Origin of the sequence: Prevotella pallens ATCC 700821, from assembly GCF_000220255.1 — a bacterium.
Classification (GTDB): Bacteria; Bacteroidota; Bacteroidia; order Bacteroidales; family Bacteroidaceae; genus Prevotella; species Prevotella pallens.
The window spans coordinates 181,150-238,820 of sequence record NZ_GL982514.1 but is presented as its reverse complement, the minus strand read 5'-3'; the positions used below and the strand labels follow the sequence as shown (position 1 = coordinate 238,820).

Annotated in this window: 46 protein-coding genes, 2 tRNA genes and 1 pseudogene (1 of these 49 running past the window's edge); 28 read left to right on the top strand and 21 right to left on the bottom strand. The window is 40.5% G+C overall.

Going from position 1 to position 57,671, the window contains the following annotated elements:
• From HMPREF9144_RS10165 to HMPREF9144_RS10085, 16 genes are all read right to left on the bottom strand, one after another.
• On the bottom strand, nucleotides 1–490 hold the 5' portion of the coding sequence (locus HMPREF9144_RS10165; protein WP_006045952.1) for a hypothetical protein. Its footprint begins 20 nt before the window's first position; only the first 490 of its 510 coding nucleotides appear in the window; its start codon is at nucleotides 488–490; its stop codon lies beyond the left edge, outside the window.
• 27 nt (nucleotides 491–517) lie between these two features.
• The gene (locus HMPREF9144_RS10160; protein WP_006045951.1) at nucleotides 518–2,473 is read right to left on the bottom strand and encodes an NAD(+) synthase; all 1,956 of its coding nucleotides are present in this window, start codon (nucleotides 2,471–2,473) and stop codon (nucleotides 518–520) included.
• A 16-nt stretch (nucleotides 2,474–2,489) separates the two neighbouring features.
• Entirely contained in the window at nucleotides 2,490–3,680 is a 1,191-nt protein-coding gene (locus HMPREF9144_RS10155) for a DUF2027 domain-containing protein (protein WP_006045950.1), read from the bottom strand.
• Between the two features lie 252 nt (nucleotides 3,681–3,932).
• On the bottom strand, nucleotides 3,933–5,207 hold the full coding sequence (locus HMPREF9144_RS10150) for an S-adenosylmethionine:tRNA ribosyltransferase-isomerase (protein ID WP_006045948.1): 1,275 nt from the start codon (nucleotides 5,205–5,207) through the stop codon (nucleotides 3,933–3,935).
• A gap of 11 nt (nucleotides 5,208–5,218) precedes the next feature.
• Nucleotides 5,219–5,920 carry a phosphatase PAP2 family protein gene (locus tag HMPREF9144_RS10145; protein ID WP_006045947.1) on the bottom strand — a complete coding sequence of 234 codons (702 nt, stop codon included), beginning with the start codon at nucleotides 5,918–5,920 and terminating at the stop codon, nucleotides 5,219–5,221.
• A gap of 14 nt (nucleotides 5,921–5,934) precedes the next feature.
• Entirely contained in the window at nucleotides 5,935–8,511 is a 2,577-nt protein-coding gene (locus tag HMPREF9144_RS10140) for a BatD family protein (RefSeq protein ID WP_006045946.1), read from the bottom strand.
• Nucleotides 8,512–8,517: 6 nt separating this feature from the next.
• The gene (locus HMPREF9144_RS10135) at nucleotides 8,518–9,195 is read right to left on the bottom strand and encodes a tetratricopeptide repeat protein (RefSeq protein WP_006045945.1); all 678 of its coding nucleotides are present in this window, start codon (nucleotides 9,193–9,195) and stop codon (nucleotides 8,518–8,520) included.
• Nucleotides 9,196–10,218 carry a VWA domain-containing protein gene (locus HMPREF9144_RS10130; RefSeq protein ID WP_006045944.1) on the bottom strand — a complete coding sequence of 341 codons (1,023 nt, stop codon included), beginning with the start codon at nucleotides 10,216–10,218 and terminating at the stop codon, nucleotides 9,196–9,198.
• Nucleotides 10,219–10,413: 195 nt separating this feature from the next.
• A complete protein-coding gene (locus HMPREF9144_RS10125) occupies nucleotides 10,414–11,382 on the bottom strand; it encodes a vWA domain-containing protein (RefSeq protein ID WP_040595869.1) in 969 nt (322 codons plus the stop codon).
• A gap of 17 nt (nucleotides 11,383–11,399) precedes the next feature.
• On the bottom strand, nucleotides 11,400–12,467 hold the full coding sequence (locus tag HMPREF9144_RS10120; protein WP_006045942.1) for a BatD family protein: 1,068 nt from the start codon (nucleotides 12,465–12,467) through the stop codon (nucleotides 11,400–11,402).
• Nucleotides 12,467–13,336, bottom strand: coding sequence for a DUF58 domain-containing protein (locus HMPREF9144_RS10115; RefSeq protein WP_006045941.1), 870 nt, complete (start codon nucleotides 13,334–13,336; stop codon nucleotides 12,467–12,469). Before HMPREF9144_RS10115 ends, HMPREF9144_RS10120 begins: the two co-directional genes overlap by 1 nt.
• A gap of 20 nt (nucleotides 13,337–13,356) precedes the next feature.
• On the bottom strand, nucleotides 13,357–14,352 hold the full coding sequence (locus HMPREF9144_RS10110) for an AAA family ATPase (protein ID WP_006045940.1): 996 nt from the start codon (nucleotides 14,350–14,352) through the stop codon (nucleotides 13,357–13,359).
• Between the two features lie 479 nt (nucleotides 14,353–14,831).
• Nucleotides 14,832–15,467 (bottom strand): hypothetical protein, encoded by a 636-nt coding sequence (locus HMPREF9144_RS10100; protein ID WP_112316984.1) that lies wholly within the window; start codon nucleotides 15,465–15,467, stop codon nucleotides 14,832–14,834.
• Between the two features lie 8 nt (nucleotides 15,468–15,475).
• A complete protein-coding gene (locus tag HMPREF9144_RS10095) occupies nucleotides 15,476–16,186 on the bottom strand; it encodes a hypothetical protein (RefSeq protein WP_040595758.1) in 711 nt (236 codons plus the stop codon).
• A 101-nt stretch (nucleotides 16,187–16,287) separates the two neighbouring features.
• A complete protein-coding gene (locus tag HMPREF9144_RS10090) occupies nucleotides 16,288–16,971 on the bottom strand; it encodes a hypothetical protein (RefSeq protein WP_006045936.1) in 684 nt (227 codons plus the stop codon).
• 76 nt (nucleotides 16,972–17,047) lie between these two features.
• On the bottom strand, nucleotides 17,048–18,832 hold the full coding sequence (locus HMPREF9144_RS10085; RefSeq protein ID WP_006045935.1) for a DNA polymerase III subunit gamma/tau: 1,785 nt from the start codon (nucleotides 18,830–18,832) through the stop codon (nucleotides 17,048–17,050).
• A gap of 220 nt (nucleotides 18,833–19,052) precedes the next feature.
• Between HMPREF9144_RS10085 and HMPREF9144_RS10080 the strand changes: the two genes are divergently transcribed.
• The 9 genes from HMPREF9144_RS10080 (at nucleotide 19,053) to HMPREF9144_RS13365 (ending at nucleotide 28,275) form a co-directional block, all read left to right on the top strand.
• Nucleotides 19,053–19,397, top strand: a complete 345-nt coding sequence (locus HMPREF9144_RS10080) for an FtsB family cell division protein (RefSeq protein ID WP_006045933.1) — start codon at nucleotides 19,053–19,055, stop codon at nucleotides 19,395–19,397.
• Nucleotides 19,381–19,812, top strand: a complete 432-nt coding sequence (locus tag HMPREF9144_RS10075; protein ID WP_006045932.1) for a hypothetical protein — start codon at nucleotides 19,381–19,383, stop codon at nucleotides 19,810–19,812. Before HMPREF9144_RS10080 ends, HMPREF9144_RS10075 begins: the two co-directional genes overlap by 17 nt.
• Before the next feature lie 189 nt (nucleotides 19,813–20,001).
• Complete coding sequence (locus tag HMPREF9144_RS10070; protein ID WP_040595867.1) at nucleotides 20,002–20,841, top strand: DUF4369 domain-containing protein; 840 nt, start codon at nucleotides 20,002–20,004, stop codon at nucleotides 20,839–20,841.
• Nucleotides 20,842–20,875: 34 nt separating this feature from the next.
• Nucleotides 20,876–22,231, top strand: a complete 1,356-nt coding sequence (locus tag HMPREF9144_RS10065) for a dihydroorotase (RefSeq protein ID WP_006045930.1) — start codon at nucleotides 20,876–20,878, stop codon at nucleotides 22,229–22,231.
• Nucleotides 22,232–22,233: 2 nt separating this feature from the next.
• Nucleotides 22,234–23,406, top strand: a complete 1,173-nt coding sequence (locus HMPREF9144_RS10060; RefSeq protein WP_006045929.1) for a metallophosphoesterase — start codon at nucleotides 22,234–22,236, stop codon at nucleotides 23,404–23,406.
• 22 nt (nucleotides 23,407–23,428) lie between these two features.
• On the top strand, nucleotides 23,429–24,250 hold the full coding sequence (locus HMPREF9144_RS10055; RefSeq protein ID WP_006045928.1) for a lysophospholipid acyltransferase family protein: 822 nt from the start codon (nucleotides 23,429–23,431) through the stop codon (nucleotides 24,248–24,250).
• Nucleotides 24,251–24,824: 574 nt separating this feature from the next.
• Nucleotides 24,825–25,514, top strand: a complete 690-nt coding sequence (gene mtgA, locus HMPREF9144_RS10050; RefSeq protein ID WP_040595866.1) for a monofunctional biosynthetic peptidoglycan transglycosylase — start codon at nucleotides 24,825–24,827, stop codon at nucleotides 25,512–25,514.
• Nucleotides 25,515–25,537: 23 nt separating this feature from the next.
• Nucleotides 25,538–28,018, top strand: a complete 2,481-nt coding sequence (locus tag HMPREF9144_RS10045) for an ATP-dependent helicase (RefSeq protein WP_006045926.1) — start codon at nucleotides 25,538–25,540, stop codon at nucleotides 28,016–28,018.
• A gap of 53 nt (nucleotides 28,019–28,071) precedes the next feature.
• Complete coding sequence (locus HMPREF9144_RS13365; RefSeq protein ID WP_146739268.1) at nucleotides 28,072–28,275, top strand: hypothetical protein; 204 nt, start codon at nucleotides 28,072–28,074, stop codon at nucleotides 28,273–28,275.
• A 229-nt stretch (nucleotides 28,276–28,504) separates the two neighbouring features.
• On the opposite strand, the gene HMPREF9144_RS10035 is transcribed toward HMPREF9144_RS13365, so the two are convergent.
• The 3 genes from HMPREF9144_RS10035 to HMPREF9144_RS10025 form a co-directional block, all read right to left on the bottom strand.
• Nucleotides 28,505–31,366 carry a PD-(D/E)XK nuclease family protein gene (locus tag HMPREF9144_RS10035; protein ID WP_006045923.1) on the bottom strand — a complete coding sequence of 954 codons (2,862 nt, stop codon included), beginning with the start codon at nucleotides 31,364–31,366 and terminating at the stop codon, nucleotides 28,505–28,507.
• Nucleotides 31,367–31,382: 16 nt separating this feature from the next.
• The gene (locus HMPREF9144_RS10030) at nucleotides 31,383–34,727 is read right to left on the bottom strand and encodes a UvrD-helicase domain-containing protein (RefSeq protein ID WP_006045922.1); all 3,345 of its coding nucleotides are present in this window, start codon (nucleotides 34,725–34,727) and stop codon (nucleotides 31,383–31,385) included.
• Nucleotides 34,728–35,190: 463 nt separating this feature from the next.
• Complete coding sequence (locus tag HMPREF9144_RS10025) at nucleotides 35,191–37,296, bottom strand: prolyl oligopeptidase family serine peptidase (RefSeq protein WP_006045921.1); 2,106 nt, start codon at nucleotides 37,294–37,296, stop codon at nucleotides 35,191–35,193.
• Between the two features lie 154 nt (nucleotides 37,297–37,450).
• Between HMPREF9144_RS10025 and HMPREF9144_RS10020 the strand changes: the two genes are divergently transcribed.
• Complete coding sequence (locus tag HMPREF9144_RS10020; RefSeq protein ID WP_006045920.1) at nucleotides 37,451–38,140, top strand: four helix bundle suffix domain-containing protein; 690 nt, start codon at nucleotides 37,451–37,453, stop codon at nucleotides 38,138–38,140.
• Nucleotides 38,141–38,302: 162 nt separating this feature from the next.
• On the opposite strand, the gene HMPREF9144_RS10015 is transcribed toward HMPREF9144_RS10020, so the two are convergent.
• Entirely contained in the window at nucleotides 38,303–39,262 is a 960-nt protein-coding gene (locus HMPREF9144_RS10015) for a bifunctional methionine sulfoxide reductase B/A protein (protein ID WP_174262621.1), read from the bottom strand.
• A gap of 512 nt (nucleotides 39,263–39,774) precedes the next feature.
• Between HMPREF9144_RS10015 and HMPREF9144_RS10010 the strand changes: the two genes are divergently transcribed.
• The 8 genes from HMPREF9144_RS10010 (at nucleotide 39,775) to HMPREF9144_RS09975 (ending at nucleotide 48,736) form a co-directional block, all read left to right on the top strand.
• Nucleotides 39,775–39,960 carry a hypothetical protein gene (locus HMPREF9144_RS10010; protein ID WP_146739267.1) on the top strand — a complete coding sequence of 62 codons (186 nt, stop codon included), beginning with the start codon at nucleotides 39,775–39,777 and terminating at the stop codon, nucleotides 39,958–39,960.
• Between the two features lie 1,240 nt (nucleotides 39,961–41,200).
• A complete protein-coding gene (locus HMPREF9144_RS10005; RefSeq protein ID WP_006045915.1) occupies nucleotides 41,201–41,842 on the top strand; it encodes a hypothetical protein in 642 nt (213 codons plus the stop codon).
• Nucleotides 41,839–42,540, top strand: a complete 702-nt coding sequence (locus tag HMPREF9144_RS10000) for a hypothetical protein (protein WP_006045914.1) — start codon at nucleotides 41,839–41,841, stop codon at nucleotides 42,538–42,540. The genes HMPREF9144_RS10005 and HMPREF9144_RS10000 overlap by 4 nt, the downstream gene beginning before the upstream one ends.
• Nucleotides 42,541–42,658: 118 nt before the next feature.
• Nucleotides 42,659–43,930 (top strand): TolC family protein, encoded by a 1,272-nt coding sequence (locus HMPREF9144_RS09995; protein ID WP_006045913.1) that lies wholly within the window; start codon nucleotides 42,659–42,661, stop codon nucleotides 43,928–43,930.
• Between the two features lie 17 nt (nucleotides 43,931–43,947).
• On the top strand, nucleotides 43,948–44,964 hold the full coding sequence (locus tag HMPREF9144_RS09990) for an HlyD family secretion protein (RefSeq protein ID WP_006045912.1): 1,017 nt from the start codon (nucleotides 43,948–43,950) through the stop codon (nucleotides 44,962–44,964).
• A gap of 58 nt (nucleotides 44,965–45,022) precedes the next feature.
• Nucleotides 45,023–46,489: an ATP-binding cassette domain-containing protein gene (locus HMPREF9144_RS09985; protein WP_006045911.1), complete on the top strand. Its 1,467-nt coding sequence runs from the start codon at nucleotides 45,023–45,025 to the stop codon at nucleotides 46,487–46,489.
• A gap of 97 nt (nucleotides 46,490–46,586) precedes the next feature.
• On the top strand, nucleotides 46,587–47,645 hold the full coding sequence (locus HMPREF9144_RS09980) for an ABC transporter permease (RefSeq protein WP_006045910.1): 1,059 nt from the start codon (nucleotides 46,587–46,589) through the stop codon (nucleotides 47,643–47,645).
• A gap of 5 nt (nucleotides 47,646–47,650) precedes the next feature.
• Nucleotides 47,651–48,736 carry an ABC transporter permease gene (locus HMPREF9144_RS09975; RefSeq protein WP_040595864.1) on the top strand — a complete coding sequence of 362 codons (1,086 nt, stop codon included), beginning with the start codon at nucleotides 47,651–47,653 and terminating at the stop codon, nucleotides 48,734–48,736.
• A 54-nt stretch (nucleotides 48,737–48,790) separates the two neighbouring features.
• On the opposite strand, the gene HMPREF9144_RS09970 is transcribed toward HMPREF9144_RS09975, so the two are convergent.
• On the bottom strand, nucleotides 48,791–50,344 hold the full coding sequence (locus HMPREF9144_RS09970) for a SusR-related protein (RefSeq protein ID WP_249031151.1): 1,554 nt from the start codon (nucleotides 50,342–50,344) through the stop codon (nucleotides 48,791–48,793).
• Between the two features lie 925 nt (nucleotides 50,345–51,269).
• Between HMPREF9144_RS09970 and HMPREF9144_RS09965 the strand changes: the two genes are divergently transcribed.
• The 10 genes and pseudogenes from HMPREF9144_RS09965 to HMPREF9144_RS13020 all read left to right on the top strand — a co-directional run bounded on the left by HMPREF9144_RS09965 (nucleotide 51,270) and on the right by HMPREF9144_RS13020 (nucleotide 57,502).
• A complete protein-coding gene (locus HMPREF9144_RS09965; RefSeq protein ID WP_006045906.1) occupies nucleotides 51,270–52,394 on the top strand; it encodes a PCMD domain-containing protein in 1,125 nt (374 codons plus the stop codon).
• A 23-nt stretch (nucleotides 52,395–52,417) separates the two neighbouring features.
• Nucleotides 52,418–53,185, top strand: coding sequence for a porin family protein (locus HMPREF9144_RS09960; protein ID WP_006045905.1), 768 nt, complete (start codon nucleotides 52,418–52,420; stop codon nucleotides 53,183–53,185).
• A gap of 340 nt (nucleotides 53,186–53,525) precedes the next feature.
• Complete coding sequence (locus HMPREF9144_RS09955) at nucleotides 53,526–54,086, top strand: DKNYY domain-containing protein (protein WP_006045903.1); 561 nt, start codon at nucleotides 53,526–53,528, stop codon at nucleotides 54,084–54,086.
• Between the two features lie 222 nt (nucleotides 54,087–54,308).
• Nucleotides 54,309–54,395 (top strand) — tRNA-Ser (locus HMPREF9144_RS09950).
• Between the two features lie 31 nt (nucleotides 54,396–54,426).
• Nucleotides 54,427–54,498: transfer RNA gene (locus tag HMPREF9144_RS09945), tRNA-Glu, on the top strand.
• A gap of 200 nt (nucleotides 54,499–54,698) precedes the next feature.
• Nucleotides 54,699–55,139, top strand: coding sequence for a hypothetical protein (locus tag HMPREF9144_RS09940; protein ID WP_006045902.1), 441 nt, complete (start codon nucleotides 54,699–54,701; stop codon nucleotides 55,137–55,139).
• 320 nt (nucleotides 55,140–55,459) lie between these two features.
• A pseudogene (locus HMPREF9144_RS09935) lies at nucleotides 55,460–56,308 on the top strand (transposase).
• 3 nt (nucleotides 56,309–56,311) lie between these two features.
• The gene (locus HMPREF9144_RS09930; protein WP_006045898.1) at nucleotides 56,312–56,527 is read left to right on the top strand and encodes a transposase; all 216 of its coding nucleotides are present in this window, start codon (nucleotides 56,312–56,314) and stop codon (nucleotides 56,525–56,527) included.
• A gap of 5 nt (nucleotides 56,528–56,532) precedes the next feature.
• Nucleotides 56,533–57,033: a helix-turn-helix domain-containing protein gene (locus tag HMPREF9144_RS13025; protein ID WP_006045897.1), complete on the top strand. Its 501-nt coding sequence runs from the start codon at nucleotides 56,533–56,535 to the stop codon at nucleotides 57,031–57,033.
• Nucleotides 56,927–57,502, top strand: a complete 576-nt coding sequence (locus HMPREF9144_RS13020; RefSeq protein WP_006045896.1) for a DDE-type integrase/transposase/recombinase — start codon at nucleotides 56,927–56,929, stop codon at nucleotides 57,500–57,502. Before HMPREF9144_RS13025 ends, HMPREF9144_RS13020 begins: the two co-directional genes overlap by 107 nt.
• Nucleotides 57,503–57,671 lie beyond the last annotated feature (169 nt).

Here is a 57,671-nt window from a genome sequence, read left to right as displayed (position 1 = left end):
AAACATCGGGCCAAATGGTTACATCTACATGCACTGCAACACCCACTTTACGGAACTGTAGCACGTTAGATGCTGTTTGACTGTTGCCAACAACAAAGCCAATATTGCGCAATTGTTGTGCAAAACGGCGATAATAAGCCTTATCCCAAAACACAACTTCGGTACTTCCACCCTGCGTATCTATAACAGCAAGCGACGATTCGTCGGTTTTTAGGAAGAGTTTATACAATGGTTCCGAACTCTGATACTGCTCGTTTGGTTGCAAATGCCACCCCCAAATATGTCGTAAATCGTTGTTATCTAAATACTTTGTTGCCATTATTCGGCGCAAACCATATCGCTTAAAGGGTTCAACAGTTGGCATTTTGCGTAGCTTTTGCTGCTGGTATTGCAACAATTCTACCACTGTTAGTTGTAGATAATTGCCATATTGAGCTCTTCCCAATATGGCAATAAAGAATAATATAAGTATTAAAGAAATTCTTTTCATTCGTTTTTATTACTCGAAACCTACGTTTCAGAGCTGTTCTATCTCTGCTAACCAGTCGGTAGAATTGGCATCTGACGGCATACGCCAATCACCTCGAGGCGACAAACTCACCGTTCCCACCTTCGGACCATCGGGCAAACAAGAGCGTTTGAACTGATTTTGGAAGAAGCGAAGTACGAAATTGTAAAGCCATTTCTTTATTTCTGCATCGCTATATTTACCTTCAAAGGCGTGTTTTGCAAGGAAAAATATCTTAGAAGGCTGGAAGCCGTGTCGTAAAAAGTAGTATAAGAAGAAGTCGTTTAGCTCGTATGGTCCAACAAAATCTTCTGTTTTCTGTTGAATTTTGCCCTCTTTATCGGCAGGAGTAAGCTCTGGTGAGATAGGTGTTTCTACAATATCGCGCAATGCTTCTGCCACTTTTTCGTTGTCTGTAATGCTTGCCACGTATGCAACAAGGTGTTTTACAAGTGTTTTTGGTACACTTGCGTTCACTCCATACATACTCATGTGGTCGCCATTATAGGTGCACCAGCCCAGCGCAAGCTCACTTAAGTCGCCCGTTCCCAGTACCATTCCATTGTATTCGTTAGCCAAATCCATTAGAATTTGGGTGCGTTCGCGAGCTTGAGCATTCTCAAACGTAGAGTCGTGAGTAGTTGTATCGTGGTCAATATCCTTAAGATGCTGAACCACCGATGGCACTATGCTTATTTCTTTTGTATCTACTCCCAACTCGTCCATTAGGGCAACAGCATTGGTATATGTACGTTCGGAGGTGCCAAAACCTGGCATTGTTACGGCAAGAATACCCTTTCGGTCTAGTTTTAGCTTGTCGAACGCACGCACACATACAAGCAATGCAAGTGTAGAATCGAGACCTCCGCTCACTCCTATTACCACTTTCTTGCAATGGGTGTGTACTAATCGTTTTGCCAAACCCATTACCTGAATGTTGAAAACCTCTTCGCAAGCAGCTTCCATATCTTCACTTTGTATGAAAGGTTGTGGGTTTATTTTGCGTGTAAGGGTAAATTCGCGTTCAGCATTCTGCCTTGGTAAGCAGTTAATGTATGTTTTTTCGGGCAGCACACCCCCTATTGGGTCCACATACATATCCTTTTGTGCATTCACAAAAGTGGTGTTCGAGCGTCTTTCTGTACGTAGTTTCTCTACGTCTACCTCGCCTATTACGAGTTGAGGGTCTAGCGAAAAGCGTTCGGCTTTGGCAATAAGCCCACCGTTTTCGTATATAAATGCGTTGCCACCGAATACTACATCTTGCGAACTTTCACCGAAACCGCAACTGCTATATACGTATGCCGATATGGTACGAGCACTTTGTTGCGCCAGCAAAGACTCTAAATAGTGGTGCTTACCTATCTGTTCGGTGCTTGCCGATAGGTTAAACATTATTTCAACACCTGCCAACGTTAGTGCGTTGCTAGGTGGAATGGGTGCCCAAATGTCCTCGCATATCTCTATTCCGAACTTTACTCCGCCGTCTGTTCTGAATATTTGGCGAGCCGGTGTTACTAATAAGGTTTGTCCAGCATAGTGTATTTGTGTTGGACAAAGGTCGCGAGCCGATGCAAACCACCGCTTTTCGTAGAACTCAGCATAGTTCGGAAGGTATGTTTTTGGCACTATTCCTATTATCTTTCCATGCTGAACCACAGCGGCACAGTTTAGCAATAGTGGTCCAACACATACTGGAATGCCTACTATTGCTATGATATCTAGCTGACGTGTGAAGTCGAGTAGCATCATCATAGCGTGCTCTGAGTTGTCGAGTAATAGCTGTTGTCGGAACAAATCTTGGCATGTATAGCCTGTGATACAGAACTCTGGGAATACTATTATCTCTACTCCCTGCCCTTCTGCAGCTATTATTTGCTTTTCAATAGCATCGAGATTGAACTTAGTGTCGGCTATTCGCACTTCTGGAATTGCCGTTGCCACTTTGATAAATCCGTATTTCATTCGTTTTAAAAGTATGTTAGGTTATTATTGTTACTTGTGTTGCGCCATAGCCGTACTCACGGAACGACGCGTCTTGAAAATGGTATTTCTTGTACTTATAGTTTAGTTCGCGGATAATAGAACGGCGCAAAACGCCTTCGCCTTTACCGTGAATGAATACTATTTTCTGTTGATTTTTATTCTTATACCGTTCTAAAGTGTTGCGGAAAATGCCCATCTGATATTCTAATATATCGCCTGGCGTTAGCCCTGCCGTGGTTTCCAACACCTCTTCAGCGTGCAAATCTACAACAATTTTATCGTTTTTAAGAATTTGTTTGGCATATTTTGCTTTACTCTGACTATTTTCGTATCTGCGTTCTAATGGTTTTCGAGCTGGCTGTGGGGTGGGTTCCACTGCTTGTGTGTTGCTGCTTTGCAACTTTTTAGGCAGTTCTATCTTTGTGTCTATAATGGTTTCGGGAGCCTTTTCCTTTTCGGTTACGGTGTAAAGTAGTGCTGGTGTATCGAAAAAATCGTTCTCTCGGAAGGTGTTTAGCTTGTAAAACTTGGTTCCATCTATACGTATATGTGCATTGAGTGCGGGTTTACGTTCGAATGTTTTGTTGGGTTTGTAGGCAAATATTTGTATGCTTGCTTCGGCTATAGTGTTTAAATCGGAATATGAGAACTGCTCTACAAACAGCTTTGTGTTGGGTTCTAACTCGCCTACTGCTTTGCATTGCCATTGGTTTTTGGTGCCTACCATATATAAATAATGTATATAGTAGTTGCTATCGTTCACTATATACGTTTCGAAATCGGTGTTATTCATTTCGCGTGGCTTGGTTGGCACAAAAGCTAAATAGGCTGTTAGGGTGTTGCCTCCATCGCGTTCGCGTGGCTGCGGCACAAATTTGTCGGCTGGATCGTAGTCTTCTTCTTCGTCGTCTATACCTTTTTTGTTGGTATCAATGGGGGTATTGTCGCTTAATTGGGCTTTTATGGATTTTGCGTTTCCCTCTTCTTTTTCGTCTTTTGCTTGTTCTAGCTTGGTTATTTTGGCTTTTGCCATATCGTCGTTGCCCACAACAACAACATCGTTAATGGGGGTTGGTATTTCAAAACCGTCTTCGTCTTCCACTAATACTATATTGTTGCCTTGAAAGCCAGAGATTTTTCCACCTCCTACTTCGCTTAAAAAGCGTACTTTATCGCCTATTTTCATATTCTATGTTTTTATGTTTCTATTACTGTTATATCTGTTTACAAAAGGCTATTGCTTATATTTGGCTTTGCAAAAAGGGGGTTTTTACGTTGCAAAAACTATGTTTTTGCGAACCAAAAAGGGGGTTTTTGCAAGCCAAAAAGGGGGTTTTTGCAGAGTGCTTTGTAACCTTCTTATTAACAGACAATTACATACTTGTTTTTGGCACTATGTTTTTAACAACGCTGCCTCTATGTTTTGCCATTGTTTAGGCTATGGTATGAGGAGGCTGCTATCGCCATAACTCAGGAAGCGGAAGTTGTTTTCGAGTGCATAGTTGTACACTTTGCGCCAGTTGCCTCCTAAGAATGCGCTTACCAAAAGCAAGAGTGTGGATTGTGGTTGATGGAAGTTGGTTACAAGCATTTGCACTATTTTGTAGGTAAATCCGGGTGCTATAATTATCTGAGTGCTTGTATGCAGTGCCGTTAAGCCGTTGTTGTCTAAGTACGACAGCAGGTTTTGCAGTGCACGTTCCACGCTAACGGGTGTTCCATTTACCAATATAAGTCCGTTAGAGTTGTGTTCTTGTTCGTATGGTTCCCACTGTTCAACGTGCAATTCGTCTTCGGTGGCGTTTGAATTGCGTTCCAATTTCACCCCCATATAGTAAAGACTTTCTAATGTTCGCACGCTTGTTGTTCCCACAGCAATGGCTTTACAGTTGTGCGAAAGCAAGTTTTCTATGGTGTGTCGGTGCACTACCACATATTCGGAGTGCATATTGTGTCCTTCTATCTCGCTGCTTTTCACAGGCTTAAACGTTCCTGCGCCTACGTGTAATGTAAGTTCGTCGCGTGTTATACCAGCTTTATCTATGTTGTGCAGCACATTTTGGGTGAAGTGTAAGCCCGCTGTTGGTGCGGCTACAGACCCTTTTACCTTTGAATAAACGGTTTGATAGGTTTGCTTATCGCTCTCTTCCGTCTCTCTATTTAGGTAAGGTGGTATTGGCAATTCGCCCACAGCTTCTAATATTTCGGCAAATGTTACGTGGCAATTGTCCCATACAAAGTCTACCCAATGGTTGGTTCCACCAGCAACAGCTGCATTTGTTTTAGTGCGATTTACGGTAGCCGTTAGCACTAAATCGTGTCCGTTTATTTGGAATGCCCGCTTTAGTGTGCCCTCTTTCCACTTTTTTAGGTTTCCAATCATACAGAGCCACGAACATTGTTGGTTGGTTTGGAACATTTGTTCGTAGTCTGTTGGCTGTGCAGGTTCCATTAAAAAAATTTCTATTAATGCTCCTGTTTCTTTTCTAAAGTGCATACGTGCCTGAATAACTCTGGTGTTGTTGAACACCATAAGTGCGTTTTGGGGCAAATATTTAGGTAGGTTGCAGAACACGTCTTCGCCCACTTCTCCGTGCTTATATAGCAAAAGTTTGCTGTGATCGCGCTTAGAAAGTGGAAATTTAGCAATACGTTCGTCGGGCAAAGGGTAGTCGTAGTCCGATATTTTTATATGTTTTGTATCTTCTAACATTTGTTTTTATTTTATAATCCTATCTCTATTACGCCTCTAATTATGCAATAAATGCAAGTAAACACTATTGTACAGAGCACCACATCTATGTCTTTTACCTCGTAACCAGTTCGTGTAAACTGTTTGGTTCTATAGGTTGAGAGGGGTGCTACATGGCGTTCTATTCGTTTATATATAAGGTAACACAAGCTTGCATTGAGTGTTCCTGCCACCATACCCACGAAAATGTCGGACGGATAGTGCACACCGAGATACAAACGAGTCCATACAACGATGAAAGCCCATACCAAAAGGAAGATGGAAAGTAGGCGGCTGCGCACTAAATACATAAAAAACACTGCCACAGAGAAGGCATTACAGGCGTGAGCAGAGAAGAAACTGAAGCCAGAGGGGGCATAACCGTTCACCAAAAAGAGGGTATGCGCAAGCAAAGGGTCGGACGATGGACGTAGTCGGGCTATGTATGGTTTCACAAAACCGCCGTTTCCAGCGTTTGAAATAAGCATACACAAAGCTAAGGAGCCCATTATAAGGAGAATGCGTCCCCATTTTTCGTTGTTTTTAACAATAAGATAGAACAACGAAACATAGAGCGGTATCCACGTATAGCCCGATGTAAACACCAGCACAACGTGGTCTAAGAACATATTATGGTTGTTGTTGAAAGCCAACAACAAGGTTTTGTCGTATTCAAGAAGTGAAGAAAAATCCATCAGAGCATAGTTTTCTATATTTCTTCTAACTGGTTTGTGGGTATCCAGCCAGTAGTATTGTCGGGCAAGCGTATGCCTTTCCACCCACTAATGCTACTATCTACTATATCTACTTTCGTACCTTCGTGCAGTGTAACAGCGTTTTCGCCCTTGGCATCGGGTGTTGCTTTCACAGTAGCAATAGAGGCAACAATTACAGCTTGGTTGGTATTTCGTTTTTCATTTTGCTGTATTTTAGCAAAAGAGAAGCTGAACATAAATAGCAAAAGGAACGATAAAGCAGAGAAGAACCCTATTTTACGGCGTTTAACATCTACAGCTAAGAAGTATAATAGCATAAACGACAGGCTGCACAAGAGTACCAATAAACTTATAATAGCCCACGTATCAATGCTAAAAGAATAGACTATGGCGTGCAACCACCGTGTAAGAAAGAGGTCGGACTCGGGCGATAGCCTATCAATAGTCTTAGATTGAGCTAACTGTAAGTTGTATCTTGCGTCCTCATCGCTAGGAACTAACTTCAGCGAACGCTCGTAAGCAATAATAGCTTGGGTAACTTCGTTGTTGCGATAATAGGCATTTCCCAAATTATAATAGAGTATAGCCGACGGCTTTTGCTTTATTAATTGTTTGTAAATGCGTATAGCTTCGGCATAATTAGCCTTATTATAAGCCTTTGCAGCCATATCTAAGGTGTTAGCAGAGGCACGTAGCGCAATAGCCGAAAGGGCTATAACTATGGCGAATAATAGTAAAAAGGATTTGCCATTTGCCTTCTTACTGGTATTGTTGCGTTGGTTTCTCATTGCTTCTTCTATATCAGTAATGGCTTTAACAGCCGCATCGTAGGTGAGAGACATATTCCCTTGCTCGTCGCCAGGGGCATAACGCTGGAACTCACACTCGTCTAATGCTTCTATAAACTTATCAATTACGCTTCCATCTATGCCGAGTTCAGCAAACTTTTCTTTTATATTTTCGCGCGAAAGTTGCTCTACTGGCACAGTTAATTTGTCGCTAACATATCCCCAAAGAGCCTTTAAGTTTTCGTCATAGAAGTCTTCTGCCTTGTGCATTTCCATGAAAACGTTTGCTTTATGCAGCCTATTCAGTGCCACACGCTCAGCATTTTTGCCTTTAAGTCGGGCTATATCGCCTTTAATATTGGCACGTTTGCGAAGCATTACAAGTGCTCCTACAAAGCCTCCGAGTATTAACAGCAACACAATCCAATAGCCCCACGAGTTAAAGAAGTTGGTTTCTGCCAGCATATCGGTCTCTTTCGTTTTCAATCCGTGTATGTCTTGCTTTGTATTTCCGGTGAAAGCCTCAACGCTTTGTGTGGTTCCATCGCCCTTAGCCACACTTATTTGGAAGGCTTGAGTGGTGAGAGTTTTATACGAATTGGTGGTTGTATCGAAGTAAACAAAGCTAACTGGTGGCACAGTATACTTACCTTGCTTACGTGGAACAGCCAAAAAATCGTACACCATACTACCTTCTACGCCATTCGAAGTAAGGTGGGTCTTGTCTGTTTGCTTAGAATCGTACACGTCAAAACCATTAGGAAACTTCACAATAGGTTGTCGCATAAGTTTCAAATTGCCTATTCCTGCTATTACAACACGTAGGTTTATGGGGTCGCCTTCCTTAATATTGCTCTTACTTAACTGTGCTGTCATACTGAGTTTTCCCACTGCTCCAGAGAAGTTAGCTGGTTTTTGTGGCAATGGTACAACATCTATGGTAAGCCCTTCTGCCTGTAATTGTCGTGGAATATCGCCACCATCGTTCATAAAAGCAAATGGATCGAAGTCGTCTAAAGTAGGTCTTACCACTCCCGTAAAGGTAACAGATGGTATTCGTAGCTTACCTGTTATTTGCGGATAAACCACATATTGGCTCCACGTAGTGGTGTGATAGGTGCGCCCATTCAGCTTTTCGGTGCGGAAAGTTTTCTGTTGTGGCAATGGAATTTCCTGTACATGCGAGCCTTTTATATCGGGCATTTTGCCTGCCATACGTATCAAATTCACGTTTGTATACACCTTATAGGTAAGCAATACTGGTTCTTGTTCGTGCACAGTACGCTTGTTTGCAGTTACTTTTACGAACAAATCTTTGCCTGTAGGTACTCTGCTCTCGGGTCGTACAGCACTTATATCGGCTCTTGCGCTACCATTTATCTGTGCAGAACGGTTTATATTGGCATTTCCAGAGGCGGTTATTTTAACGGGAGTAGACGCTAAATGTTGTCCATTCACTATAATTTTGGCTGGCGGAATGTTGAAATTGCCTCGCTTTGTTGCCATAAATACGTAGGTATACGACTCTGATGAGTTGCTATTCATGTGGCCATTCACCATCTGTAGATTGCGTTGCGAGGTATAATAAGGTCCTGCTAAGAGTTCAACACCAGTAGGCATCTTGCCTAATTTTAGTCCTTCTACATTGTCGGTGTATATAATATACTCTATTTGAAACTGCTCTCCAACCTCCACTTGGCGTGGTGCCAACACACGAATGTGCTGTGCTAACGCTGTAAAAGGTAGCAAAACAAGTAGCAGTATGTTAATATATCGTTTCATAAAGCGTTACCAATTCTTATCCAAATGCCTACTTTGGGGTTGTTGCATATATTTTTTAAGACGTTCTTGCGTTGCTTTTTCTTCTTGCATTGCTGCATTTAGCATTTGCTCGGCATTGTCTTTGCTCATTCCTTGTTCCGGTTTCGGTTTGTTTTGACTATTCTTTTGCTTATTGTTATCTTTATTTTTGTTCTTGTCTTTATTGTTTTTATTGTTCTTCTGCTGTTGTTTGTTCTGCTTTTGCTGCTGTTGTTGTTTCTTCAGAAGGTGCATACACTGTGTTAAATTGTAGCGTGCATTGGCATGGTGTGGGTTGTTTCGCAATGCGTTTTTGTATGCTTCTATAGCTTTTTGGTAGTTTTTCTTAGCCTGATACACAGTTCCCATATTATGGAAAGCACTAGAAAGACGTGCCTTATTGGTTTCGTTTTTCGTGGCTAAGGTATAGTTTTGCAGAGCCAAAGAGTCTTTGTGCTGTGCCTGCATGGCACAACCTAAGTTGTAAGCAGCTATTGCATTGTGTGCATTAGCGGCAAGAGCTTTGCGAAAATTCACCTCTGCCACCCCGTATTTTTTGGTTGCAAAGGCTGCGTTACCCCTTCTTATGTATTGCCTATCGGTCTGTGCTGTTGCTGTAAGTATGGCAAAAGCTAGACAAAGCAATATGTATAGTCTTCTATTCATTTATTTTTTTGTAAACAAATTTATACGATTGAACAGCAAATTTTGGCGTTCCATTATCAGAGCTTCGGCTATTAGCAACAGCAAAACAATAGCTGCTATGGCTGGAAACTGTTCTGCATAGTCGCTATATGATACACTTTCTATTTCGCCGTGTTGCATTTTTGCTATCTCGTTGTCGAGCATTTGTTCTGCTCCAGTAGTGTTATCAACGTGTATATACATACCTTTCCCTGCCTCGGCAAGCTTTTTACACATGTCTTCGTTGAGCTTTGTCATTACAGTTCCACCATTTTTATCTTGCAAATAGCTACCATTTCCCATTGGAATGGGTGCTCCTTGTGTAGAACCTATGCCGAGAACAAACACACGTATGCCAGCTTGTTGTGCCTTTCGTGCCATTTCTTCGGCTCCACCTTCGTGATTTTCGCCATCGGTTATAATGATAATGGCTTTACCAAACTTGCTGTTTTGTGCGAAACTATGCATAGAAAGGTCGATAGCTTTACCTATATCGGTGCCTTGTGTGCCTATTAACGATGGACTAATGTTATCTAAAAACATTTTCGCTGATACGTAATCGGACGTGATTGGTAGTTGTACGAAGGCATCACCAGCAAATACTACGAGTCCAATTTTATCGTTTGTGAAACGGTTTAATAGGTCTTCTACCAGTCGTTTGCTCCGTTCTAATCGTGAAGGAGCTACGTCTTCGGCTAACATAGAGTTGCTTATGTCCATTGCTATCATAGCTTCTATGCCCTCGCGCTTATCTTTCGATAGCTTAGTTCCCATCTGCGGACGTGCCACAATAACCACAATGAGTGCCAAAGCTACCTCCATAACATAGAATTTTAGTAATGGTCGATATTTAGAATAGCCAGGAACGAGTTGCCGAAGCAGTTCTTTATCGCCAAAACGGTCCATACGTTTGCGGCGCTTTAAAGCCCAAACGTGGTAGACTATTGCTAATAATGGTATCAGCAAAAGTAGCCATAAGTATGTAGGATTAGCAAATCTGAACATTCTTTCTATATTTCTTGTTCGTTGGAACCATAATTCTTACATTGTAAAAGTACCCTTTTTGCATTGTAAAAGTACCCTTTTTGCATTACAAAAGTACCACTTTTACTTTTCGGAACTATTGTTATTGTTCTTCAGAACTATTATTCATATACTTTACTACTAATATTTTCTTTTTCTCTGAACACATTTTGTTTGTTAAGGAATGCGTTTAAACACTGTTATTCTCAGCACTATTTCTACAAAGAACACCAGCAATGCCAACATAGCAAATGGCATATAGGCTTCGTATCGCCTACCATACGATTTTGCATCGAGCCTTGTTTTCTCTAACTTATCTATATCTTTGTATATCTGAGAGAGTTCGTTTCTGCTTTGCGCACGGTAGAATTCGCCATCGGTTTGTATAGCAATGTTCTGCAAAGTCTTATAATCTATATCGCCAACCAGGTGTCCTTGTGCATCTTTTCCATCTGTTCCAAGTCCGATGGTGTACACACGAATACCAAATTTCTTAGCTATTGCAGCAGCAGTTAGTGGCGATATGTCGCCCACATTGTTGCTTCCGTCTGTTAAAAGTATCACTACTTTGCTTTTTCCCTTCACGTTTTTAAGACGTCCAACGGCATTTGCCAGTCCCATACCTATAGCAGTACCATCTTGAATGAGTCCTGTTGTAGACAAATCGCCCCTTACTGCACCCAAAAGATTAAGCAACGATGTGTGATCGGTGGTCATTGGGCACTGTGTAAATGCCTCTCCTGCAAAGATAGTAAGCCCTATATTGTCGTTTGGACGCGAGCTAATGAACTCTCTCGCTACGGCTTTTGCGGCTTCAATGCGGTTGGGTTCAACATCATCGGATAGCATACTGGCAGATACATCGAGGGCTAACATAATGTTAATACCCTCTACCTGTTCGTTATCGATGGGGTTATTGGTTTGCGGACGAGCCAAAACCACCACTATTAGAGCGTAAACCACGCAGCGTAAAAGCATTGGCAGATGTGCTAAACGCACCTTCCAGCTTCTCGGAGTGTGCTGAAAGGTGAACGTATTGCTCATTCTCATTGTGGGTTCACTCTTTTTTCGATACAAGAAATACCATATTATATAAGGTATAAGGAGCAAAAGCAGCAATAAGTATTCTTTGTTTGCAAATTCCATTTTGCTTTTTACGTTTTTTAATTCAACAATTCTGCGATGCCCCATACGGCGATAGTGGCACACGCTATGGCGGCTATTATGGCACCATACTTACACCAACGTAGTATGTTGCGTATGCGTTGGTTGCGCTTTTCCTCCGTTTCGGTATCGGTAGGTTGTGGCGTTTTCGGTGGCTGATAGCCGTTTTTGGTTTCTTCTATATAGTCTACCACGTTTCCAAGATAGTAGTTCTTTTCGTTGTTTTGTGTAGAATACTTAGCAAATTTCACCAAGTCGGCAGTGGCAAACACCTGTTCTAGTTCGGCATTTGTTTCGTTATTGCTTTTCTGTCGAAGTGTTTCTACTATGTCGGCAGACGTCATTTCCTTCGCTTTTATGCCAAAACGGTCTTCCAAATACTGTCGTAACACATCGGTAAGTGCTGTGTAATAAGCCTTCTGATCGGGATTTTCGCTATTGTTATATTGCGTTTTCACCTGTTCTATGGCTTGCATAGCCTTCTCGTGTGGCAGCAAATTGCGCATTTGTTGGCGTGGTTTTGCCAATGGTTTCTTGCTTTTCAGCCTGCGATGTATGGTGTATGCTACTATCAGAAGCACCAAAGCGAGCACACAAAGAGCTATATAGGGCAACCATTCGCTTAGCAAGAAAGGTGGTTTTTGCACCCCATCGGCTGGTTTTGCTGGTGCTGTTGCAGCTGTATCTACCTTACTTTGCGTTACATTAAAGGCGAGTTTGTTTGTAGTATAGTTCTTTCCGTCTACCTGTATGGTAACAGCTGGCAGGTTGTAGTGCCGAGCGTCCCATGCGGTAAGCGTTCGTTTGAATGTTAAGGTATACGCATTGCCGTTGTGCGTAGTATCTATGCGTTGTTCCATAACCTCTATTCCGTGTGGCACATTGGTGGTATCGGCAAAGTGTTGGTATGCCACTCGTGCTCCTTTTGGCGCATCTACGGTGATGTACCAATGGGTTCGTTCGCCTATAAGTATCTTTGTTGAATCCAAAGAGGCGTTCACGCACACTTGTGCAGTGGCTGTTATAGCTAATAGAGCTATGGTTATGGTTGCTAAAAACTTCTTCATTAGCTTCGTTGAGCAAACAGTATCATTAGTTTTTTAACGTAGTCATCGTTTGTTGCAACAGATATATTGTCTACGTTTGTCTTTGTAAATATAGCTTGCAATTGGCATTGTAGCTTGTTCCAATTGGCTTTATAGGCATTCCGAAGCTTAGCGCTGCTGGTATCAACAAGCATTTCGTGGCCTGTTTCAGCATCGCAAACCTTCATTAATCCTACGTTTGGTAGTTCCTTAGCACGCCTATCGTACACCTGCACAGCTATTACATCGTGTTTCCGATTGGCTATTTGGAGCACGTGTTCGAAGTCGGATCGCACATAAAAGTCGCTCAAAACGAATGCCGTACAGGTGTGTTTTACCACACGAGTAAGGAACTCTAAGGCGGCATTAATATCGGTTTTTTTGCTTTCGGGCTCAAAATTGAGCATCTCGCGTATGATATATAGAATGTGTTTTCGTCCTTTTTTGGGTGCTATATACTTCTCTATGCGGTCCGAAAAGAATATTACGCCTATCTTATCGTTATTCTGTATGGCTGAAAAAGCGAGTGTTGCAGCTATTTCGGTTGCCATATCTCTTTTTGTTCGTTGCGTTGTTCCGAAGTCTAACGACCCACTTACGTCTATAAGAAGCATAACGGTGAGTTCTCGTTCTTCTTCAAACACTTTCACAAAAGGTTTATGAAAGCGTGCCGTAACGTTCCAATCGATGTCGCGAACATCGTCGCCGTACTGGTATTCGCGCACCTCTGAGAAGGCCATACCTCGTCCTTTAAAGGCTGAATGGTATTGTCCTGCGAAGATGTTCTGACTAAGACGGCGTGTCTTAATCTCTATCTTTCTCACCCTACTGAGTATTTCGGTGGCGTTCATTTGTTATCCTTCTTTTGCCGTTATGGCACTTGTATGTTGTTAATGATATCGCTTACTATTCCTTCGGTGGTAGTATTGCTTGCCTCTGCCTCGTACGACAGACCGATACGGTGGCGTAAAACATCGTGTGCAACAGCTCTTACGTCTTCTGGAACTACGTATCCTCTACGCTTAATAAAGGCGTACGCACGTGCAGCTTTAGCCAAATTGATGCTGGCACGTGGGCTTCCGCCGAATGTTATCATTTGTTTTAGTTTGCTTAATCCATAACGTTCGGGATAGCGAGTGGCAAAAACAATGTCGGCAATATATTGTTCTATCTTCTCGTCTATATATACTTCGCGCACCACACTACGTGCTTCGATAATGTCGTCGGCAGATATTAGTGCTGGAGCTGTGGGCAAATGTTCGCTAAGATTCTCGCGAATAATGCGCTTTTCCTCGTCTATTGTTGGATAATCTATTACTACTTTCAACATAAAACGGTCTACCTGAGCTTCTGGAAGCATATATGTTCCTTCTTGTTCTATAGGGTTTTGCGTTGCCATTACCATAAATGGATTTGGCAAACTGAAGGTTTCGTCGCCAATAGTTACTTGGTGTTCTTGCATTGCCTCTAATAATGCACTCTGAACTTTAGCTGGTGCACGGTTAATTTCATCGGCTAAGACGAAGTTTGCAAATACTGGTCCCTTCTTAACTAAGAACTTTTCCTCCTTCTGCGAGTATATTTGGGTACCCACTACATCGGCTGGAAGAAGGTCTGGAGTAAACTGTATGCGACTGTATTTGGCATTTATAAGTTGCGAAAGTGTTTTTATTGCAAGGGTTTTAGCCAATCCCGGTACACCCTCAAGGAGTATATGTCCATCGCTAAGCAGACCTATCAGCAGGGAATCTATTAGGTGTTGTTGCCCTACTATTACCTGATTCATTCCTGTAACTAGGTTTGTTACAAATCCACTCTTCTGTTCTATTCGTATATTTAGCTCGCGAATATCTATAGCTTCTGCCATAATTTCTTTTGTTTTACTACTTTCTTTTAATATTTACGCAAAAGTACGACATTATACTCGGATATGTATCAGGTTACTATCTAAATTATATTAAAAAACACTTTTAAGCTTTATAAATCACGAAACTTTGATAAAAATCGCATAAAGAGTAACAAATATAGACTAAGAATTGCTTCTAATGTATTTTCGTTCCTATTCTGTTGTGTTGCAATAGTATGGTTTTCGCAGTGTGAATGTGGGGCGCTTCGAGGGCGTTCGTGGGGCGTTTTGGGAGTGTTCGTTGGGTGTTCACAGAACATTCGCAACGTATTGGTTCTCTGCATGTTACATACTCATCATACAAAAGTATGGTTTTTACAATGCAAAAGTATGGTTTTTGGCGTGCAAAAGTATGGTTTTTGCAATGCAAGAAGTGGGTTTTTGGAATTCGAATACAGGGTTATTGCAAAACGTTGATGTACAAATAATGGGATATAACTCTATGGTTGGCTATTTGTTTCGGGGGCTGAACAACTGTAACTAATATATAATTTCTTTGCGTCTTCGTTTTCTTTTAAAACGTACATCGTACTTGGTGCTACGTTGAAATCCATATAAACGGAATATAAATGGACGATAGTTTTGCCCGATCGCTTTTGTATATCAAAACAAAACTCGTGTTTTCCTGGCACAACAAGGGTGCTTTTATCGTAAAAAAACGCCTTTCCTTTGGCATCTTTCACGCCATCTAACTTTCCAATATGCAGACAACGAATGGATTTTATCCACGAAGTTGGAGTGTCGAAAGCCAGAATTGCATAGTTAGAATGCTTGTTTATCCAGCGTTTTAACCGCAAAAACTTTATAAGAGCATTGGCAAAAACAACCACTATACATACTAAAATGTAAAGGCTAAAGCTACTAAACAAAGACGGTTCCGACGTTATATACAGGTAAAGAAAGTAGGCTACGCTTATAATAACTGCTCCGCCAAAGACCATTAGTTCGGTTATGGCTATGCGCAAAGGATTATACCACCGGTTGAGATGCCAGTTTTTGCGACTTTGTAAGATATTGATGACAACGAATGGGAGTAGCCAGAAAGTTAGAAAAAACCAAAAAGGGTTGATACTCATAATGGATTTCATTTTCGTGTTTCTACAATATCGTTATCTGTTTCGGGGGCTGAACAACTATCATAAACGTGGAATTCGTCTACCATAGCGTCTTCTTCCACCACATACTGATGGCCTGCCAACAAATCAAGTTCCATTTCTTGGCCGAACAAACGCCTATAGACGCCCCTTCCACGTAGTACTCCTAACCAGAATTCATACTTATGTTTGCCTGGCAACACCAAATATTTATAATAAGACAAGATGTATCTTCCGCCACAAGAATACTTATTATCTATGCTGAATATAGATATTTTGCGAGGCGGCATCTCGGGTATCACCTTGAAAGTAAGTATTGAATAGTGTGGGTGTCTACTTATCCACCATATTAAACGTAGGTGTTGGATAAGCGGAATTATAGAAATAACAACTATTACAACTATCAGTAAGAAGTAATCTGCCTCGAAAATGGGTTTCGACTGTGGGTTGGTAAGACAGGAAAAAAAGTGGGATATTGATTTAAATTCTATGTTATTCTTTGCTTGATATTCCTCTATATACACGTAAGAATGTGCTATAAAGCTTAAAAAAGATACTGCTAAAGCCGAAAGAACTACAAAACGACTTTGCTTTATAGGGTTGTTCCAACGCACATGCGATGGGTTTACTAAGTAGGAAGTTATTACATAGCAGCATGCCCACCACAAAAATAAACATAAATAGAATGTACTTGCGTCCATATTTATAAGGTAATATTACTTTATTTTTTACGATATTATTTTGCCAAAACAACGAGTAGAACACCTCGAATGGTAACATTCAAACTCTCTGTTTATGGTTTTCATTCTGCCATTTCACGCATATTAGGAGCAAAACAGCTTAAAGATATATTCAAAGAAGGCAACGAAGGGTGCTCTTGCACAACGTATAAACCACCCGATTTTAGTTCTATCTCTACATCATAGTCGAACATTTTCTGCGAAATATACCCTCGAGGCATCCATGTTCGTTCCCACACCACAAAGCTAATTTTATGCTTTCCTGGTGGCACCAAGCATTCGCCCGAAACAGAAAATATATTCATTTGCTTTCCAACAACGCCATCTATCTTTTGTATTTCTATAATATGAAGTTTTCCAGACCACCTTCTCCTACCGAAAACTATCATTGCATAATCTGGATTAGTGGCTATCCAACGCCTCAAACGCAAGAAAAACACTAAAAAATAAAGGGGAAATGAAATAAGCAAAACTATAAGAAAAACAGCTACAACACCCAAAGAAAGATAGTTGAAACTAGACCAATATGCGGCAGCAACAGTTATAACAGACAGTGTAAAATAGACTACGAACAGCCAAAAACGTTCTTTTAACACATTTTTCCATTTGGTAAACGATGGTCGGGTAGCCATTGCGCTAAAGAAAATTGCCATTATCCATGCCATAACAACAGCAAAAAGAACCTCGGCTTCTAATAATAACGAAGCAACATCGTGTACTATTTCATTTTCTATACCTGTTTCCATAATCGATGATTTTTATACTAACAATTTGTAAGCCTTAGGAAGATAGCAACCCAAAGCCCGTAGTTTGTGTAGTGTTTTACTCTAATTGAAGTCCCAATTGTTCTATAAGTTTAGCAATAGAAGGGTTCTGTTGCTGCATTTTTTCAAGTTCTTGGCGCGGTGTAAGAATAGGTTTCAACTCTTCAGCCTTAGCCAATCGCAACATCACATCTATCTGTCCGTTGTGTAAACGCTGTGCCATCGTAGCACGTATTCTACCACGAATGGTCTGCATTTCATCGAGTAGGATTTTGTTTCCTACCACTACTTCAATGTTACCATCGGGCAATATCTGCGGCTTAATAAGCTTCATGCGTTGTGCAAGACTCACATTTATCTTAGCAATACGGTTGCACATACCCTTCCATTCCACTATTAACTCTTGCCAAGTAAAGCTTTGATGTTCGTCTTTATTGGTTATCTCAACATCTTCTTCGTGTTTCTCCTCTTTCTTTCCCTCGTTCATAAGCTGTGCAAACGACATTCCAAGACTACCTAACCGTACTTTTGGCATAGCAGAGACAGGCGATTGCGCACTTACGAGGGGATTTTTGGTAGATACTGTAACGTGTGTTGCAGCACTATCTTGCTCTTTTTCGTGTGCATTATGCTTACGGCTCGCCCCAGCTACCTGCGATGCTGTTTGCGGTTGAGCCGTTAATATAATATTTCGGAACAGGGTTTTTAACTGCTTAGGGCTACGCCCCGAAGCGGGAGAGTCGTCTTCTTTTTGTGTAATTTGTGCCACTTGTATAAGCGTTAGTTCCACTAAGAGACGCTTGTTTGAGCTTTGTCGGTATTCCACATCGCACCTATTCATAATCTCTAATGCCTTATATAGAAACTGTGTAGGGCATTTTGCAGCTTGCTGTTGGTAGCGTTGGCGTTGTTCGTTGCTAGTAGCAAGCAGCGAAAGAGTCTGTGCATCTTTCGCCATTAGTACATCGCGCACGTGCGAAGCTAGTCCGTTAATAAGGTTTCCCCCATCAAAACCTTTATTTATAACGTTGTTTAAAAGCACCATAATCTCTGGAACTTTATTCTCTAACGATAGATCTACAATGTTAAAATAGTTGTCTGCGTCTAAAACATTCAGGTCTTCAATCACCTTTTGGTAGGTTATGTTGCCCTGAGAAAAGCTTGCTGCCTGGTCGAAAATGGAGAGGGCGTCGCGCATTCCGCCATCTGCTTTCGTGGCAATAACGTTCAATGCCGCCTCCTCGTATACTATTCCTTCCTTCTCTGCAACCTTTTTTAGGTGGTCAATAATACCAGGAACCGACATACGTTCGAAGTCATAGATTTGGCAACGCGATAGTATTGTAGGTAGAATTTTATGTTTTTCGGTAGTAGCAAGAATAAAAATAACGTGTGCTGGCGGTTCTTCCAGCGTTTTTAGAAAGGCATTGAAGGCGGCAGACGATAGCATGTGCACCTCGTCTATTATGAAAACCTTGTATCGTCCTACCTGTGGTGGTATGCGAGTTTGGTCCATTAGTGCCTTAATATTCTCAACAGAGTTGTTGCTTGCGGCATCTAATTCAAATATATTATAGCTTCTTCCTTCGTTAAAAGCCTTACAACTCTCACACTCGTTGCACGCTTCGCCTTGCTCAGTAGGGTGTTCACAGTTTATGGCTTTGGCAAAAATGCGGGCACAAGTAGTCTTTCCTACTCCACGCGGACCACAAAACAAATAAGCGTGAGCCAGTCGTTTGCTCTTCACTGCATTCATTAACGTAGTGGTAAGTGCCTGTTGTCCCACTACAGAAGCAAACGACATAGGGCGGTATTTACGTGCCGATACAATGTATTCTCCCATATTTTTCTATTTCTTTTGGTGTTGCAAAGATAATAAAAAGTAAGAAAACGAAACAGAAGAGATATCGAATTAATTGTTAATTAGCATAAAATATCAACACCGCTCCGCCTTTTTTAAAAAGTTTTCTGTACTTTTGCAGCTAATAGCAACAATGGCATTCAAACTGCTTATCTACGCTACTGCATTGCAAAAGACTATAAACTATAACTAAAATAAAGAGGTGAACAAGTTTACAGGACACGTTTTTACATTTATAAGTCGCTTTAGATACCAAATAGTAATAGTACTTGGTATACTTATAGTGGGCGTTTTCGATGAGAATAGCTTCCGTCGTAGCATAGAATGTTACTACGAAATACAAGACCTAAACACCGATATCGCAAAATATAAAAAGCAATATTACAGCGATATGCAGCGATTAAAGGACCTAAATACAAGTCCCGATGCCATTGCAAAAATAGCTCGCGAACGCTATTTTATGAAGGCAGACGATGAGGATATCTTCGTTCTTAGCGATGACGAACAGCCATTTAAAGGCAAAAATATATATGAAACAACTAAGTAAAATAGAAACAATAATTTATGCAATCGGCGGTTTAATGATGGCATTGGGTACTGGACTCTACGTATTCTTCATTAAACAAGACATCGCTTGCATTGTTATGCTGATTGGAGCTATAGGATTTGCCACCATACAAATGCGGCAACAATACCTTGGAACAAACTTTGCTATACGCCGTTTGCGTAGAATTATGGTGATAGCAGACATAGGATTCATTCTCGCCGGACTATTTATGGTGGAAGATGTATATGGAATTATACGTCCGTATGTCCTTAATTCCATCGAAGGATATACCACTTACGTAAACATTGTGTACCATAACTGGGTGGTAATACTACTGATTGCCACTGTAATAGAGTTCTATACAATACACCGAATAGACCATCTTCTAAAAAGAGAACAACAGTCTGGAACTTAAAAAAAAGCCTAAATACATTACTGATGTCTTAAAATCAATGAAAAACTTTCGCCACTTCACAATTACATTGTACCTTTGTGAGACGGTATAAATAAACTTTTAGTAAAGCAAATCGACTATGATGAACTCGCTTGAACACGCCGCAGCAATGAGACGCACCAGCGAATGAAACATAAAAGAATACATTCTATGAATAAAATACTTTACGCTCTCGTTATATTATTGGCGCTAACATCGTGCACTAAGTCATATTATATACACGGAACGTCAAACATTTCTAGTCTCGATGGACGGCAACTCTATTTAAAAGGAGGCTCTGGCGACTCGCTAATAACACTCGATTCATGTGAAGTAGTGCATGGAAACTTCTCCTTTAAGGGTACTCTCGATTCTGTACAGGTAGCTCAAATCTATATGGATGATATGAATTTGCAGTTCCCAATAGTGTTAGAAGAAGGCGATATACAGCTTAAACTCGACAATACTCTACTCCGTGTGAGCGGAACTCCCCTAAATGAGAAGCTCAATACCTTCTGGACGAAGTTCACACAACTACGAAATCAATTCATAGAAATAGACCATGAAGAAGGTGTTTCCATAATGAATGGACACGACGAAGAGGCTACTAACGCCCGATTAATAAAGAAAGCACTGCTTGTTTATGCCAATATAGATAAGCTTTTCACGGCTTTCGTTACCAATAACTTTGATAACACACTCTCTACGTGGGGCTTTCTCACACGAGTTTCCTACGATATGACACCTAACGCCTACCCTATTTGGATGAACGACTACCTATATGCAAATGCTGTAAGCCAACTTCCATCGTGGGTAGAGTTTATTATGGCGAAAGCTCCTGACGTGTTTAAGAACAACGCAGCCATAAAAGACTTCTACGAAAAGTTCCAACGCGCACAGAAAGAAATGAACGGAATGGAGCTACCAACGCAGGAAACAATGCCCAACAATAGCAATATTGCTCCACCAACTCCTGCCGAAATGGCTGGCGATACTACGATAGCAAAATAAAAAAAGATACACATTATATATATACACATACAAAATGAGGAAACTCATTCAAGGCGGAACGATAGTAAATGAAGGAAAAACATTCAATGGCACAATCGTCATTGAAGACAATCGAATAGCCGAAATCATAACAGAAAATACAACACCCCGTGGCAATTTCGACGAAATAGTCGATGCCACGGGGTGTTTTGTTTTACCAGGAATCATTGATTCGCACGTGCATTTCCGTGAACCGGGAATGGAAAACAAGGCTGATATTGAAAGCGAAAGCCGTGCTGCTGCGTTCGGGGGCGTTACTTCGTTCTTCGAAATGCCCAACACCAATCCGCAAACCACCACTATCGAAGAGCTAAACGATAAGTTTGAACGTGCCAAACACAGCTCTCACATTAACTATTCGTTCTTTTTCGGAGCCACAAACTGCAATGCCGACACCGTAAAACTACTCAACGAACACACCATACCTGGGGTTAAGCTGTTTATGGGAGCCTCTACGGGAAATATGTTGGTGGACAGACGGAGCGCATTAGAGCAGATTTTTGCTACAGCAGCAGCCAAAAACCTACCCGTTATGACGCATTGCGAAGACTCAAACATTATTGCCAACAATATGAAAAAGGCAAAAATGCTCTACGGAGACGACCCCGACATCTGTCATCACTACGAAATTAGGAGCGAAGATGCCTGCTTCCAGAGTTCTAAACTCGCTGTAGAATTGGCGCTGAAACACCATACCCAACTACACATTGCACACCTTTCAACGGCTCGCGAACTACATTTGTTGCAACAACCACACGTTTGCGACTTCGTTACAATGGAGGCTGTAATTGCGCATTTGTACTTTACAAACAACGATTATGCCACAAAGGGAGCGTTAATTAAGTGTAATCCGTCTATAAAAACAGCGCACGACCGTGCCGAACTGCGCCGAGCACTTGCCGATGGACGTATTACCACTGTGGCAACCGACCATGCTCCGCATCTTTTATCGCAGAAACAGGGTGGCTGTGCTACCGCTTCTTCGGGTATGCCAATGGTGCAATACTCGCTACCAACTATGCTCGAACTGGTTGATAACGGCATTATTACAATAGAACAGTTGGTTAAACTTATGGCACATGCGCCTGCTCAGCGTTTCAAAATTGACGAAAGGGGCTTTTTAAGAAAGGACTATCGTGCCGACATTACTATTGTTAAGCCGAACACAATATGGACGGTTAGCAAGGAAAACATACAAAGCAAATGCAAATGGAGTCCTATGATGGGACACGAATACCATTGGAAAGTGGTGCATACTTTCTGCAATGGGGTGCATATTCTTAACCAAAACCAATTCGATACCCACTATCGCGGCGAACAAATCACATTCAGAAACTTTAATAATAAATAGATATGATAGCACGAATTGTTATTCCTTTACTACTCATCATCGTTCTTTCCGATGTTTATATAGATATTCACTACTTCCGAAAACGTATTCATATCACGTGGCAACAACGATTAGCATGGTGGATTCCTACTATTTTTCTTGTGGTATACACCTGTGTTTTAGCGTCTATACACAACTTTGCACCTACTAATCTTACGTGGCTTAACACCTATTTATTCCTTTTAGGCGCTTTCGTAGCACCAAAAACCATCTTTGGTATATGCTCGCTCGTTGGTTCATTGGTGCGCAAAACCATTGTAAAAACACGCAGAAACTATGGTCATTACGTGGGAGTGGTGGCTGCAATTGCCATTTTCGTGGTATATGTGTACGGTCTTACCTTCGGTTTTTCCCAAATTCGGGTGCGCCATATCACCCTTAATGTAAGCAATTTACCCAAAAACTTCGATGGATACCGCATTGTTCAGGTATCAGATATGCACATTGGCACTTTCAATGGGTGGCGACGGTTTATTCTGGAACACGAAATGGACAGCATAAAACACCAGAACGCCAACCTAATAGTGTTTGCGGGAGACCTCCAAAATATGCGTCCAAGCGAAATTCTGCCCTTTACAAACCTCCTGAAAACCAGTATGAAGAATGCCATTGCGGTGCGTGGAAATCACGATTATACCGAATATGTAAAACTAAACCCTAAAGAGGCTGAACAACAAAATAACGATTTTGCTAACATTGTACGTCATAAATTAGGGTGGAACTTGTTAGAAAACAACCACATAACCATAAAAAGGGACAACGATAGCATTGTTATTGCAGGTACAGAGAACGATGGTAAGCCGCCATTTCCACAAAAAGCCAACTACCAAAAAGCACTTCAAGGGGTTGCCAAGGGGGCTTTCGTTATTATGCTTCAGCACGATCCATCGGCATGGAGACGCCATATACTGCCTAAAAACATAGCGCAAATAACACTGTGTGGACATACACATGGCGGACAAATGCAGTTTTTTGGATTTCGACCAACCGAAATTAGAGAGGAAAACGACTATGGTGTGTATCGCAGTGGCAACCATTTTCTAAACGTTACCGATGGTTTGGGAGGCTTTGCACCCTTCCGTGTGAATATGCCAAACGAGATTGTGGTTATCACACTTAAGGCTAAAACAACATAATAAGCAACATCTTACAAACACTATGCAACAAAACTACAACAAAAAAACTACACAAACTGGACACAAAACTATTGTTGGCACGTTGCTCACACTGCTCTATCGGATATACGTGCTGTTTGTTTTCCTTCCGCTTTTCCTGGTTGCTTCCATTATAACAGCAACGGTTACAGCCATAGGCTGCCGCTTAGGCAACGGCCATTTCTGGGGTTATCACCCCGGACGACTATGGGGAAAGTTCACTATTCGTGCCCTTTTGCTGCCTGTAAAGGTAGAAGGACGCGAACATTTGCACCAAAACCAAAGCTATGTGTTTGTTTCTAACCATCAAGGATCGTTCGATATATTCCTCATTTATGGCTTTTTAGGACGAAATTTTAAGTGGATGATGAAGAAGAGCATACGCAAAATACCATTCATTGGAATAGCTTGCGAATATGCACACCATATTTTTGTTGACAAGTCGGGGGCGAGTAAAATTAAGCGAACCTACGATCAAGCACGCGAAACTCTACGCGAAGGTATGTCGGTTGTGGTATTTCCAGAAGGCGCACGCACCTTTACAGGGCATCTGGGAGTATTCCGTCGTGGAGCATTTATGCTAGCCGACGAGCTTCAATTGCCAGTTTGTCCCATCACTATTAATGGTGCTTTCGATGTTATGCCCCGCACACGCGACTGGCATTTCCCTGTTTGGCACCCACTTTCGCTCACCATTCACGAACCAATTCCACCAAAAGGAAAGGGCGTTGAATTTGAAAAAGAAACCATGAAGGAGGCTTACAACAGCATTGAAAATGGATTAGAAGAACAATACAAAGGTTTTATTGAGAATCCAGATCAATAAAATCTAAAAACAAAATCCACCTTTTTGCAGTTATATATATATGGTTGCAAACACCCACGCACGGTCTGTTTAGTGGCAAATATGCATCAACGAACACACCGTGAGGCATATTTGCCAATTCATCGCACCCGCATCATCACCAAAATTAATTGGGTTTAATGTACGAAATATGGCGCATTTGCGACACCAATAACACAAATAGAACATCAGGAAAATAACACTGCGTAACTATTTGTATAACAACGCTTTACCAAAAACCTACTTTTTGCATTGCAAAAACCCACTTTTTGTACGCCAAAAACCATACTTTTGCAATGCAAAAAGGGGGTTTTTGGTTTTTAAATACTATACATCACAGTTGTTAAAGCTGCTCTAAAGCAAACCATCACCACTATAAACGCCACATACGTTTGGGATTCTATAACACCTATATTGCCGAAAATAACAACTAAATATGGTAAACTTAACAGCCATAGAAAGCAACACTGTGCAACACTTTCTATGCAAACACCATAGCAAACAGCAGAAAGTTTTCTTGTTAAACCGCTTTCTTTTTCGTAACTTTGTACATTGTATGGTAAAGAAAGTTATTAAATTTGCTAAATGGATAGTGGGTTTACTGTTCGTATCCACTATATTAAGCGTTATTGTATACCGCTTTATACCTGTTTATTTTACGCCTTTAATGCTGGTGCGATGCTTTGAACAGATTGGAAATGGCGAGAAAATAAAACTCTATCACCACTGGATTCCAATAGAAAAGATGTCGCCTTCTATGCCTGTTGCCGTCATAGCGAGCGAAGACCAACGCTTTCTTACACACCACGGATTCGACTATCAGGCTATAGAACAGGCTGCAAAGGACAACCTAAACGGCAAAAAGCGTATGCGTGGTGGGTCTACCATTTCGCAACAAACGGCAAAAAACGTGTTCTTATGGCAGGGAAGGTCGTGGCTGCGCAAGGGTTTAGAGGCTTATTTCACCTTTCTTATAGAAACGTTTTGGAGCAAACAACGCATTATGGAGGTATATCTCAACTCCATAGAAATGGGCGATGGCATATACGGAGTACAGGCTTGTGCAGAGAAAAACTTCGATGTAGATGCCATAAATCTTACCCGTTCCGACTGTGCACTTATTGCAGCGACACTCCCCAACCCCCGTCGCTTCTCATCGAAAGCACCAGGACCGTACATGAGAAAGCGGTTAAGGCAGATTGAAACACAGATGAAACACATACCAGCCTTCCCATTAAACAATTAGAAAACGCTACCATTACAACACAAATGCAAGAGGATAAACAAGAAAAAATAGAACAACTGCTCGCACAACTCAACGAAAATCAACGCGAAGCAGTAGAATATTGCAAGGGACCATCGCTGGTTGTGGCTGGTGCAGGCTCGGGAAAAACACGCGTTCTTACCTATAAAATAGCCTATTTAATAATGTATGGTGTGCTGCCCTACCGCATTTTAGCACTCACTTTCACTAATAAAGCTGCACGAGAAATGAAAGAACGCATTGCAAAACTGGTAAATCAGGAACAAGCCAGTCAGCTTTATATGGGCACATTCCACTCTGTTTTCTCTCGCATTCTTAGAGCAGAGGCACAACATATAGGCTATAACAGCAACTTTACCATATACGATGAAACCGATTCGCGGTCGCTTCTAAAGTCGATTATTAAGACTTTGGGACTGAACGATAAGGATTATAAGCCATCTACAGTACACAATATTATATCGATGGCTAAGAATCAGCTCATCGGTCCCGATGCTTTTGGTAGTAGCTATGGTGGACAAAGTGGTTTAAGAGGGGCAAAACTGCAAGCTGTTACACGCATTTATACAGTGTATCAAGCACGTTGCCGACAAGCGAACGCTATGGATTTCGACGATATTTTGGTGAATACGTTTCGCCTTCTCAACGAAAATGCCGACATTCGCAATAAGTATGCCGACCGCTTTCAGTATATTTTGGTAGACGAATACCAGGATACCAATTCTGTACAAGTGGCTATTGTTAAACTACTAACCGTAAAACACCAACGTGTTTGCGTGGTGGGCGACGACTATCAAAGCATCTATTCGTTTAGAGGAGCCAACATAGACAACATATTAGACTACCAAAAAAAGTTCGATAATGTACAGGTTTTCAAGCTCGAACGCAACTATCGGTCTACCCAAAAGATAGTAGAAGCAGCCAATTCGCTTATGAAACACAACGTAAAACAAATTCCAAAGGAGGTTTATTCTAAGGAAAGCGAAGGCTCAAAAATAAGCTATCACTCGTGCTACAGCGATAAAGAGGAAGCTATGGTGGTGGTAAAAGAAATTAAAAAACTACACAGCACAAAAGCATTTCAATACAATTGCTTTGCCATTTTGTACAGAACCAACGCACAAAGTCGTAGCTTTGAAGACGAATTGCGTAAGGCTTCAATACCATATAAGATATTTGGTGGACTGTCGTTCTACCAACGAAAAGAGATAAAAGACATTATAGCCTACTTCCGTTTGGTGGCTAACCCGAACGACGAAGAGGCATTTAAACGCATCATAAACTATCCAACACGAGGCATCGGAGGCACTACGCTACAAAAAATAATAGAATGTGCCAATGCAAAAGGGGCAAGTTTGTGGGACGTTATCACCAATCCGCCAACCTATAACTTAGATGTTAATAAGGGAACAACCACAAAACTAACTGCGTTTGTAGAGCTTATTAGCAACTTTATACGCCAATTGGCAATGACAGATGCATACTCTTTGGGAACAGAAATAATAAAACAAAGTGGCATCTGGGCTGATTTGGCACAGGGAACATCGCCCGACGACATTGCAAGACGTGAGAATTTGGAAGAACTTTTGGCAGGAATGCAAGCCTTTGTAGACGAAAGAAGAGAGGAAGGAAGGGAAGATGAAACCTTCTTAACCGACTTTTTGCAAGAGGTTGCACTCTATTCCGACTTGGATAAGGCGGACGATGGCAGCCCAAAAGTGTCGCTTATGACTATCCATGCTGCCAAAGGTTTGGAGTTTCCAGTAGTGTTTGTGGTGGGATTAGAGGAGAATATATTCCCCAATGCCATAGCTGCCAGTTCGCGAAAAGAGCTTGAAGAGGAACGCCGGCTACTATATGTGGCTATAACAAGGGCAGAACAGCTTTGCTATCTCACCAATGCAAAGAACCGTTACCACTTTGGTTCTATACAATTCAATAATCCTAGCCGCTTTTTAAAGGACATTGACCCTGCTTATATAGACGCTGAGAACCTGCCATTTGGTGGTATTGGCAACCGTATGCCGTGGGACGAGCCTGCAAAAGATAGCCGATGGCAAAACGCAAACCCTGTGGCAACACAGTTTAAGGCTGACCCTCGACCCAAAATTACAGCCCCACGAATGCCCGAACGTGCAGTAAATCCGCTATCGGAACGCACAAAACAACGACTGATAAGCGAGGGAGGAAACTTTAAAAGACTATCGGCAGCCATATCAAACGGTGGCAGACAAACCGAAACATCTACCCTATCTGCTGGCGTTGGTGGCAATTCTGCACAGTCGCCAACAGGCTCTTCTACAACATTTGGCACAGTTTCAGCCAGCCAGTTATCTGTTGGTGCAACCATAGAACACCTCCGTTTCGGTATAGGTGTGGTAGAAGCAATTGAAGGAAGTGGCGAAAACACCAAAGCAACCGTAACGTTTCGCAATGCAGGAAGGAAACAATTGCTGTTGAAATTTGCCAAATTCAAGGTGCTGTAAGCATTTAAAAATTACAGAAATTGGGTACGAATTGCGATACCAACAGTGGAAATATGCAACATTATTTCGGGGATTTCGGGGAATCGGGCACGATAAATCGGTCCCTACGCCTACGGAATGAACGTGGGAAAATAAGCTATTCATTAAACATACCTGACAGAATATTCAACAGAATGGTATTAAAAGAATATCAGAAGAAACAATGTAACACAACCATTCGTACGCTAATGTTTGGCAAAAACAACACGCTTGCATAACCGCCTAATACTTAACACATTACAACAACCATATTTTTGCGTTGTAAAAACCCCCTTTTTGTCTTCCAAAAACCCCCTTTTTGCATTACGAAAAGGGGGTTTTTGTTTTGTAAAAAGGGGGTTTTTGTTTTTCGTTAGAATTATTTTCAAAAACGAGGGTGGTATTTCTATTCTTTTCATACCCCCATAACAACACCATTACGGCTATATTTTTAACCTCTTTGTTCGGCTATTTTTGTCCGCAAAGCTGGTTGTATGGGCAGTTCTCACATATCTTTTGGTTGGTTGTTGGGATAAATGTTTCGCTATTAAACAGTTCTTCCAACTTCTCTTTTAAGAAGTTTTCGAAATCGTTTTCGTAGGTTGCAGCATTCGTAACAGGTGCTCCTTCCAACACCACAACGGGCGAATAGTTCTCTCTATTAGCGTGTTGTATGAAGAGCAATGCCGGACTTACTGGTTTGTGGTTAGGGTTGTTGGTGTTGTCTTCGGTCTGTTCTATAATGCTATATAGTATTGCTTGGAATATATAATCGTTCTTTTCGTTCAATATTTTTGCCGGATTGAATATATCTTCCACCTTTTTTAACTCTCCTGCAACCTTATTTCCAGTTTTATAATCAACCACTCTCAGTTGCTCTTGGGGTGTGTTCAGCTTTATTTCGTCTAACCTATCTACACGCCCGCCTACCGTTATTGTTTTCTGTTTTCCTCCAACATTTATTGTAAAATGCTTGTAAATGTCGAACTCGTGGCGTATTACTCGCATAGGAGATGTATGCAAATCTATCTGAAGAAGGTGTCGCAAGAACTTCACAATCACCTCTTTCTTAATAATTTGCAGTCCATTTAGCTTTGGGTGGTGGGTGTTTCCAGGTTTCTGAAGATACAGTTCTCTGGCAAAAGCTTCGCTCACAACGCTGTCTAAAGTGGCGTTTGCGTTGCCCGATGTAGGCGATTGCACCGACCGCCTGGTGCTTAAAAGTTGTTCAATATCGCTGCTTTTAATTACCTCGCGTGGTAAAAGTTGCTCGTACATAAGCTGTGCAGCACAGTGAAAAATATTACCAAACACACGTCCATCTATATCGTCTGTGTCGTTGTCGTTGCTTTCTAATAGTTCTGCAACATACTTATAATAAAACATTACGGGGCATCGTTGGTAGGTGTTTATGGCAGTTGGCGAGAAATAAGATATGCTATTGAGTTTCCTCAACACGGTTTCGTCTTTGCAAATGGTTTGTTTTTGCAAGCGCAACGGCTCTTGTCCGGCTTGCAATGCCCATTGTTTTATGTTTAATTTACTCTCTACTAAGAGTTGCAACATAAACCTACTCATTTCTCCTACCCGTGTTCCTTCGGTAGAATTGTTATACAACAGTGTAACGTTTTTGGCTCTTTGCAACAGCCTATGGAAGTAATAGCTAAACACAGAAACCTTATTATCGATGGTGGTAAGCCCGTATGCTTTTCGCACAAAGTGTGGAATAAACGACACATCGCTTACCCCTTTGGGCATATTTCCCTCGTTACAAGAAAGCAACAACACGTTTTCAAAGTCGAGATTACGTGTTTCCAGCACTCCCATTACCTGTACTCCGCGAGCTGGTTCGCCATGAAATGGAATGGAAGTAGATGCTATTAGCTGACTGAATAGGCGGCGAAACATAACAAAATCTGCCATTAGGTCGCCTTCTTTCATTAGTTCTAACAGCTTGTTAAGTAGGGTATACATTCGGAAAGTAGACTCTTGAAATAGCTGATTGTGGTTTTCTGCCCCATTAGTAGCTATGGTTCTAACCATCTCTACCAGCCATTCCACCAACGCTTCCACTGGTTTATCAACGTGTTTAAGGCGTGTTCGTTCCACTTTAATGTAGTATTGCTTCTCCGTTTGCAGTTCTGCAAGCAGGTTGTTAGCATCTATTCCCAAATATTTTCCATAGGGGTGGCGTAGCACATGTGCCAATTGTTGTAACCTGTAAGCCCCCTCTTGTGCCGAAAAACCTTCGGTTTGCAAGGCTATAAGTTGCCAAACCATAGAGCTAATGGGTGTTTGCGACAGTGGATAACCCGTTGTTACGTTGAGCGTATCAACCTCTGGTGGAATGCAATGTATAACAGTTTGCAACAGCATTTCGTTGCACATAACCACCGCAGTATGCCTTCCTGCCTTGTAACGTTGGTTTTCTAACAACCATTCGGACACGTAACGAGCTTGCAAATTCTCGGTTGGTGCCGACACGTAGCGCACTTCTTTTGCCGCTTCGAAGCCAGTATAGAGAGGGTTATCGGCAGCAAATTCGTTAGGAAAATCACGCAACCACTTATTAATATACACGCCTGCTTCGTTAGATTGTGCCATATAGTAGTGGTCGTAGTCCCAATAAAAGCGTGCTTTTCCCTCGCTTTTCAGAGCCGAAAACAGTTTTTGTTCTACCTTTTGTAGCACATTGAAGCCCACAAAAATATAGGTATCGTAGCGGTTAGGTAGTTGTTTTTGCTCTATAACATCACGATATAACATACCCTCGTAAGCCAAATTCTCTTTGCGTAACCTGGTTTTAAACTCCGAATAAATATTGTATAGCTTGCTCCAAAGTCTTAAAAAGCGGTCTTTTAGTATGCTCGAATCGCCAGTAAAGTTGGCAAAAAACCTACTGAGTTCTGCCTTTTGGCTATCCGAAAGATAGTCTATCGTGTCCAATTCGTGTAGGTCTCGTATGTTGCGAAACACCTTTTCGGCATCTGCCATGTTCTTATCTATGTCGTCAAAGTCGGCTAACAGCAGCTGTCCCCAGCCATAAAACTCATCAAGAGTCTCGTTTCTGCCAGTCTGTTCCATATATACTTTATAGAGAATACATAGACTTTTAATAGGATCGGCTATGGTTAAGCTCGACTGTTGTTGGAATAATTCGGAGATAGTAACGTACGATGGGCTCCAAATAGGACCGTTAGCGTGTTTCGCTAACTCCTGATTTAGGAACAAAGCAGCACGTTTGTTTGGAAAAACAATAGCCTTATGGGCTAAGTCGTTGCCGTATTTTTCTATTAAATTGGTGGCTACTGCTTGCAGAAAAGTATTCATTTTGCTAAGTTTAAGGTTAGATATTCACTTCCACTACGTTGTTTTTTACTACATACCACAGGTATCCTGACACCTTTTTATGCCCCATACGAATAAGAATTTCCATATATTGTTGCACTTGTTTCTTATATTCTTCGCGTTCTTTTCCGAACTTAAAGTCTACCACAACAAACTCTTTTCCATCGGTCATTACCCTATCTGGGCGATGTTCTTCCATCTCGTTGGTATCTTTATTATACTCTAATATGGTGCATTCGTTATATAGTTGCCACCTTTTAGAGAACCATTCTTGCACCTGTGGGTTGGTTATGGCATCTTCAATACGGGTGCGCAGCTGTGCCGAAGTTATCTCGTCGTTGTATATTATGCCCTGTTGTTCCAATTCGTTGAGCCGTGCTGGAATGTCGGCAGTGGTATAAATGGTTGAAAAAAGTTGGTGTAACACATTACCAATCTTTATATATCGTGTTCTGTCAGAAGGGTCTACGTCTTCTCCTTTCACAAATTCTATACTCTTATTGCTCTGTTTAAAGGTTGCCGCTTGTGGGTATGTGGCAATGCTAACAATGTGTTTGTCGGGTTTAATAAGGAACGGATTGTCCGCCGCAGCATGTTCTTTCTCGTGCGTTTCGGGGACTAATGTGCCATATTCGAAATGTATTTCGCTACCAATATCGTCGGGAAAGCTAAGCGAACTGCCTTGTAATTGTTCGCTAACCTGCCTTAATGCCAATTCAATAGCATAGGAACGGTTTCCTGGTGGAGTGCCTTTTGCGATGTTATCGAGTGTTGTTTTGCCTTGACGCAAGCCGAAAACGAACAAGTTTTTCGATGCTCTTGTGAACGCAACGTATAGTAAATTCAGGTTGTCTACTATGTTTTGGAAGTGTTCTTCCTTGTAATCGTCTTCGAAAACCGTGCCTATCAGCTTGTCTCTGCTAAAGTCTATGGGCAGCAAAGGTAGCTTATTGTAGGGAGCTGGCTTGTTTTTTGTTTCGCACCAGAGTGTTCCTTTCTTTTCCATTTCCCAGTTACAGAAAGGTATTATGACGTTATCGAACTCTAAACCTTTACTTTTATGAATGGTCATAATGCGTATTCCTTCTATCTCATCGCTCTGTATTGTCTTCGAAGAGAGGCTGTTTTCCCATTCGTTTATAAAGTCATCGATGTCTGCTGTGTGGTCTTTCAGAAAGTCGTTTAGGGTGTCGTAGAGTGTACAAATGTACGAACTTTGCCCTTCTAACTGGTCTAAGCCGAACAACATAAATAGTTTATCCACTAAATCTACAATGGGAAGACCCAACAAAAGTTCTCTGTTTGCTACGTATTCTGGTGGCAATTGGCTGTTTAATTTAGCCATTTGCTGTTCTGTAGCCAGTTTTCTACGTTCCTTTTTGTCTATATTTTTAGTGTCAATATTGTTGTTTTCATTGATAGAAACCAGTAAATCGGTGTCGGTTAATGGCTTTTTTAGCACTTCCTGATTGTAGAGTTTCACCAGTTTTCCCCGTGTTAATACATCGTCTGGGTGGGTAAGTAGGTGCATAGCACTCACTATAATGTTTACCGATAGCGATGCATCTAAGCGAAAAGCCTCGTCTGAAACGATGTTAATTTCGTTGCCAAAGCTTTGCAAAAGTGCGTTTACTATGTCTTGAATATTGCTTTTAGACCGCACCAGAATGGCTATTTTACTTTGGTTTTTACCACCATATCCATTGTTAAACAGTTCTTTTATGGTTTCTATAAGCTCTTCTAACACAGCTTCTTTCATACTTTTGCTTGGATAAAGACTTATTTTTACGAATCCATTTTCGGTAGTTTTATGTGTTTTTTGTGCCACATCTTCGTATGCTTTCTGCACTATTTTGGCTTTTTCGGCATCGTCTTGCGCTACTTCTTTGGTAGTATTAGCAACACATTGTTCCCAAAAGGCGTTATTAAAGTCTATTATTCGTTTTTCGGAACGATAGTTATAATCGAGCGTTTCCAGTCTTATTTTTTGGTGAGCAAAGCTCTTTTCAATGTTGTTTAGTATGCCCCAATCGCCTTGTCGCCACCTATACACGCTTTGTTTTATATCGCCTACTATTAGGTTTTGCGACAATTCTTGTGCCATACAGTTGGCTAACAGCACCTGAAAGTTCTGCCATTGTATGGTGCTGGTGTCCTGAAACTCGTCTATCATTACGTGTTTTAGACGTGCACCAATACGTTCAAATATGAAAGGAGTGTCGCTATCTGCAATTAATTCTTTAAGCAATGCTTGTGTATTGCTAAGCATAAAGCGGTTAGTATCCTTTGTTAAGTTGTCCACAGCATCGGCTATGGCGTGCAAAAGTCGTAGTTCTGAGAGGTGCGAAAGGGTGAGTTGAATAGACTGAAACTCGTTCCAATTGTCGTTATTGTAGGCAATTAGTTCGCTAAGTTGTGCCGAAAGCACTTCTGCAGCCAGTGTTTGTATTTGTTGTTTGTCGGCTTTTGCACATTTAGAACTGGTCCAGTTCTGTGGCGATTCGTTGGCTTTTAGCACACCAGCTTTAAGTGGTTTGTTAGTAAGCGGTGCTATTGCGCTATCTGTTAAATACTTATACAGTCCGCTACGATAGTTAGAAGGTATGTCCAAATTGGCATTTTTTATTTCGTTTAGAATGCTTCTTGCTTTACTGTTGAATGTTTTTCGAATGTCGTTTCTACGTTTTCTCAAAGTAGTTTCGTAGACTTTAAAGTCGTCGGCATTGCTAAGTTGTTCTTTTAAGTTGGCTTCGTGTGCTTTATAAAAGTCTTTAAAAATGTTTGTTCCAAAGGTTTTTATCTTTCCAATAATATTCCAACCGTTGTCGTCTTCTATACTATTGTTTATGTAAGTGCTTATCCACTGTAGCACAGGTTGCCCTTTTTCCAGGCTTTCTATCATTTGGTCTACAGCCTTTTCGGTAATTTCCTCGTTGTTAAGGTCTACTCTCAGGTTGGCTGTTTGCCCCAATTCGTGTGCCAAATTGCGCAAAACTTGTTGGAAGAAAGCATCTATGGTGAGTATTCGGAAGTTGTTATAGCGATGAATAAGCAAGGTTAGGGCTGCCCGTGCATTGTTTCTTATCACGGCATCGGGCATATTTGTTTTTTCTTTTACCTTATTAAAATACTGTTGCGACGACTGTAACGAGTTGGCAATGCCGTATAGTTGTGAGAGTATACGCATCTTCATTTCTTGCGTTGCCTTGTTTGTGAAGGTTACAGCAAGTATGTGTTGATAGTTTTCGGGGTCTTTCACCAACAGCGAAATGTATTCTACGGCAAGCGTAAATGTTTTTCCTGAGCCTGCCGAAGCCCTATAAACAGTGAGATGTTCTTCCATTATGCCTTTGCAATTTACGTTTAAGTTGTAAAGGTAAGTATAAAAAACGAAATACACAAACCTTATTATTGGTTATGCACACTATTGTGTAACGAAAACAAGAACCATACTTTCGAATTACAAAAACCATACTTTTGCAATGTAAAAACCCCCTTTTTGCACGCCAAAAACCATACTTTTGCAATGCAAAAACCATACTTTTGAATGGCGATTATGTAACATACAGATAATGAACACGTTGCGAACGTTCCGTGAATACATTTCAAACAGTTTGCGAATGCGTGGCGAATACGTATACGCGGGCACGATAAATATGCCCCTACGGCTGCGAACGGACTGCCAATAATGCTACTGACGGATTGCCAATAACACAATATTAAAAAACAAAACCCACCTTTTTGCGAAACAAAAAGGTGGGTTCTAATTTTAAATGGGTTATATTTAGCTAACCTATTTAATGCTTTTATTTAAACTTCATACCTAAGTTCCACATTATAAAGCTATAAATGTCGGCTTGCTCTTCCAGTTGTTTAGCCAGTGGTTTGCCACTTCCGTGCCCTGCTTTACTATCAATACGAATAAGAACAGGTGCTGTTCCGCCTTGGCATTCCTGCAAAGTTGCAGCAAATTTAAACGAGTGTGCAGGCACAACACGGTCGTCGTGGTCGGCTGTTGTTACGAGTGTTGCAGGATAGCTTACACCTTTCTTCAGGTTATGGAGGGGCGAATAAGCACGCAAATAGTCGAACATAGCTTTGCTATCCTCGCTTGTTCCATAGTCGGGAGCCCAATTCCAGCCTATAGTAAACTTGTGATAGCGCAGCATATCCATAACTCCCACTTGCGGTATGCACACTTTGAAGAGGTCGGGACGCTGTGTCATACATGCACCTACCAGCAAACCGCCGTTGCTTCCCCCCATTATGGCGATGTGTTCTTTACTTGTAAAGTGGTTAGAAACGAGCCATTCGGCAGCCGAAATAAAGTCGTCGAACACGTTTTGCTTCTGCATTTTCGTACCAGCAACGTGCCATTCTTCTCCATATTCGCTTCCTCCGCGTAGGTTTACCTGTACATATACACCGCCATTCTCAAGGAATGGTATGCGCATAGACGAGAAATTGGGCGATAAAGATACATTAAAGCCACCATATCCGTATATCAACACTGGGTTCTTTCCGTTTCGTTTTAGTCCTTTTCGGTAGGTTAAAAACATTGGAACACGTGTTCCGTCTTTGCTATTAAAGAACACTTGCTCTGTGGTATATTGGTTAAGGCTGAACTTAACCTTAGGTTCGGTGTAAACAGAACTCTTGTTTTGTGCCATGTCGTACTGGTAAATGGCACCTGGAACGGTGAACGATGCAAAGCTATAGAAGCATTCTTTTTGTCCACGTTCGCCACTAAAGCTCGCCCGTCCTACGGTTGGAAGCTTTATTTCGTTAAGTTCTTTGCCATCTAAAGAGTAAACATAAAGGTGTGTAGATGCATCTTTGCTATAGCTAAGCACCAGTTTATCGGCGGCGAATTGTGCATTTTCGAGCACGTTTTTGGTTTCTCCTACAAGTTCTTTCCAGTCTTTAAAGCCTGGTTTATGCACGTTTGCCACCATTATTCTACCCTTTGGTGCGCCATCGTTAGTAAGCAAATAAATGTTATCGCCTACTGTTCCAATGGGATTATACTGCAAATCCATATTGGAAGTCATCTGTATAAACTGCGAATTAGGTACTCGTAGGTCGCGCACATATAGGTTCATGCCAGAGCCTGCCCCACTTTCGTAGAGAAACATAATGGTTTCTTCTTTGTTCAGCGATACCGAATAGAAGCGTAAAGGTTGGGTTGGATTTTGGTAAAACAACACATCTTGACTTTGTGGCGTACCTATTTTGTGGTAGTAAATCTTGTGTATTTCGTTCTTTGAGCTATACTCTTTGCCCTTTTCAGGTGCATCGTAGGCACTGTAATAGAAGCCATTTCCACACCATTTTGCACCTCCGAACTTAGCCCATTCTATGTGGTCGGATAGCAATTTGCCCGTTGCTACGTCCTTAACGTATATTTCTTGCCAGTCGCTACCACTGCGCGAGATTACGTAAGCCATGTATTTTCCATCTTTAGAGAAGCTTATATCTTGCAAAGCAACGGTACCATCGGTACTTAATTTGTTGGGATCGAGAAACTCATGGAGTGTTCCTCCCAGTTCGTTCATTTGGTAAAGAACACTCTGATTCTGTAGTCCGTTGTTCTTAAACACATACCATTTGCCGTTGTTTTCGAAGGGAGCGCTCACCTTTTCATAGTCTGCTACCTCCTTTAAACGCTGCAAAAGCTTTGCGCGGAATGGTATTTTAGCCAAGTATTCGTTGGTTACTTTGTTCTCAGCAGCCACCCATTCGGCTGTTTCTTTACTTCTATCGGCTTCCAAAGGACGGAAGGGGTCGGGTATTTTCACACCAAAGTAGGTGTCTACTGTACCATCTTTTGGTGCTTTAGGGTAATTAATGTTTTGTGCAACCATTGTTGTTGTTGTCAGTGTAAGTACCGACAGTGCTACGAAATGTTTCATTTTGTATAATAGGTTTATGTTATTTCGATGACTCGAATGGCACAAAGATACTAAGAAAATTCCTATTCTGAACAGCTATTGCCAAACTTTTGACATACAGTTTCGCCGTACAAACTTTAATAACTACCTTTGCAGAACACATGTTACAAGTACTATGAACAGACAAAAAGATGAGACACAACCTTCGAAGGAAGGCATTTTGCGGCAGAGCGTCCCTTACACTGAACTGTTTTTCTACCAAAAGGCAGATGCCATATACCGGCTGACTTACATTTTTTGTCAGCGTTTTCTGCCCAAATATGGCGACCGCACAGTAGACCAAATGGTACAGGCAGCCCGTTCGGGTAAGCAAAATATCGTGGAAGGAATAGAAGATGGCAACACATCAACGGAGATGGAGCTTAAGCTTCTCAATGTTTCGCGCAGCTCATTGCAGGAGTTACGCGAAGACTACAACGACTTTTTGCACACGCGTGGTCTTGCTTGCTGGACATCGAAACACCATCGTTACGATGCAATGCTTGGCTTTTGCAAGCATCATAACAAGGCAGAAGATTATCTTTCGTATGCCAACAGGTGGACGGCAGAGGAGTTTTGCAACACGTTGCTCACACTTTGCCACATCACAGATAAGATGATGTGCAACTATCTTGCCCGTTTGGAGAAGCAATTTGTAGAGCAAGGCGGCATCAAAGAACGCATGCACGCTGCCCGTACAGGCTACAGAAAGGAACAAGACGAGCTGTTAAAAAGGCTACAAACAGAGAACATACAGCTGAAAGAAGATGTTAAGAGGTTGCAAGCGGAAGTGAAAAGGCTACAAGAAAGGTTGGCGCAGCGGTAGCGCAACGCCCCTTGGAGCTTGTAGGGATAGTAGGAATGCTAGTTTTTCTAGTACTCCTAGGGGTTCTAGTAGCCCTAGGAGCTCTAGTTTTTCTAGTACTCCTAGGGTTCCTAGGAATACTAGGAACCCTAGGAAAGCTTATGCCCATAAGAAAGCTAACCCCTACTTCTCCCTCGCCTTCCTTGCATATTCGAACAGCGAAGAGGGCAAATGGCAATACCCCGTAGGGTTTTTGTCGAGATAATCTTGGTGGTAATCTTCTGCCGAATAGAAGTTTTTCAGGGGCAGGAGTTCCACTTCGAGCGGCACAGAGTATTTGCGTTCTTCGGCATCGAACACCTTTTTAATAACAGCACGGTCGGTTGGGTCGGTATAATACACACCTGTTCTGTATTGCGAACCACGGTCGTTGCCCTGCTTGTTGTAACTTGTGGGGTCTATAGAAGCAAAGTATAGCTTTACAAGAAATGCTAACGACACCACCGTAGGGTCGTATTTAATGTGCACAGCTTCGGCAAAACCAGTGCCATCGGTACACACTTGCTCGTAAGTTGGGTGGTTTGTGTGTCCGTTAGCATAGCCCACTTCTGTCCATAGCACTCCTTTTATTTGCTTAATATAGTGTTCTGTGCCCCAGAAACAGCCTCCTGCAACATAAAGTTCCTTCTCTTTTCTTACCCATTTGGTATACTCTCCGTAGCCTTCTTCCTCCATTTTGTTGAGCGGAATAAAGCGCAACGATGCACTGTTTATACAATAACGCTGTCCACCTTGTGCGGTTGGACCATCGTTAAACACGTGTCCAAGATGAGCATTTCCCGTTAAACTTCTCACTTCAGTACGTTGCATACCATGCGAATTGTCGGCTTTTTCTACCAAAAGACGCTTGTCTATGGGTTTAGAAAAGGCAGGCCAACCACACCCAGAGTCGTATTTGTCGGCAGAAGAGAATAGCGGTTCGCCCGTAGTAACATCTACATAGATGCCCGGACGAAACTCTTTGTCGTACTGGTTGGTATATGGTTGTTCTGTTGCAGCATGTTGTGTAACGGCATATTGCTCGGGTGTGAGCTGGCGACGTAGTGTTTCGTCGTCAGGACGAGTGAATGTTTTTGTTGTCATTTTCGTTGTTTTTATTTGTGTGTTGCCACGTTCGTTGGTGGCTATTCGTGGACTATTACTGCACGATGTTACTACTGAAGCAGCAAGCAAAAGACAGAGTGTGAACAGAAGACAGTCCTCTCTAACTGCAGAAAAAATGTTTTTAAACTTGCATTGGCGTAGCAAAAACGTTGCTGGTGCGGTGGTTCTACTTTGTGTCATTGGTGCATTTGTCTTTTTGTTTTACGTTTGCTAAATTATAAAAAAGTATTTATTTGGTTTTACTCCTTTGATTTTATTTAACTAAAATAATTACAAACAGGGTGTTTATGGCTATTTTTTACCCATTTATAATATATTTTTACCTTTCTATTGAGTTTGTTTGCATGTGTAAAAATATATTTATAACTTTGCGAAAGTAATGTTAGAAATAGCATAAATAGTCGTAAAATCAAAATAAAATGGTTGGATTGGCAATGCCAAACAGCCGTTTCAATAAGTTTAATTTAGTATTTTTATTTAATCAATTAGTTATGAAGAAGAAAGCATACATTACCCCTATCACCACCATTACGCCCTTGCCGTATATGGAAGCTATGCTCGATAGTAGCGAAAGCATAGGCGATGAATCGTTAGGAACACCTGTTTACATGATGCCCAACAACCCTTTTAGGAAACCGGAGCGGAAAAAACACGGTGGGAATACCGCTAAAAAGTAACCACAAAAAACAATGGAAGTTGTGCAGAAACCAACAAAGCAGGTTGCCAACTTCTAATAAAGGCTCAACAGAACTACGGTTTTGCTGAACCTCTTTTTATGGAAAAGAAGAACGCTAAATAGGCTAAGAAAACAAAGCTAAGCTGTTTTGATGACACTTATAGGTATATTTAGATTTTCGGAAAAAGCAAAATAAAAAACAAAAACATAGGCGTTTTATTTGGCGTTTTAAACGAAAATGGATATATTTGCACAGAAATATGCTTTTACTAAGCAAATTGATTTTTATTAGAATGCCTATATGGCATTTCTCCAAATACCACAAATAAAAGCCGCGATGGCAGAAAGAAGTGGTTATTTAATAGTTAATAACACTACCATCTAGCGTTTTGGTAGATTTAGGTTTTTAGTTATTAGGAACTAAATTTATATTGTTATTATATGCATTTGCTAACTATTTAAGTATTTAATGAATGCATTATAAGAAGAATTTAGTATGGATCGGGAGATTAATATGAATTTATTAACAATAAAATTTACAGATTATTTAGAAAAGAAATATAGGTTGGCTGTGAGGCTAGCCTATTTTTTATTTATAAGCAGTCTTACTTTATTTTACCCATAAAACCATTTTCTGTTGCCCACAATATACACGATACATTTTAAATAGAAAACACCCTGTATTACAAAAACCCCCTTTTTGCATTGCAAAAACCATACTTTTGGCGTGCAAAAACCATACTTTTGCAATGCAAAAAGGGGGTTTTTGTTTTTCAAACACTGGGTAGGCTGTTTTATATGTGTATATATAGTAGGCTAAAAGCCATAGTATCAGGCTGAAAGAGCACCGTTTTCTGTTTGTTTATAGATAGCCATTGCCACCTTTTGCAGCTGCAAAGCCGTTGGCAGATGTAGGGGCTTGTGCATTGGTTTCGTGTACCTTTATTCTACGGCTTACTTGTTTTGCAACGCAACTATATATATAGGTGTAAATAATATTGATGAAATCAGAACAAAAAAGTTTTTCTATGGTTTTACAAAAAATACCTTTATAAAGATGCGTAGATATTCGGATATTTTGTGTAAGTTTGCAAACAGAGTTGTAACAGATGGCATCTGCCGATGTTAAACCACACCAGTTGCTCTTGCTGTTTGGTTTAACTCAACTGTCAAACACAACTTTTGCAAACAAAAAAATTGCATTTAAACAGAAAGAAAGAGAGTGAAAAAAGAATAAAACTATGAATACTACATTAACAATAATAACCTTTGCAGCGGCTGTATATGGGCTTGTAATGGGCATAATTATGGCATTCAGCATACGTCCGCAGTTGCTTCATCAAGAAAAGCTATATATTAGCCATAACAAAATTACTGGTTTCACTCAGCTTTACGCACTGGCTATGATGGTTTCTTTTGCAACTGTAACCCTATTTAATAATATATTTTCGTTCATAGGTCCCATTTGTATTGTTGGCTTTATACTGGTTATGAATATTGTTTTGATAAAAACCATACAGCGAAAACGGCAATGGTTACGTAAAAATCCTAACTATGCAACACTAACTTTCAAGGTTGGAGGTAGTTTTCTTGTACCTAATATACCTATGATTGTGTCGGTAGACGAAGATGAATATGCCTTAGACACCGTTTGTTGGATAGGAAAGAAATGTTTAATAACAGCTGGAACACATCGCATTAAGTTTAAGTTAGAAAAGCGTCTTCCTAAAAGATACAACAACAGAGTTCAACTTCTTAAACAATATATAGAGGCAGATTTCCAACCAGGAAACATATATTGCGTTGAAGAAGATATACCAAACGAGCATCTTACCTTACATTCTATATATAAAGAAGTGGTAGACCAAAAACAAAAAGTATGATAAACACCATTTTAAACATACCTCTTTTCTCGCCCATAACAACTGTAGATTATGTTTCTTGGCTATTTTTCATTTGTTTTTTCTATGCTATTGTAGGCTTATTTTTCCTGCGTTCGAAGTTTAGACATCAGGAAAATAGAAAAAAATTAATATACATTCTTGTTCTCGGAGAATGTGTTCTTATTGGCGCATCGCTCGTTTCGGCATACTGTGCAAATAGTTCTTTTAAAATAGGCATATACACATTGCCCTTTGTTCTTATAGTTTCTTTCATTGCAGGAAACATTGCCATTGTTAGATATATAGTGAAAACACAACGCTGGATAAACGCTAATAAGGGCTATGCAACACTGTTGTTCAAAGAAGAATGGTTTGTTAGAGAGATACACAGAATAGTTATTTTAGAAATAGATGGTGTACCCTATGGTAAAGGACTTATATATTGGGCTATGAACAAATGCCTTATTGCACCGGGCAAACACCAGATAAAACTGGCTGTAAAGGTGTTAGACAGCTATAAAAGTAAGCCTAAAACAAAAGAATACACCCAAGACGTGCTCTTAAATATGGCACCAATGGGTAAATATATTATAGAAGAAGACAGAGAAAAACAGTGTTTAAATGTGCGTTCGCTATTCAAAGTAGTTACCAATAGCACCGAAGTGGCACACAAAAGTGGCTCAACTCCACCCACATAAGCACCGCACAACATTGCAGTTTAGGGTTGCTTGCCATTGGAAATATGCACTACCTTTGCACCATAAAGCCACATTTACATTCGCTTAAACAACAAAACATAAGCATAAACAAACATAAATGAGAACCAAATTCATAGTTGCAATATTGCTAATATTAGCCTCTACCACCACAGCACAAACGTTAGAAGAGTGCCAAAAGGCGGCTGAAAAGAACTATCCGCTTATTAAACAATATGGTTTAATAGCACAAACCACCGAGCTAACTGTCAGTAACATACAGAAAGAATGGCTACCTAAAATAGCCGTCTCGGCTCAAGCCACCTATCAAAGCAATGTTGTGGCATGGCCAGAACGTATACAAAGCATCTACCAACAAATGGGTTTAGCCATGAAAGGACTGAAAAAAGACCAATATAAAATGGCTATAGACTTGCAACAAACACTTTACGACGGTGGAACAATAGCCAGTAAACAAGCCATTGCACGGCAAGAAGCAAAGGTACAAGAGGCTGAAAACCAAACAAAACTATACCAAGTGCACCACCGTGTTAATGAAATGTACTTTGCATTGCTACTTCTAAACGAACAAATAAAGCTGAACAACAATGTAAAAAGCCTACTCTTAGCGAGCGAAAACAAACTTGCTGCTATGGTAAAAAGTGGAACTGCTGCCACAAGCGACCTTGACAACGTTAAGGCAGAACGGCTTAGTGCAGAACAACAATACACAAGTTTAAAAGCCGAACAACAAATGTTGCAACACATTCTAACCACTTTTTGTGGCATAAAAGTGGAAAACGTGCAAAAACCAACGCCAGTTTCGACAGACACATTAACCAACAACAGACCCGAATTGCAGCTTTTCAACAGTAAGTTAAAACTATCCGAAGCACAAGAAAAGGCATTAAACACACGTCTACACCCCACTTTGACTCTATTTGCACAAGGCTATTACGGCTATCCGGGTATGAATATGTTTAACGATATGATAGACCACAAATGGCGACTTAACGGCATTGTGGGTGTAAAACTATCGTGGAACGTGGGCGCTCTCTACACACGCAAGAACGATAAGGCACGTTTAAGGTTGCAACGCGAACTAATAGAGAATGAACGTAAGGTGTTTTTATTTAACAATAGTATGGAACAAATTCGGCAAAATAGCAACATAAACCGCTTTAAAACAATGATGCAGACCGACAAAGAAATAATTGCACTGCGCACAAATGTAAGAAAAGCAGCCGAATCGAAGCTACTTCACGGCATAATAGACGTAAATAGCTTGTTGCGAGAAATAAACAACGAGAATGCAGCAAAGGTACAATGGGCTATTCACGAGATAGATATGCTGAAAGAAATGTATAACCTAAAATATACCAACAACCAATAAATAACCACACAACAGATATGAAAAAGACTATATTCTTGGCACTTACAACACTTATAATAGCAGCGTGCGGAAAGCAAGAAAAGGACTACGATGCAACAGGAACGTTCGAAGCAACAGAGGTTACTATATCTGCCGAATCGTCAGGACAGCTTATTAGCCTCAACATTAACGAGGGAGATTTGCTAAACAGTGGGGTTACAGTGGGGCAAATAGATAGCCAGCAGTTGGTTTTAAAGCGACAACAGTTGGCAACAAACACGCAACAACTTAACGCTACCCATAGTCAGCTCGATGCAAACAAGCGACAACTGGCTGCAAACAAACTGGCTATGGCAAGAAAACAGCTGGATTTAAAAAAGCAAGTGGCTACCATTCAACAACAAATAGCCAACCAACTGCACGAGAAACAACGCTTTTCTGAACTCCTTAGAGATGGTGCTGTGCCACGAAAACAGGTAGACGACATTGACTATCAGATAGAAGTGCTACGCAAACAGCTGGTTGCAACCGAAGAACAAATAGCAAGTCAGAACGCAGCATTGGCAGAACAAAACAAAGGAATAGCCGCTCAGATAGAGGGAATAAGCTCTCAACAAGCAGGCGTAACGGCACAACAAGCAGGCGTTCGCAGCCAACAAGCACAGATAGACAACCAAATTGCACACACCTTTGTGAGGGTTCCACTTACTGGAACTGTGCTCGAGAAGTATGTAGAACAGGGCGAATTTGTATCGGTAGGTAAACCTTTGTTTAAAATTGCCAACACTAAAAATATGTACATTCGGGCTTATATAACCTCTAAACAGCTGAAAAACGTTAGAATAGGTCAGCATGTTACGGTGTTAGCAGACTATGGTAAAGGTGAGAAAAAGAAGTATTCGGGAGTTGTTACATGGATTTCGAGCCAATCAGAATTTACTCCTAAAACCATTGTAACCGACGATGAACGAGCCGATTTGGTGTATCCTATAAAGGTAAAGTTCCTAAACGATGGCTACGCAAAGATAGGAATGTACGGCGAAATAAAGTTTTAAATATAGCAAAAATGCTAAACAAAAGCAGGAATAGTGCCAAACAAAAATGCAACAAACTATGAATGCCATTGAAGTAAACAACATATCGAAACGATACGGCAAGGTAGAGGCATTGCAAAATGTTAGTTTTTCGGTGGCAGAAGGCGAAGTTTTCGGACTGATTGGACCAGATGGTTCAGGCAAAACGTCTATGCATCGCATACTGTGTTCGCTACTTCTGCCCAGCGAAGGCACGGCAACAGTTGCAGGATACAATGTTGTTAGCCAAATGAAAGAGGTGAGAAAACTATTGGGATATATGCCCGGCAGGTTCTCACTCTACCAAGATTTAACGGTAGAAGAGAACTTAAACTTTTTTGCTACCTTATTTAATACAACCGTAGAAGAGAACTACGATGCTATAAAAAATATTTATTCGCAGATTGAACGTTTTAGAAAACGGCAAGCAGGAGCACTATCTGGTGGTATGAAACAGAAACTTGCGTTATGTTGTGCCCTAATTCATAAACCACAAATACTATTTCTTGACGAACCCACAACTGGCGTTGATCCTGTGAGCAGAAGGGAATTTTGGGACATTCTAGCACAAATGAAAGAACGCAAAATTACGATCATTGCATCTACACCATACCTTGATGAGGTGCAAAGGTGTGAACGTGTGGCGTTTCTTTCCGAAGGTATTATAAAAGGAATGGGCACTCCTACCGAAGTGCTTACACAGTTTGAAGCTGTTTTTAACCCTCCTCGCATAGAACATAAACATTGTTGCGAAACTGCAAAACAAACCGAAAACGTTATAGAAGTGGAACATTTGGTGAAGGCTTTTGGCAGTTTTCGTGCAGTAGACGATATATCGTTCACCGTAAAAAAAGGAGAAATATTTGGTTTTTTAGGGGCTAACGGAGCAGGAAAAACTACTGCTATGCACATACTAACAGGACTAAACCAACCCACAAGTGGCACTGGCAGGGTGGCAGGATATGACATTCGTACCGAATACGAACAGATAAAGCAACACATTGGGTATATGAGTCAGAGGTTTTCGCTATACGAAGACCTTACTGTTGCCGAGAATATACGTCTTTTTGCTGGTATCTATGGTATGCATAAAAAGGATATTCGCCAGAAAACCAACGAGCTTTTGCAACGCCTAAACTTCGATAAGCATCGCAATAGTTTGGTGTCTGACCTTCCATTAGGGTGGAAACAGAAGTTGGCTTTTTCGGTTAGCATCTTCCATAATCCTAGTGTTGTGTTCTTAGATGAGCCAACGGGAGGTGTCGATCCTGCCACTCGCCGCCAGTTTTGGGAACTTATTTACGAGGCTGCAGCACGGGGAATAACAGTGTTTGTTACCACTCACTATATGGACGAAGCCGAATATTGCGACCGCATCTCTATAATGGTAGATGGTAAAATTAAGGCTTTAGGAACTCCAAACGAACTGAAACGCAACTTTAATCAGCCCGATATGAACCAAGTATTCACCTATTTGGCACGACAAGCAACACGCAGTTCCGATTAGGATATAACGAAAACGCTATAGAATATATATGTAGACAAACAATGGGGTACACCTTATTATAATATATAACATAACAAAACAAAAAGCATAACACACAATGAAGCAGTTTATTTCGTTTGTTACCAAAGAAACAAAACACATTCTACGCGATAAGCGCACCATGCTAATTCTGTTTGGTATGCCCATTGTTTTGATGCTTTTGTTTGGTTTCGCCATTACCACTGACGTAAGAAATGTGCGCACTATAGTGGTTATGAGCTATGCAAACAATGCCACACAAAAAGTGGCAGACCGTTTAGCTGCGTCCGAATACTTTAAACTTGTAAAGGTGGTGAGTACTTCCGACGAGGCAAAACAGCTTATAAGAGACCAGAAAGCAGACCTGGCGATGGTGTTTCCAGAACACTTTGGCAAAACCAAACAGCAAATTCAGTTTATTGTAGACGGCGCAGATCCAAACATGGCACAGCTTTGGACAAACTACGCAAGGATAGTTATAACCAACACAAAGGGGAGTGTGGTAAACACAAAACTACTGTATAACCCACAAATGAGGTCGGCTTACAACTTTGTTCCAGCCACTATAGGAATATTGTTAATGCTAATTTGCGCAATGATGACATCTATTTCTATTGTCCGCGAAAGAGAAAAAGGAACAATGGAAGTATTGCTTGTGTCGCCCATTCAACCAATAATGATTATAGTTGCAAAGGTTATACCCTACTTAGTGCTGGCTTTTATTATTCTTATAATCATACTACTTATGTCGGCTTTCGTGCTCGATGTTCCAATGCAGGGGTCGCTTTTCGGCATATTTCTTATCTCCACCATCTACATTCTTCTAGCTCTTGCATTTGGTTTGCTGGTTTCTAACATTGCAGAAACACAACTTGAGGCACTACTTTTATCGGCTATGGTGTTGCTTATGCCTATTCTATTGCTCTCTGGAATGATATTCCCCATAGAGTCGATGCCACGAATTTTACAATATGTATCTGCCATAATACCTACCCGATACTATACCAGTGCTATGCGAAAACTAATGATTATGGGGGTGAGTATAAAGGAGGTGTATCACGAAATAGCAATTCTTGTGGGTATGTTGGTAGTGTTTTTGTCGCTCTCGTTAGCCAAATTCAATAAACGTTTAGACTGATGTGTATGACACTAAAGTATCTTTTACAAAAAGAAATTATCCAAATTAGGCGCAATTCATTTATTCCTCGCCTCTTAATAACGTTTCCAATAATGGTAATGTGTGTGATGCCGTGGGTAATGAATCAGGAGGTTAAAAACGTAATTGTAGATGTTGTGGACAACGACCGTACCACAAAGTCGCAACAATTGGTACACGAAATAGAAGCCAACAGATATTTTATATTTCACGGACAGCAGCCAAACTACTCGGCGGCACTTAGCAATATAGAGCAATCAACCACAGATATAGTGGTGGTTATACCCCAATACTACAGTCGCGACCTTGCTCTTGGAAAGCTGCCACAGGTGCTAATTGCGGCTAATGCTGTGAATGGAACAAAGGGTTCTATAGGTTCTGCTTATCTTTCGCAAATAGTTTCAGCCCATACAATGCCATCTACTGCAAGCATAATGTCGGCAACCAATATGCTATATCTGTACAATAAGCATTTAAATTTTAAGCTTTTTATGATACCTGCCCTATTCGCTATCATTATGATGCTTATGACGGGATATCTACCAGCACTAAACATTGTGAGCGAAAAAGAAGCTGGCACCATCGAACAAATAAATGTTACACCAGTTAATAAGTGGGTGTTTATTCTGGCAAAACTTATTCCTTATTGGGCGATAGCTATGTTTGTTGTTACCATTTGCCTACTTCTGGCATGGGTGGTGTATGGCATTACGCCTGTAGGAAACATAGCTCTAATATACCTACTGTCGCTTTTGTTGTCGCTTTTCTTTTCGTCTTTCGGACTAATAATATCCAATTATTCAGACAATATGCAGCAATCTATACTCATAATGTGGTTCTTCGTGGTTATACTCATACAGCTTTCGGGGCTCTTCACCCCATCTCGCTCTATGCCATCAGTAGTTTATATCACCACATATATAAATCCTGTAAGCTACTTTATTGATGCTATGCGCACTGTATTTATACGTGGGGGGAACTTCAATAGCATTGCACACCAAGTGTTAGCCCTTGCTTTAATTGGACTGTTTATGGGCACATGGGCAGTAATGAGCTATAAGAAGAACCGTTAAACTATGAGAAAACTATTGCTTATAGCCACACAACACAACCCAAAGGCTCCATTTTTACCCTATCTTTTTCACATCGTCCTCAAACGAACTGTGGTTGATGGCACGAGCTTTGAGCTTCGACCGATAAGTATAAACGGTGGTAAGACTGGCACGAAGAATAGACGAGATACGTGCATTGTCGGTAATTCCCAATCGAATAAGGGCAAGAATACGTAGTTCGGTGGTTAAACGCTCATCGCCTTTTGGCTCTATCCGTGCATCGTTGCGTAGCAATTGGTTTACACCAGCTACGAAATTAGGATATATATTTAAGAAAGCTGTATCGAAATTTATATAGTATTCGCTCGTAGCAACCTGTGTAAACGAATTGTTTTTCAGCTCTGTATAGAGTTCGTCCATACGCTTTTCGCGCGCCAAACGGTTGTAAATTCGGCGTTTCTCTTCGGCTTGGTCTATCAAATTCGACGCTAATTCTAAGAAACGAGTTATATATTCTTCTCTAATATTATTGGCTTCGCAAAGTTGAGCATTCACTTTGCTCAAGTCGTCTACGGCATTATTCAACTGCTTATTCATTAAAACCATTTGCACATGTGTCTTTCTGTAGCGGCGAAGATATCTCCAGATAAAGAAAACAGCCACAATCAATGCAATGGCAACTACACTAACGGCAACCAAAAGACCAAAAATGTGCATACGTTGGGTGTGTTGTTGCACTATGTAAGCCGAAAAAATGCGTGGCAAGATATAGGCATTCTGAATGTTTCGCAGGCGTGTTCCATAGAAATTAGCATCTTCTATAGAAACATTCATATAGTTATAAGCTCGCTCTACGTCGCCTTGATCGAACAATTCGCCTGCTAAAAAGCGCAAAGAGTTATTTTCTTTCGACGACGAATAAACATCGCTAATTGCACTTTGCACCAAATAATATAGCCGTTTGGTAGAATTTCCAAGCTTACCATAGAGTTCTGCCAAATCGAAACATACCATAGCATATTCGTGGTTGGTTCTTCTCCATCGTTTCAGATAGTTTTCTAACATGCCGATAGCCTTTTCTGTATGTCCTCTTTCGCTTAGTTCGGTCATTTCTGCACGCACATACGCATACGTATCTTTATACGGACTAGCCAAAATAAGTCGCCTATAATATTCTACTCTGCCCTCGTACGAAGCGTGCAACTGTGTTCCTGCTGTGTATTCTGCCAACAACGACATTAGCAAATACCATTCGTTGTGAAATGCTTGAGTAAGTTGAGCGTCTAAAGTAGATACTTTTATACTATCTAACAAGTCGCGCGACTCCACAAAAAAGGCTGCCAATGTATGCACATGCACCTTTTTGAGTTGTGCTTCTGCCAAATACTTCTCATTCCGCATACGTTTTGCATACAAAATAGTACGGTTGGCGTAAACCAAAGCAGAGTCGAACCGAAAGGCTTCATACTCATTGTAGAGCTGCATACATATTTCGTAGCGTTGCCTATCGGTAAGATGTGGAGTAGAAAGGCGCTGCCGTATATCGTTTATTCGCGCTACCTTTTTAGCAGTTATAGCCTTACTATGTTGAATAAGATTGTCTAATTCATCGTATTCGGTAGCTGCCATTGTTGCAGAACTATGCAACAATGCAAAGAAAAATAATAAACACCAACATAAAAACGTGGCTTTGTTTTTTTGGAGGTCTTGTCGTATCATTATGTAATTACCGTAATTCGGACACACAAAGGTATGTATAAATATTGAGAAGTGCAAGTTTTACATAAAAAAAGTGTACCGTTAGAGCATCTCGCCCTTGGTACACCTTACGTTTAGTTACGTTTTGATTGAGAGTGTTCATTCCTGCAGCTACTCTGCAAGCCTCTAATCATTGTTTCCTGAAACACTATTTTCCACCTTAAATTAACGCTATTTCATTTCACTGCCTCACGGCATACTTTTGTTAAATCTGATGCAAAGATAGTCAATATAATCGTTGATGCGATATGTTGCAAACATAAATCTAAATCAATATAAATAACATCTAAATTATATCTTATTATCTATCAATTACTTATATACTTTTATAGACTTATAATATAGGCAAAAAATCTAAACGTTTTCGCAATAAACAAAGTATAAAAGGAAACAAATTAAGGTATAAAAGCAGCTAAAACAAAGCAGAATTCATAAATTAAAACAAAATAAAAGGAGAAAAGTAAGATATTTGTCGTCTTATTTGCAAAAAGCAATACCCTCTTTTTTACACCCCAGAACAGTGTTTTTGGAAACGTACAAACTACATATACCATCAAGCATTATGTAAAAGAAAGGGTAAAATTCGTAGTATTTCTCACAACACATTATGCTATTATATATATAATAAGGTGTAACAAAATAGGTTTGTATGCCGAACAGTGGTCTTGCAAAAATACTTTTGTACACACAAAAAACCGCAAAGAAGCCACAATACACACAATAAAATGATGTAAGATACTATTTCTATAAATATTTTTCTATACCTTTGCAGCCAAAAATAACACTCAATGAAATTATGAGAAGTATAAAAACAGTTTTGCACACAGCACTATTTCTATTGTTTGTACTAACGTTTGCATCGTGCATAAAAAACGAAGCACTGAATCAAGAGGCTGATATTGTTGCTGCAAAGGTAAGCAACGACGAACTATTGATACGCAAACCGCTGATTACAAACAACGAAGTGAAGTTCTTTGTAAATGGTGGCAGCGACCTTACACAACTGGCGCCACAGTTCGAACTTACTCCAGGAGCAACCATTGAACCGGCAAGCGGAACCGTTCGCAACTTCTTAACGCCTCAAACCTACACTGTTACATCTGAAGATGGGCAATGGAAAAAACAATATAAGGTATCTTTCGTTAGCAACGATGTGGCTACCGAATATCATTTTGAGAACATTAGATGGCATAAAGCCAAACGGTCGTGGGACGACGAGGTGGAAAGTAACTTCTTCCACATATTCTATGAGCTATTAGCACCAAAAGATACAATGGATTGGGGCAGTGGAAATGCTGGCTTCTTAATAGTCAATCAAGATGCTAAAGCAGAGGAATACCCTACCAGTCAAGCTGATGGCGGCGTTGTTGGTAAGTGTGCTAAGCTGCAAACAGTAAGCACAGGAAGCTTTGGTAAAATGATGAATGCGCCTATTGCAGCAGGAAACTTGTTTACTGGCTCATTCCAAATAGACATTACAAACCCCGCAAAATCGACACGCTTCGGACTTCCTTTCCGCAAAATGCCTACTCGGTTGGCTGGCTACTACAAGTATAAGGCTGGAGAAACATATACCGATAAGTTTAGTAAAGTGGTAGAAGGAAAGCACGACGACTTCGCTATTTATGCTGTGCTTTACGAAGTTACACCACAAGTGCCCTATTTAGATGGCACAAACTCGTTGTCGAACGAAAACATTGTGCTGAAAGCTGAACTTGATAATCGTAAAGAAACCGATGTGTGGACACATTTTGCCATAGACTTTAAGCCTGTAGATGGACGAAAAATAGATGCAAAGAAGTTGGCAGAAGGCAAATACAATTTAGCAATAATTATGTCGTCGAGCAAAGATGGGGCTATTTTCAACGGTGCAATAGGCAGCACTCTCTATGTAGACGAAATGGAACTCTACTACAAATAAACCTATATAGCAAAAAGAAGAAAATGAAAACAACAAATATAATCGCAAGAATGGCAGCAGCTACCCTACTTCTATGTGTTGCCATAACCACATGGGCACAACAAGAAAAAAACTCCGACTGGGAATTTGAAGTGCGGGCTGGCGTGAATATAGGTGGAGCATCGCCACTTTCCATACCACGCGAAATAAGAAAAATAAACAGTTATAGCCCACGATTGAATGCCTCTATAGAAGGTGTAGCCACAAAATGGATAGGCGAAGACCATAAATGGGGAATTTCGGCAGGACTGAAATTCGAACAAAAGGGTATGATAACGGGAGCCACTACAAAGGGCTACAGTATGGAGATAGTGAACGATGGCGAACGAGTATCTGGATTTTGGACAGGCTATGTAAAAACTCGCTACAACAGCACCTTCCTTTCCATTCCCGTAATGGGCAACTATCGCATTGGAAATAAGTGGAAAGTGCGCGCCGGACTGTTTGCTTCGTTCCGATTAGATGGCGAATTTAACGGAGAAGTTAGCAATGGCTATCTACGAGAGGGGTCGCCAGTGGGCGAAAAACTAATATACGAGAATGGAAAAACAGCCCCATACGACTTCTCATCGCACCTTAATCATTTCCATTGGGGTGCACAAATAGGAGGCACTTGGCAGGCTTTCAACCACTTTACACTGAACGCCGACCTTACATGGGCTATGAATAATATATTTGAAAGCAACTTTAAAACCATCAGTTTCAATATGTATCCCATATATCTGAACGTTGGTTTTGGCTACACATTCTAAACTGTAAAAAAACAATATAGCAACTGTTTAGCGCCACATACAAACATTTTGCAAAGCATAAAGCCAATATATTATGTGCAGTTTGCTAACAAAGTGTCAGCACAAAGTGAGAATGTAACAAAACAAGTGGTACGATTTTTTACGTTCTCACACAAAATGTGTTACACCAAAACACACCAAAAGAAATATAAAGAACATTATAAAATCGTACTTCGCAACATATTTGTCTGGTTTCCCTACAACTATTTAGGATTTTCCCGATAACCATTTCATATTTTACTACTATCTTTGCACATAGTAAAAAATCACCTACGGGTATAAAACAAGAAAGGAAAAATCTATGAGACAGACAAGTTTAAACAACCTACGCAGCTGTGTTATATTGCTTTTTGTGGCGTTTACAATTGCAACAAGCGCACAAACCACACAAAAAAATACCAAACTTTATTCATATAATCGTAACGGTGTGTACTATCAAAGACAACCTATAGTAGACGCCGACTATCGTTCGTTTGTAGATTTAGGCTTTGGTTATGCCAAAGACCGATACAACGTATACTACTTAGGGCGCATATTGCCGTATGTAGATCCTATGACATTCAGCCTTAAAATAGCTCAGCCCTATCCAGGAGACTATCCAACAGACGACGATATATACGACAACGACGATTACTACCGCTATCGCATAACATCGAATGCAGTGCTGTTTCGTGGAAAAAAAATTAGCGATTCTCCACGAACCTTTAAAGATCTGGGCTGGGGATATGGCAAAGATGCCTACGATGTATATTATATGGGACGAAAAATGGAAGGCGTATTCTCTAACACCTTTAAAGTATTGGAAGATGGCTATGCAGAAGACTCGTTTGACACATATTATAGAGGTAAGAAAGTAAAATAAAAGTTACACAAAAAATATAGCAAGCACACAAGTGGACTATTGTTTTAAAAACCATAGACGGCAAATATTATGAAACAAAGCCACAGTTGTGTTCATAAATAGCGCAAAATAGCCTTATTCTATGAAAAAACCTACCAGAAAATTTGTGCGGACAGAAAATAAATAGTACCTTTGCACCGCATTTGAAAGAATGCTTGGCAACTCTTAAACAGAGCCCTGACTGGAAGGATGGGTGAGTGGCTGAAACCACCAGTTTGCTAAACTGACGTGCGGGTTACCGTACCGGGGGTTCGAATCCCCCTCCTTCCGCAACCCTACGGGGACAAATCGACAATAAGAAGGTCGGTTCATCTAACGGTTAGGATACAAGATTCTCAATCTTGGCATACGAGTTCGATTCTCGTACCGACTACAAAGAAAGCTTATAAGCAACTCGCTTATAAGCTTTTTTTGTATACATAATAGGGGGTCAGTCCTAAAACGGGTTTTGAATTAGCATGGTTTATATTTTATAAAATATGTTGTTGCAGATCGTAACTTAACATTCGTTAATCTTGTCAGAGTTATGAATCTTTTTGTTTACCTTTGTCAAAGGTAAATAATTATATATTTATGAGATATACGCAAGAAAACTTTCAAGAGTGGATATTCTTTATCTCTGATAAGATGGAATACTTCACTGGAACTTTTGCCAAGGAACATGGTTTAGTATTAGATTATAGTAAGAAGTCGTTAGATGATTTAGAAAGATGGATTCTTGATAATTTTAATGACCATAACGATTTAATAGCGCAAAAAGAATTGTTAGACCATCTAACCATTTATATTGGACAAACTTTCAAAAAATATATTGGTGGCAAATGGTTTATTGACTTAGAAAACAAGAAAAATGTATATTATAGTATGCCTGTTCTAACTGATGAAACCTATAGAGGTGTGACATATGTTTCCCCAATGACCTTTGCAACTGCTTGTATTAGTAGGAATAAAGGAAATTACATCAGTACCATTCTTTTGAATAGAATGAAGAATATGGGAATTGAAATGAAATGATTTGGTAGCTTATTTTTAAAAGAAAAGTGTTTTAAAAGTATTGCAGAACTGATGGAAGAGGTGAACAGAATAGGTGGAGAAGCTGAACGAAACCAATTGAAAAGGCGAACAGAACTAATTGGAAAGCCGTCGCTCGTGGTGTATCATAGAAAAAATGTTTTATCTTTTGAAGAGATAAAACATTTTTTTGTAGGTTGCAATTTAAATAGTCCTCCCTTATAAACCTAATATTCCTCTGATTCATAGTATATTATGCTATAAATTATTTGCAAATATCTGCAAGTTTTTATTCCTTTACACTATAATTCTTACAGATATTTATGCTTAAACGTACATCTAAACAGCTCTCTATGTTCTCTTCTTTAGAGGACATGCTTAGTCATCAACATCCCCTTTTCCAACTTAGTAATAAGATTAATTGGGAGAGTTTTGAAAATGCTTTCTCTCCTTTGTATTGCAGCACTAATGGTCGCCCTGCTCATCCTATTCGCCTGATGTGAGGTCTTTTAATTTTAAAACATTTGCGTAATGTGCCTGATGAAATGGTGGTTTCTCAATGGAGTGAGAATGCTTACTACCAATATTTCTGTAGTGGACTTGAATTTATGCCCAAACAACCCTGTGACGCTTCCAAGTTAGTTCACTTCAGAAATCGTATAGGTGAAAAAGGTATGGAATTAATATTAGCAGAAAGTATCCGCGTTAATACCGACCATGATAACGAAGATCATTTTGATACGGCTTTCATTGATTCTACCGTGCAGGAGAAGAATATAACCTATCCTACAGATGCGAAGTTACATAAAAAGATAATCAAAAACGTTCTGAAGATAGTTCATGACAATTGTCTTCCTCTACGACAGAGTTATACGCATACCTTGAAAGGAATTTACCGTTCCCAACGTTTTCGTAATCATCCCAAGAATCGTAAGAAAGCTCTTAAGGCAGATTGTAAACGAGCAGGTATAGAACCAACAATAGGACATCTTAAAGCAGACCACCGATTATCTCGCAACTTTTATAAAGGTGTGAAAGGAGATGCTATCAATGTATTATTAGCTGCGGCAGCATATAACTTCAAAAGAGCTATGAGAGTTCTTTTGTACCTTATAAAAAGAATCAGCATAGAGCTTGTCAGTACAAACTTTATGCTGAAATATAGTTTTTAAGGAATGACTAAATATGGTATATCAGATAGCACTTACTACAAATGGAATAAGGATTTTATCGAGGCCGGCAAAGCTCGCCTCGATGGTGATACCATTCGTGAAGCAACAAGCGACGAGGTAAAGGAACTTCGTCAGGAAAACAGTCGCTTAGAAGAAGCCCTTGCCGATTTGGTAGTGAGATATGATGTTGTAAAAAAAAGCTTGAAACTCATCGAATAAGCCCTATGCATGAATCGTATATACGTTATAGTGCGGAAGAGAAAGAGAGCATCATTCTAACAATAAAGCGTTCAGAGTTAAGTATTGTTCAAGCACTTAAGCGTTTAGGAATCCCAAGACGTACCTTTTATAATTGGTATAAGAAATATGCTATAGGAGGGTTGAATGCTCTCAGAGCAACACATTGTAGAGCACCAACAACGTGGAACCGCATACCTGATAATATTCGACAAATAGTGGTGGAACTTTCTTTAGAACATCCAGAGCTCACCCCCAGGGAATTGTCAGTTCTTTTATTGGAAGAGAGTCAGATATTTGTTTCAGGGTCAAGCTTTTATCGTATATTACACGAAAGAGGTCTATTGGAACGTATGGAGCATGATTTTATCTTTGCAGCTGATGAATTCCATCATAAGACTAAATTCGCTAATGAGATGTGGCAGACCGATTTTTACCTATTTCAAAGTCAAGGGTTGGGGCTGGTATTATCTCTCTACTGTAATTGATGACTACAGCAGGTATATTATCCATTGGGAGTTATGTTCGAGTATGACTTCTGATGATGTATCCAGAACTATCGATAAAGCAATTGAGAAGGCAAGAGTTACATTCCAGAATCCTCCTTGTCTGTTATCAGATAATGGACCATATTATATTGCTTCCTCTCTCAAACAGTATCTCTGTAAGGAATATAATATCAAGCATATCCATGGTAAACCCTTGCATCCGCAGACACAGGGAAAGATAGAACGATATCACAGATCGATGAAAAATGTGATTAAGCTAAATCATTATTTTTGTCCCTCTGAATTGGAAAATGCTATCGATGGGTGGGTGAAATATTATAATGAGAGAAGGTTTCATGAATCCTTGGATAATCTTACACCCAGAGACGTATATCTAGGACAAGGGGAGAAAATAAAGAAAATACGAGAAACGATAAAGCAAAATTCAATCAAAAAAAAGAATTTTTGATAATAAAACAATGAAATATCAGAGTAAATAACTACATTTGCAGTTGTGCACTTTTGTTTGACAACGTACAAGACCATACGTTATGGGTAGCTTGTTTAACGGAGTGACAGGTAGCGGAGGTTTTGCTGCCAATCACAAGAAAAGCCTTACCACCCGAAGCGGTTCAACC

Coding starts and splice junctions, on each gene's coding strand:
- HMPREF9144_RS10160 (WP_006045951.1), bottom strand. CDS start 2,473: ATGAAATACGGATTTATCAAAGTGGCAACGGCAATTCCAGAAGTGCGA.
- HMPREF9144_RS10020 (WP_006045920.1), top strand. CDS start 37,451: ATGAACAGACAAAAAGATGAGACACAACCTTCGAAGGAAGGCATTTTG.
- HMPREF9144_RS10035 (WP_006045923.1), bottom strand. CDS start 31,366: ATGAATACTTTTCTGCAAGCAGTAGCCACCAATTTAATAGAAAAATAC.
- HMPREF9144_RS10125 (WP_040595869.1), bottom strand. CDS start 11,382: ATGGAATTTGCAAACAAAGAATACTTATTGCTGCTTTTGCTCCTTATA.
- HMPREF9144_RS09980 (WP_006045910.1), top strand. CDS start 46,587: ATGAAGCAGTTTATTTCGTTTGTTACCAAAGAAACAAAACACATTCTA.
- HMPREF9144_RS09995 (WP_006045913.1), top strand. CDS start 42,659: ATGAGAACCAAATTCATAGTTGCAATATTGCTAATATTAGCCTCTACC.
- HMPREF9144_RS10055 (WP_006045928.1), top strand. CDS start 23,429: ATGCAACAAAACTACAACAAAAAAACTACACAAACTGGACACAAAACT.
- HMPREF9144_RS10030 (WP_006045922.1), bottom strand. CDS start 34,727: ATGGAAGAACATCTCACTGTTTATAGGGCTTCGGCAGGCTCAGGAAAA.
- HMPREF9144_RS10060 (WP_006045929.1), top strand. CDS start 22,234: ATGATAGCACGAATTGTTATTCCTTTACTACTCATCATCGTTCTTTCC.
- HMPREF9144_RS09975 (WP_040595864.1), top strand. CDS start 47,651: ATGACACTAAAGTATCTTTTACAAAAAGAAATTATCCAAATTAGGCGC.
- HMPREF9144_RS10115 (WP_006045941.1), bottom strand. CDS start 13,336: ATGAACGCCACCGAAATACTCAGTAGGGTGAGAAAGATAGAGATTAAG.
- HMPREF9144_RS13365 (WP_146739268.1), top strand. CDS start 28,072: ATGCAACATTATTTCGGGGATTTCGGGGAATCGGGCACGATAAATCGG.
- HMPREF9144_RS10120 (WP_006045942.1), bottom strand. CDS start 12,467: ATGAAGAAGTTTTTAGCAACCATAACCATAGCTCTATTAGCTATAACA.
- HMPREF9144_RS10045 (WP_006045926.1), top strand. CDS start 25,538: ATGCAAGAGGATAAACAAGAAAAAATAGAACAACTGCTCGCACAACTC.
- HMPREF9144_RS10100 (WP_112316984.1), bottom strand. CDS start 15,467: ATGAGTATCAACCCTTTTTGGTTTTTTCTAACTTTCTGGCTACTCCCA.
- HMPREF9144_RS10065 (WP_006045930.1), top strand. CDS start 20,876: ATGAGGAAACTCATTCAAGGCGGAACGATAGTAAATGAAGGAAAAACA.
- HMPREF9144_RS09985 (WP_006045911.1), top strand. CDS start 45,023: ATGAATGCCATTGAAGTAAACAACATATCGAAACGATACGGCAAGGTA.
- HMPREF9144_RS10015 (WP_174262621.1), bottom strand. CDS start 39,262: ATGACAACAAAAACATTCACTCGTCCTGACGACGAAACACTACGTCGC.
- HMPREF9144_RS13025 (WP_006045897.1), top strand. CDS start 56,533: ATGCATGAATCGTATATACGTTATAGTGCGGAAGAGAAAGAGAGCATC.
- HMPREF9144_RS10025 (WP_006045921.1), bottom strand. CDS start 37,296: ATGAAACATTTCGTAGCACTGTCGGTACTTACACTGACAACAACAACA.
- HMPREF9144_RS09955 (WP_006045903.1), top strand. CDS start 53,526: ATGAGACAGACAAGTTTAAACAACCTACGCAGCTGTGTTATATTGCTT.
- HMPREF9144_RS09960 (WP_006045905.1), top strand. CDS start 52,418: ATGAAAACAACAAATATAATCGCAAGAATGGCAGCAGCTACCCTACTT.
- HMPREF9144_RS10140 (WP_006045946.1), bottom strand. CDS start 8,511: ATGAAACGATATATTAACATACTGCTACTTGTTTTGCTACCTTTTACA.
- HMPREF9144_RS10090 (WP_006045936.1), bottom strand. CDS start 16,971: ATGGAAACAGGTATAGAAAATGAAATAGTACACGATGTTGCTTCGTTA.
- HMPREF9144_RS09965 (WP_006045906.1), top strand. CDS start 51,270: ATGAGAAGTATAAAAACAGTTTTGCACACAGCACTATTTCTATTGTTT.
- HMPREF9144_RS10070 (WP_040595867.1), top strand. CDS start 20,002: ATGAATAAAATACTTTACGCTCTCGTTATATTATTGGCGCTAACATCG.
- HMPREF9144_RS10010 (WP_146739267.1), top strand. CDS start 39,775: ATGAAGAAGAAAGCATACATTACCCCTATCACCACCATTACGCCCTTG.
- HMPREF9144_RS10145 (WP_006045947.1), bottom strand. CDS start 5,920: ATGGATTTTTCTTCACTTCTTGAATACGACAAAACCTTGTTGTTGGCT.
- mtgA (WP_040595866.1), top strand. CDS start 24,825: ATGGTAAAGAAAGTTATTAAATTTGCTAAATGGATAGTGGGTTTACTG.
- HMPREF9144_RS10095 (WP_040595758.1), bottom strand. CDS start 16,186: ATGGACGCAAGTACATTCTATTTATGTTTATTTTTGTGGTGGGCATGC.
- HMPREF9144_RS09990 (WP_006045912.1), top strand. CDS start 43,948: ATGAAAAAGACTATATTCTTGGCACTTACAACACTTATAATAGCAGCG.
- HMPREF9144_RS09970 (WP_249031151.1), bottom strand. CDS start 50,344: ATGGCAGCTACCGAATACGATGAATTAGACAATCTTATTCAACATAGT.
- HMPREF9144_RS09930 (WP_006045898.1), top strand. CDS start 56,312: ATGACTAAATATGGTATATCAGATAGCACTTACTACAAATGGAATAAG.
- HMPREF9144_RS10000 (WP_006045914.1), top strand. CDS start 41,839: ATGATAAACACCATTTTAAACATACCTCTTTTCTCGCCCATAACAACT.
- HMPREF9144_RS10110 (WP_006045940.1), bottom strand. CDS start 14,352: ATGGCAGAAGCTATAGATATTCGCGAGCTAAATATACGAATAGAACAG.
- HMPREF9144_RS10130 (WP_006045944.1), bottom strand. CDS start 10,218: ATGTTCAGATTTGCTAATCCTACATACTTATGGCTACTTTTGCTGATA.
- HMPREF9144_RS10150 (WP_006045948.1), bottom strand. CDS start 5,207: ATGTTAGAAGATACAAAACATATAAAAATATCGGACTACGACTACCCT.
- HMPREF9144_RS09940 (WP_006045902.1), top strand. CDS start 54,699: ATGAGATATACGCAAGAAAACTTTCAAGAGTGGATATTCTTTATCTCT.
- HMPREF9144_RS10075 (WP_006045932.1), top strand. CDS start 19,381: ATGAAACAACTAAGTAAAATAGAAACAATAATTTATGCAATCGGCGGT.
- HMPREF9144_RS10155 (WP_006045950.1), bottom strand. CDS start 3,680: ATGAAAATAGGCGATAAAGTACGCTTTTTAAGCGAAGTAGGAGGTGGA.
- HMPREF9144_RS10085 (WP_006045935.1), bottom strand. CDS start 18,832: ATGGGAGAATACATTGTATCGGCACGTAAATACCGCCCTATGTCGTTT.
- HMPREF9144_RS10005 (WP_006045915.1), top strand. CDS start 41,201: ATGAATACTACATTAACAATAATAACCTTTGCAGCGGCTGTATATGGG.
- HMPREF9144_RS13020 (WP_006045896.1), top strand. CDS start 56,927: ATGAATTCCATCATAAGACTAAATTCGCTAATGAGATGTGGCAGACCG.
- HMPREF9144_RS10135 (WP_006045945.1), bottom strand. CDS start 9,195: ATGAATAGAAGACTATACATATTGCTTTGTCTAGCTTTTGCCATACTT.